Here is a 51,207-nt window from a genome sequence, read left to right as displayed (position 1 = left end):
GGCGGCGAACGGGTTGGAGGTGTCTACCGTCGGCACGCGCTGGAAGTTGATATGGGTGCGGGAGAACTGCGGCGTCAGGAAGTTAATGTAATCTTCCATCGAGCGCACCACCGAGTCCATCACCGCCTCGCGCGAATGACCGCGTTCGCTGATGTCGCGCGTCAGCTTCTGGATCCACTCCAGGTTAACAATCGGCACCACGCCCACCAGCAGGTCAACATGGCGCGCCACGTCGTGCTGTGGCGTGACCACGCCGCCATGCAGCCCTTCATAAAACAACACGTCGGTGGGTTCCGGCAGCGGCTGCCAGGGCGTAAAGGTGCCCGGCACCTGGTTCCAGGGTACGGCTTCGTCATAGGTATGAAGATATTTACGGGATTGCCCTTTACCGCTCAGGCCATATTCCGCAAAGGTCTGCTCCAGCAGGCCGAAGTCATTCGCCTCGGGGCCGAAGTAGCTAATGTGTTTCCCCAAATCGCGCGCCTTGCGGATGGCCATGTCCATTTCCGGACGCGTATAGCGGTGAAAGCTGTCGCCCTCTACCTCAGCAGCCCGGAGATTGAGCTGGGCGAAAATCTTGCGAAAGGCGAGGCTGGTGGTGGTGGTTCCCGCACCGCTCGAACCCGTGACGGCAATAACCGGATGTCTGGCAGACATAGCAACTCCCTGACTGAAAAGGTTTAGCGGTCAGCCGTGAAACGCGTTGCGGGGCATGATATTGACCGTCTCATGCAGTTCGGACCACACCAGCACCACGTCGCCGCTTTTCAGCTGGCGTTTTACATCGCTGACCTTTTGTTCAAGCGAACGTTCATGTTCACCATAATCGGTGCCTTCCCGCAATACAAAGCTTTCAATCAGATTATCGAGCGTTTCGGGAGAGAGATCCTGCCAGGGAATAATCATTTTATACCGTCCAGATAAGTCGTTAACCAGTCAGGAATGCGCGTCTCAAGCCACATTTTGGGCCGACGCAGCGTGCCGCCGACAAAGCCGACGTGCCCGCCGTACTCGGTGAGCTGATACTGCACGTTTGCCGGTAAATGCCCGGGCGACGGAATGGAGTGGTGATCCATAAACGGATCGTCCTTCGCGTGAATAATCAGCGTCGGCTTTGTAATTTGATTCAGCAGCGGCATGGCGCTGCACTGACGATAATAGTCAATCGCGTCGGCAAAGCCGTGAATTTTTGAGGTAATCAGATCATCAAACTCCCGCAGACGCTTCACGCGCTTGAGCTGCTGCAGGCTGATAGGCAGCGTGTCCGGGTAGGCCTTCAGCTTACGGGCGGCGTTGGCCTTCAGCAGGTTAAGCAGATAGCGCTGATAGACCCGGGAAAAGCCTTTTTCCATATGGTAGCTGCACTGCTCCAGCATAAACGGCGCGGAGACGATGACGGCGGCGTCCAGCGGAACCGCGTCGCTCTCTTTCGCCAGCAGGCAGGCCAGCATGTTACCGCCCAGCGAATACCCGACGGCGGCCGTCGGCACGGTGCCGAAACTGTCGCGCAGCCAGTGCAAAAACCAGGTGCCGTCTTCGGTCTCACCGGAGTGATAAATGCGTTTCTGACGGTTTGGCTCGCCGCTGCATCCGCGAAAGTGCATCACCACACCGAGCCAGCCGCGTGCTTTTGCCGCCTGGATTAACCCGTGCGCGTAAGGGCTGTGCAGGCTGCCTTCCAGACCATGAAATACCACCAGGCGCGGCTTGTGGCGCGCCTGATCGGGATCTTCGCTCCAGGCCAGATCCAGAAAGTCGCCGTCCGGCAAATCGAGCCGTTGCCAGTGCGGGGTGAACTGCACCTTGCGACGGATCAGGCGCGGCAGCATGGTTTGCAGATGAGGGTTCGCCACGCCGCGCATAGGCACGAATTCGGCGCGCTCTTCAGCGGCTATCTCAAAGTCGGACGGGATTATTTGGGTCATAACGGCGATGCTAATTATTGTCTGTTATTTACGATATCTTCCGAATTGTACCCCGTTTAGCCCGTTTTTCCGAAACATGAACTGATCCCGATCACATTTCTTTACTGAGATTATTACTCTCAGGCTAATGATTACGCTCTACGCTTAATTGATGCCTTTATCACCAGAGCGCACACTTTACTCAACGTTAAGCAATCAGAATGATGTGCTGAATCAGGAGGTTAATAATGTTATCTGGGCAAACACCTACCCGGCAATGGAACACACGACGCACGGAAAAAGCGCGCCGTCTGGCATCCGTACCGGTGCAGGGCAAGGTACTACCCACCGGCGATATCGTCGCCATGCTGGAAAAACTGATCGCGCCTGGCGACAAAGTCGTTCTGGAAGGTAACAACCAGAAACAGGCCGATTTCCTTTCCCGCTCCCTCGCCGACGTCAACCCGCAAACGGTGCATGACCTGCATATGATCATGCCAAGCGTCGGTCGCAGCGAGCATCTGGATATCTTTGAAAAAGGCATCGCCCGCAAGCTGGACTTCTCTTTCTCCGGCACCCAGAGCCTGCGTATTTCGCAGTTGCTGGAAGACGGCCAGCTCGAAATCGGCGCCATCCACACCTACATCGAGCTCTATTCACGCCTGTATGTCGATCTTTCTCCGAACGTTGCGCTCATCGCCGGTTTCAAAGCGGACCGTAAAGGCAACCTGTATACCGGGGCGAGCACCGAAGATACCCCGGCGCTGGTTGAAGCCGCCGCGTTCCACGACGGGATCGTCATCGCACAGGTGAACGAACTGGTGGACGACGAATGCGATCTGCCGCGCGTGGATATTCCAGGCTCCTGGATCGACTACGTGGTAGTGGCCGACAAGCCGTTCTTTATTGAACCGCTGTTCACCCGCGACCCGCGCCTGATCAAACAGGAACACATCCTGATGGCGATGATGGCGATTAAGGGCATCTACGCGGAACATCAGGTGCAGTCCCTCAACCACGGGATCGGCTTTAACACCGCAGCGATTGAGCTGCTGCTGCCGACCTACGGCGAACAGCTCGGCCTGAAGGGCAAAATCTGTAAGCACTGGACCCTGAACCCGCATCCAACGTTGATCCCGGCGATTGAAAGCGGCTGGGTGGAAAGCGTGCACTGCTTCGGCGGCGAGCTGGGGATGGAAGAGTACATCCGCGCCCGCCCGGACATCTTCTTTACCGGTGCCGACGGCTCCATGCGTTCCAACCGCGCCTTCTGCCAGCTGGCAGGCCAGTATGCGGTGGATATGTTTATTGGCTCCACCCTCCAGGTGGACGGCTACGCTAACTCCTCAACCGTGACCCGCGGGCGTCTCTCCGGCTTCGGCGGCGCGCCAAACATGGGCCACGATCCGCACGGTCGTCGCCACGCCACACCGGCCTGGCTGAACATGATCACCGAGCCTGACCCACTGCAGCGCGGTAAAAAACTGGTCGTGCAGATGGTGGAAACCTTCCAGGCAGGCGTGAAGCCGACCTTTGTGGAGAAACTGGATGCCGTCGACGTGGCGAAAGCCTCCGGGATGCCGCTGGCACCGGTAATGATTTACGGCGATGACGTGACCCACGTCCTGACCGAAGAGGGGATTGCTTACCTCTATCGCGCCAAAGATCTGGAAGAGCGTCGGGCGATGGTTGCCGCCGTGGCGGGGATCACCGATATCGGTCTGGGCGTAGACGCCAAACGCGTCGCAGAACTTCGCCAGAGCGGAAAAGTGGTTTACCCGGAAGATATGGGCATTCGCCGCACTGATGCCACCCGCTCACTGCTGGCGGCGGGCAGCGTGTCTGACCTCGTTGAGTGGTCCGGCGGTCTGTATAACCCACCTGCGAAATTCCGGAGCTGGTAATGAAACTTCTGCCCCAGATTCAGGTTGAAGGCGGTGCCGAATGGCTGGCGCGAACCGCCACGCAGTGTCTGATTGACGAAGCACGATTAAGCCCGAAACCCGGTCTGGTGGACAGTCGGGGGAACGGCGCGCACCACGATCTTACGCTGGCGCTGATGGAGCGCTCCGCGCACAGCCTGACCCCTACGTTTCAGGCGCTGGCGCAGCAAAGCTGGCAGCGTCCGGCTGACGTTGCGCTCAGGCAAACTGTCGGGCGGCTTGGCCGCGAAGGCGAGCAGCAGATGATGAATGCGACCGGCGGGGTCAATACCCACCGGGGTGCGATTTGGGCGCTGGGATTACTGGTCAGCGCGGTGGGGATGCAGGGCGGCGACGCCTCTGCGCAAACCGTCGCAGACACCGCCGCCCGGCTGGCAAAACTGCCGGATGACGCCGCACCGAAAGTGTTCAGCAAAGGGCTACGCGCCACGCATCGCTATCGCGTGCCGGGCGCGCGTGAAGAGGCGCAGCAGGCGTTTCCGCACATCATGCAGCGTGCGCTGCCGCAGCTTCGTCTGAGCCGACTTAACGGCAGTAGCGAAGCGCAGGCGAGGCTCGACGCGCTGATGGCCATCATGACGTCGCTTACCGATACCTGCGTGCTGTCGCGCGCCGGAATGGAGGGGCTGGACGCCATGCAGGACGGCGCCCGCGCCGTGCTGAACGCCGGAGGATGTGCCACACCCGCAGGCCAACTGGCGCTGGCAACGTTAGATCGTCAGATGCTGGCACTCAACGCCTCACCGGGCGGCGCTGCCGACCTGCTTGCCGCCACGCTGTTTCTCGACCGCGTCGAAACGCCTTATTCAAAGCATTAAGAGGATGTTATGGAAAAAATCACATTAACCATGCCCGCCAGCCGCGCGTTAAGCGGTAAAGCGCTGGCTGGGGTTGTCGGTTCCGGGGATATGGAGGTGCTTTTCGCCGCCGAACCGGGCCAGACGTTAACCATTGATATCACCACTTCCGTCGACAACAGCCGCGGTCGCTGGGAAGCTCTGTTTACCCGCCTGCAAACCGTCAGCAGCCTGCCCGCAGGCAAACTGACCATCCACGACTTCGGCGCGACGCCGGGCGTGGCGCGCATTCGTATCGAACAGGTTTTTGAGGGGGTGAGCCATGCGTGATGACAGCAGCTTTATCGAACTAAAAGCACGCCAGCGTGCGCAGGCGCTGCTGGATGAGGGCAGCTACCGCGAACTGCTGGATCCGTTTGAAGGCATTATTTCTCCGTGGCTGGGGCCGCAGGGGATTGTGCCGCAGGCCGACGACGGCATGGTGGTAGCGAAAGGGACCATCAACGGTCAGCCTGCCGTGGTAGTTGCCATCGAAGGCGCGTTCCAGGGCGGCAGTATGGGCGAAGTGTCCGGTGCCAAAATGGCGGCGGCGCTGGAGTTGGCGGCGGAAGATAACCGCAACGGTATCCCGACTCAGGCGGTGCTGTGCCTCGAAACCGGCGGCGTGCGCTTGCAGGAAGCCAACCTGGGCCTGGCGGCGATTGCCGATATCCACGCCGCGATTGTCGATCTGCGTCGCTACACGCCGGTGATCGGCATTGTGGCCGGGACCGTGGGCTGCTTCGGCGGGATGTCCATCGCCGCAGCGCTGTGCAGCTACCTGATTGTGACCCGCGAAGCGCGTCTTGGCCTGAACGGCCCGCAGGTTATCGAACAGGAAGCGGGGATTGAAGAGTACGACTCCCGGGACCGTCCGTTTATCTGGAGCATGACCGGCGGCGAAGTGCGCTATGAAAGCGGCCTGGTGGATGCGCTGGTGGGTGACGGCGTGAACGCGGTGAAAGCGGCAATGAACGACGCGATTGCGAAAGGCGTGCCGGCGAAACACCGTACCGATAACTACGACGATTACCTGAACCGTCTGACGAATTTCGACACCCGCAAACAGGCCGATGCCGAACAGATTAAAGCGCTTTTTGCCCGGGAGGTGAAATGATGAGTAATTCAATGAGCCGTGGCGAACTCTGGCTGGAAACCCTCGCCCCGAACGCCAAACGTCTGGAAGGGCTCTGCCCGTCCGTGCAGGCCGCAGACGGTGAGCTTAACGGTGAAACGGTGCGTTTTGTCGCCGTCGTCCCGGATGCCAACAACCACTATCCGCGTGCCGCGCAGGGCGAAGTGGGCCTGCTTGAAGGCTGGACGCTGGCAAAAGTGGTCAGTGAAACCGTTGCCGCCGATGCCGATAAAGCCGTTAAACGCCCGATTGTGGCGGTGATTGACGTCCCAAGTCAGGCCTATGGTCGTCGTGAAGAGGCGTTTGGTATTCACCAGGCGCTGGCCGGTGCCGCTGCGGCCTACGCTAACGCGCGTCTGGCCGGTCATCCGGTGATTGGCCTGATTGTCGGCAAAGCGATGTCCGGCGCGTTTCTGGCGCACGGCTACCAGGCTAACCGCCTGATCGCCTTCAACGACAAAGGCGTACTGATCCACGCGATGGGTAAAGAATCTGCGGCGCGTATCACCCTGCGTACCGTGGAGGCGCTGGAAAAACTGGCGGCCACCATTCCGCCGATGGCGTATGACATCAGCAACTACGCCACGCTGGGGCTGCTTTCCAGCCTGCTGGACATCAGCAACCCGGATGCCCCAACCGATAACGATCTGGCGCAGGTGAAAACCACGCTGCAACAGGCCATCAACGACGCGCGTCAGGACGCCACCCTGAAAAACCGCTTAGGCGCTGACAACCGCCGCAGCTCGGCACTCGTTCGCGAACGCATGCGGGCCAGCTGGTAAGTAAAAAGAGACCTGCCAGATGCACAACCCCGTGGGCGTACGTTGCGCCCACGCGGGAGGCTGCATCCTGAAAATAATAAACATCGCGCCAGTGCTATAACTTTTTTACTACAGGTGATTTATGACTTACGTAATTGTTCATGCTCTTGCACCGATTTTCGTCATCATGCTACTGGGATTCTGGGCCGGTAAGGCAAAGATGGTCGATAACAAAAATGTTTCCCTGCTTAATATTTTCGTCATGGATTTTGCACTGCCTGCCGCGCTGTTTAGCGCCACCGTGCAAACGCCATGGACCGGCATCGTGGCCCAGTCGCCGCTGATTCTGGTGCTGACTCTGGCGATGTGGATAACCTATGCGGCCATCTACTTCCTCGCCACCAAAGTCTTTAAAAAATCTCCGCAGGATGCGGCCGTGCTGACGCTGACCGTCGCCCTGCCGAACTATGCGGCGCTCGGCCTGCCAATCCTGGGCAGCGTGCTGGGTGAAAGTTCTTCTACCTCGCTCTCCGTGGCGGTCTCCATCGCCTGCGGCTCCGTACTGATGACGCCGTTCTGCCTGCTGATCCTTGAGCGTGAAAAAGCGCGCGCCGAAGGGAATAACTCCGGCTCAACCCTCTCCATGCTGCCGGTGCTGATGTGGCGCTCGATTAAAAAACCGATCGTTATGGGTCCACTGCTGGGGGTGATCCTCTCCGCTATCGGCATCAAAATGCCGGAACTGGTTCTCGCGGCGATTAAACCGCTGGGGCTGTCCGCCACCGCAGCTGCGCTGTTCCTGACCGGGGTGATCCTCTCTGCTCGTAAGCTGCAGATCAACACCATGGTGATCACCTCTACCATCGCCAAGCTGCTGATCCAGCCTGCGATTGCCTGGGGTATCGTCTTGATCTTCGGCCTGCACGGTTCTGTGGCGATCACCGCTATCCTGATGATTGCGCTGTCAGCTGGCTTCTTCGGCGTGGTGTTCGGTAACCGCTTTGGCGTGCAGTCACCGGATGCGGAAGCCGTGCTGCTGTTAAGCTCCGTACTGTGTATCCTGTCGCTGCCGCTGTTTATCTCGCTGACTTCAGGAATGTAATCATGACCACAACATTACGCCCCCACGACCTCATCTGGCTTACCGCGCGTGACGCGCTGGAAGGCATCACCGAATCTTGGGTGGAGGCGGCCTGGCATACCGGCCTGCCGGTAGTGGTGCGGCGTGATGTTGATAGCGAAGGCCGTATTCCCGTTGGCGTGCGCGGATTGCGCCGCGACCAGCGGGCGGCCGGATGGGTGAAGCCAGAACGCGTGACGCGCGTGGTTACGCCCGAATCACTGAGCGTAACGGCCGATCTGCTGCGCTCGCCCTTTGTGACGCAGCCGCCGGTTCAGGTGGCGCTGCAACTTTCCCAGCAGCCGTGGCCGTGGTCGTGGGGCATTACCGGCAGCACCGGCTACGCGCTGGCAACCGGCATTCCGGTTATCCATGCCGACAGCGATCTCGACCTGCTGATCCGCGCTCCGCAGCCTCTCTCCCCCGATGCGTTTGCCGCCTGGCAAGCCCAGCTTAGCCGCGCGCTGTGCCGGGCAGATACGCAGGTGGATACGCCTGAGGGCGGCTTTGCGCTGGCGGAGTGGCTGCGCGACGGCAAAACGCTGCTGAAAACCCGCCGCGGGCCGCGTCTGGTGACGGACCCGTGGCACAGGGAGGCGTGATGAAAATACTGTTTACTTTTCCGGGGCAGGGCACGCAGCATGAAGGCATGCTGCAAAACCTGCCGGGTACCGAGCTGGCTCAGGCGCGCGAGGTGTTGGGGGCGGAGGTTGATACGCTGGATAGCGCTGCTTCGTTATCCCATACCCGCGCGGTGCAGCTTTCGCTGCTGATAGCCGGTGTCGCCTGGGCGCGCGAGCTTGAGCGACGCGGCGTAACGCCGGATATCGTCAGCGGGCTGTCCATTGGCGCATACCCGGCGGCGGTTATCGCGGGCGCGCTGGATTTCACCGACGCGCTTAGGCTGGTCGCGCTGCGTGGCGATTTAATGGAGCAGGCGTATCCGCACGGCTATGGCCTGACGGCGATTATGGGCTTGACCCTGCCGCAGGTGGAACAGCTTATCGAAGGCACCGGAACCTATATTGCGAACCTGAACGCCGAAACGCAGATTGTGATCGCCGGACGCGATGACGGGATGGCGCAGGTAGCCGAGCGCGCGCTGGCGAAAGGGGCGAGCAAGGCCAAACGACTGGCGGTCAGCGTACCATCGCACTGCGCGCTGCTGGCGGAGCCGGCGCAGAAGCTGGTGGCGGCGTTTGAAAAAGTGACGCTCTCTCGCCCACGCTTAGCGTATCTTAGCGGCAGCACCGGCCGCGTGCTGTGGCAGCCGGAGAAGATCGCCGACGATCTGGCGATGAATATGGCCCGCACCGTGCGCTGGCAGGAGGCAGTCATTTCCGCCAACGAACGCGACGCGCGACTGGCTATTGAGATGCCGCCCGGCGGCATTTTGACCTGCTTAACGCGCCAGGCGGCGTGGGAAGGGGAGTCTATATCGCTGGAACGCAGCGGGGTTGAGGTAGCGGTACATTTGGCGGGGCGGCTCCAGCGGTGAGTTTTGCCCGGCGGCGCTTTCGAAAAACGTAAGGTACGATAGGCACTTATAGCTCAGGGTGGAAATCTCCCTGAGCATGCGTCAGCGACGCTGATGATGAGTGTTAGGGTAAACACCCTTTTTTTATTAAATCGATTGCCTGCTCAAGTTGCTGGTAAAGCCTATGACGCAAATCTTCCAGTTCTTCATTCTCTTTACGAAGCGGTAGCCCATTTTTGTGAAGAACAATATCGTTAAAAGATCCCATTCCACCGTAAACTTTTTTTAATGCGAATATTGTAGTTTCACAGTCGACGTCAAGTTCACTACCAAGTGTCTCAAAGGTTTTGGCCCATGCATTCTCATTGTTTGAGCGCAGTACGCTAATAATATTGGTTAACGTTTTCTTTATTTCATTTATCATTTCAAACTCACACTATTTCAGTATTCTAACACCAGGTATTCTCCACGGTTCACGCACGACTACTTGTCGTTTTTTGTGTAAACTGCCAGGTTGAGATTTGACGCATATTAATTCACCGTATCAATTAGTGCGGATAACAATCCGTTAAATTGGTTATGTGATTCTATTACATAATCCGTTGAAACTTTATCACGGATCTGAAAACAATCATCAGCGAAACTGTAGACAATAACGGATATACCATCCTCACCAATGAGCACTTTATCAGTGAGATTCTGATCAAGATAGATTTCATCAGTGCGTGTATCAACGTTGCGGATGTAGATATTTGACCATAATGGCACACCATTTTCTGCCTGAACTACGTTATATAAAGTCAGTCCGTTATACTCCAGACCATCCATAATGTTGAACATATTCAGGTAGTCAGATCGGGTAACCATCAGGCGCTGTATATCCTCGTAAACCGTTCTTTTCTGACGACCCCATTCGGCGGGTGGAGCATTGCGCATGAGATCTGCCATCACGGCAGGATTGACAGGATTGGCTATCGGGTAGTTATCAGCAGTCATTAGAGTCTTGAATATGCCTAACAATTCATCGGTATCCTTCATTTCTTCTCCTTAATGCCAGCGGGATAAATTACATCTTTTGGAGCAGGCCATAACACTTTTGCGCTTTCATTATAGGGAAGAACTTTAGTTATCGTGCCCTGGGCCTTTGAAAGCGTGTAATGATAGGGCGAACTTTGTATCAGCGTTAGGTACTCAAAAGTATTTGCTCCTGCGTCATCAAGATTGTTTTTTATTTTCCCATATAGCCCTTTAATCTTTTTACTGTTTGTCTGAACCTTAAATGTTGCGGTTGTCAATACTACCCGCCGCCAAATGATATTCAGCATCCCAATTCCTGTTGAGTGTAAACATCCTGTTCCTGCTTTAAGCCATGTTATTTTTGTGGATATTCAGAGATAACGGATGATAAGTCAAACGTGGCGTTCAGTTTCTGTTGAGCACTTCCCCAATAGTTCCTGCCTCTCACTTCGGTTGGATATAATCTGCCACCTGGCGGGGTAACAGTGAAGGCATTGCAATAGTTCGCCCATCATCATCAACAAATTCAACCATATAAGCCAGATGGGGTTTTTCATGTACTAATACTATGGCACCCAACATACCTTTGGTTAACCCTTCCTCCGGCAAATCTTCCGCTAACACAACCACCTCAAACTCTTCTCTTCTCATCGGCTGTACTCACTTAACAAAAATCGTCGTCATGCGTGGAACGATGGCATCTGGTTCATACCCAACTAAACGCCGTTCCGTTTCTCGGGAGGGGGAGATGTTGATAACGGGGGCGCGGGTCATATTCCAGGTAATCCAGTTCGTAAAATACACTCGCCATTTCAGTGCATCGCGTGGCGTTCAGCTTTAGTGAACCCTGGAACAGGGAGAAAGCACCAGGCTTACGGGGCCGAGGTATCTGCCGTGAGGCTTCGCGCATACATCCGCCCTTCGGCGGCCAGTGCGCGCAGGCTGGGATCCTGCTCGCGGTTGCGGGCAAAGACGATGGCGATCAACTGCTGCATCTGATACGGCTGCGCCAGCTTCAGTAGCTGCACCGAGTTCTCATACACTTTCTTCATCCTGCCCGGCATCAGCGTAAAACCGACCCCCGCCTGCACCAGGCTCAACATAGAGAAAATGTCGTTCACGCGCGTGACGATTTCCGGCTCGAATCCGGCGATGTGGAACGCTTCCTGGAACCCGGCGTAGGTGGCGAACCCTTCTGCCAGCGCGACGAATTTCTGATCTTTATAATCACGCAGGTCGGCCAGCTCGCCGGTGTTGAGGGACGCAGACGCAGGTGCGGCAAGGAAAATGTCGTCATGGAACAGGGGAAGCACTTCAAGACTGTTACGATCGATATCGCTTTCGGAAATGGAGATTAAAATCGCGTCCAGCGAACCCTCGTCCAGCATATGCAGCAACGTTTCGTTGGAGCCCATCGTCAGGTCCATCTCCAGGTCCGGACGGCGCAGCTTCATGCCCATGATCAGGCGCGGTACGGTCTCCAGCGTTAGCGAGTAAAGCGTGCCGACGCGCAGCCGCCCCTGACCTATACCGGCAATTTTACGGGACTCTTCCACGCCGCGCGCCATGACCTGCATCACCTCCTGGCAATACTCCAGCAGCGTCCAGGCGGAGGGGAGCGCAATCAGGTTGCGCCCCTTATGGGTGAAGAGCGGGCAGCGCACGTTCTCTTCCAGGGTGTGCAGCGCGCGGTGCACGCTGACGCCGCTGAGGCCCAGAGTTTCGGCGGTACGCGCGATATTGCCCTTCTCCATGAACGTCATGAAGATGCTGAGCTTGCGAAATGTAATGTCGCTCGTGGTATCGAAACTCATACTCCTCCCGGCGGTTTAGTCGGCCTGTAGCATCGCTTCCAGCTGTTCCTGGGCGTCCAGCCACGCCATCTCACACTCTTCGAGGCTGGATTTGGTTTTGGCCTGGGTTTGCAGGCAGTCCGTCAGCTCGGCCTTGCGGCTCTGATCGTACAGCTCGCTGTCGCCCAGCTTCTCTTCAACGGCCGCAAGCGTGGCGTTGAGCTTTTCCATCTCTTTTTCCAGGCGCGCGATCTCTTTACGCAGCGGTTGCGTCTGGGTGCGCAGTTCCGCTTCCCGGCGCTTCTGGTCTTTACGCGCCTGCGCGCTGTTGGCGTTGTCTTTTGCCGACTCGTCCGGCTGGTTTTCCTGCTTCTGCACGTCCGTCAGCCACTGCTGATAGTCTTCCAGGTCGCCGTCGAACGGTTCAACTTTGCCGTCGTGCACCAGGTAGAGATCGTCCGTGGTGGAGCGGATCAGGTGGCGATCGTGCGAGACAACCACCAGCGCGCCTTCGAACTCAATCAGCGCTTCGGTCAGCGCCTGACGCATGTCGAGATCGAGGTGGTTGGTCGGTTCATCGAGCAGCAGCAGGTTCGGACGCTGCCAGACGATCAGCGCCAGCACCAGACGGGCTTTTTCACCCCCGGAGAAGCGCTCGGTATTCTCGGTGACTTTATCACCCTGGAAACCAAACCCGCCGAGGTAGTCGCGCAGCTTCTGCTCCATCTCCTGCGGTGCCAGCCGCGCCAGGTGCTGAATCGGCGATTCATCCGCGCGTAAAAATTCCAGCTGGTGCTGGGCGAAGTAGCCAAGCTTAATTCCTTTCGCCAGACCGATTTCGCCGCTGACCGGGTTAAGCTCGCCCGCCAGCAGTTTGATCAGCGTTGATTTACCGGCACCGTTACGCCCCAGCAGACCAATACGTGAACCCGGCACCAGGTTGAGCTTGATAGAGTCGAGAATCGTACGCTCGCCATAGCCAGCGCTGACCTTTTCCATCTTCAGCAGCGGGTTCGGCAGGCTCTCCGGCGCGCGGAAGCTGAAGTGGAACGGGTTATCGACGTGCGCAGGCGCAATCATCTCCATGCGTTCCAGCATCTTAATGCGGCTTTGTGCCTGCTTGGCCTTCGAAGCTTTCGCTTTGAAACGATCGACAAAGCTCTGCAGGTGCGCCACGCGCTGCTGCTGGCTTTCATACATCGATTGTTGCTGGGCAAGACGCGTTGCGCGCTGGCGCTCGAAGGAGCTGTAGTTGCCGGTGTATTCGAACATCGTTTGCTGTTCGATATGGATAATTTTATCCACCACCGGATCGAGGAAGTCGCGGTCGTGGGAAATCAGAATCAGAGTGCCCTGATAGCTCTTGAGCCACTTCTCCAGCCAAATAACCGCATCGAGATCGAGGTGGTTGGTCGGTTCATCAAGCAGCAGTAAATCAGAACGGCAAATCAGCGCCTGCGCCAGGTTAAGGCGCATACGCCAGCCGCCGGAGAAGTCGCTCACCGGGCGTTCGAGCTGGTCGTTGCTAAAGCCGAGGCCGTGCAGCAGGCTGGAGGCGCGGGAGCGGATGGTCCACGCGTCGATGGCGTCCAGCTTGCCGTGAACGGTGGCGATGGCGTGGCCGTCGTTGCGCTCGTTTGCGGCATTGAGCTCCGCTTCCAGCTTGCGGTATTCGCGGTCGCCGTCAATCACATAGTCGAGCGCCGGTTCGCTCAGCGCGGGCGTCTCCTGGTTAACCCAGGCGAGCTGCCAGTTTCCGGGGTAGGTAAAGTTCCCGCCGTCAGCGCTAATCTCGTTTTTCAGCAGCGCCAGCAGGGTGGATTTACCGCAGCCGTTTTTGCCGACCAGCCCGACCTTCTGGCCAGGGTTAATGGTGGCAGTGGCGTTGTCCAGCAGGACGCGCACGCCGCGACGAATTTGTAACGAGGAGAAAACAATCATAGAAGCGCCGTATGTTCCGACTATGTTAATTTGTCATTATGATAATGTAAGGTGTGGACCATTTGCCGCCGCACCGGGCCGCCATGGTAGCCCAAAACAACAACGATACACAAAAACAGAAACAGGACCGGGAGGGGAATGATGTCTCAGACAGCCAAAGTGCTGCTGCTGTATGCCCATCCGGAATCTCAGGACTCGGTGGCGAACCGGGTGCTGCTTAAGCCGGCGACACAGCTCAGCAACGTAACAGTGCACGATCTCTACGCGCACTATCCTGATTTCTTTATTGATATTCCCCACGAGCAGGAACTGTTGCGTCAGCATGACGTTATCGTGTTCCAGCATCCGCTTTATACCTATAGCTGCCCGGCGCTGCTGAAAGAGTGGCTGGACCGCGTGCTCAGCCGGGGCTTTTCCAGTGGGGTAGGGGGCAACCAGCTCGCGGGAAAGTACTGGCGTAGCGTGATTACCACCGGGGAGCCGGAAAGCGCCTACCGTCACGATGGTCTCAACCGCTATCCGATGAGCGATATCCTGCGCCCGTTTGAGCTGACGGCGGCGATGTGCCGTATGCACTGGCTGAGTCCAATTATTGTCTACTGGGCGCGACGTCAGGATCCGAAGGCGCTGGCGAGCCATGCCAAAGCGTATGGCGACTGGCTGGCATCGCCGATTCAGGCGGGAGGACGCTGATGGAAGGTTCCAATTTACTATTAGCCGGCGTGCTCTTTTTATTTGCGGCGGTCGTTGCCGTGCCGCTGGCGGCCCGGATCGGCATCGGTGCGGTGCTGGGCTATCTGCTGGCGGGTATCGCCATCGGCCCCTGGGGGCTGGGATTCATCAGCGATGTGGATGAAATCCTCCACTTCTCCGAGCTGGGCGTGGTGTTCCTGATGTTCATCATCGGCCTTGAGCTGAACCCGTCCAAGCTGTGGCAGCTTCGGCGCTCGATCTTCGGCGTGGGGGCCGCGCAGGTGTTATGTAGCGCCGCGATACTTGCCGTGCTGCTGATGCTGACGGACTTTTCGTGGCAGGCCGCCGTCATTGGCGGGATCGGGCTGGCGATGTCCTCCACCGCGATGGCGCTGCAGCTGATGCGCGATAAAGGCATGAACCGCAACGAAGCAGGCCAGCTGGGCTTTTCGGTGCTGCTGTTCCAGGACTTGGCGGTTATCCCGGCACTGGCGCTGGTGCCGCTGCTTGCGGGATCGGGTGACGACAGTTTCGACTGGGTGAAAATCTCCATGAAGGTGCTCGCCTTTGCGGGCATGTTGATTGGTGGACGCTTTTTATTACGCCCGGTGTTTCGGTTTATTGCCGCCTCCGGCGTGCGCGAGGTGTTTACCGCCGCGACGCTGCTGCTGGTACTTGGCTCGGCGCTGTTTATGGATGCGCTGGGGCTGTCGATGGCGCTCGGGACGTTTATCGCAGGCGTACTTCTTGCGGAAAGTGAGTACCGCCACGAACTGGAAACGGCCATCGATCCATTCAAAGGCCTGCTGTTAGGGCTGTTCTTTATTTCGGTGGGCATGGCGCTCAACCTTGGCGTGCTCTATACCCATCTGCTGTGGGTGATAATGAGCGTGGCCGTGCTGGTGGTGGTGAAAACGCTGGTGCTGTATGTGCTGGCGCGCATTTACGGGCTGCGCAGTTCGGAGAGAATGCAGTTCGCCAGTGTGCTGAGCCAGGGCGGTGAATTCGCGTTTGTGCTGTTCTCGACGGCATCGTCGCAGAAGCTGTTTAAAGACGACCAGATGGCGCTGCTGCTGGTGACGGTGACGCTGTCGATGATGACCACGCCGCTGCTGATGAAGCTGGTGGATAAACTGCTGTCGCACCGCCTGAACCCGGTGGACGACGAAGCGGAAACCCCGTGGGTGGAGGACGATAAACCGCAGGTGATTATCGTGGGTTTTGGTCGCTTCGGGCAGGTGATTGGCCGCCTGTTAATGGCCAACAAAAAGCGTATCACCGTACTGGAGCGGGATATCAGCGCGGTGAACCTGATGCGAAAATATGGCTATAAGGTTTACTACGGCGATGCCACGCAGCTTGAACTGCTGCGCTCCGCCGGTGCGGAAGCGGCGGAATCGATCGTTATCACCTGTAACGATCCGGAAGACACGATGAAGCTGGTGGAACTGTGCCAGCAGCATTTCCCGCACCTGCACATTCTGGCGCGTGCGCGCGGACGTGTGGAAGCTCACGAACTTTTGCAGGCGGGTGTGAAACACTTCTCCCGCGAAACCTTCTCAAGCGCTCTGGAGTTGGGGCGTAAAGCGCTGGTGTCGCTGGGGATGCATCCTCACCAGGCCCAGCGCGCACAGATGCACTTCCGCAGGCTTGATATGCGCATGCTGCGCGAGCTGATGCCGGTGCATTCAGATACGGCGCAGATCTCCCGCGTGCGGGAAGCGCGTCGCGAGCTGGAAGAAATTTTTCAGCGCGAGATGCAGCAGGAACGACGCCAGCTCGACGGCTGGGATGAATTTGAATAAAGGGTAACGAAAGATGGCTGTACGTAAACGCTTTATCGCGGGCGCAAAATGCCCATCCTGCCAGGCGCAAGATACGCTGGCCATGTGGCGTGAAAATAATATCGATATTGTTGAGTGTGTTAAGTGCGGTCATCAGATGCGCGAGGCTGACAAAGAGGCCCGCGATCACGTTCGCAAAGAAGAGCAAGTGATCGGCATTTTTCATCCGGACTAGCGATATGCCCTGAGTTTTTTTAAGCTAAAGGGTACACGGGTGCAGATTTCCGCTACAATCTGCGCCAGTAATTTTCCCACGCTCAGGAGATATCATGAAAGTAGCAAAAGACCTGGTGGTCAGCCTGGCCTATCAGGTACGTACAGAAGACGGTGTGTTGGTTGATGAGTCTCCGGTGAGTGCGCCGCTGGACTACCTGCATGGTCACGGTTCCCTGATCTCCGGCCTGGAAACCGCGCTGGAAGGTCATGAAGTTGGCGATAAATTTGACGTTGCTGTTGGCGCAAACGACGCTTACGGCCAGTACGACGACAATCTGGTTCAGCGCGTTCCTAAAGACGTGTTCATGGGCGTTGACGAGCTGCAGGTTGGCATGCGCTTCCTGGCTGAAACTGACCAGGGTCCAGTACCGGTTGAGATCACTGAAGTTGAAGACGACCACGTTGTGGTTGACGGCAACCACATGCTGGCTGGCCAGAACCTGAAGTTCAACGTTGAAGTTGTTGCGATCCGTGAAGCAACCGAAGAAGAACTGGCTCATGGCCACGTTCACGGTGCGAACGGTCACGACCATGACCACGATCACGGTCATGACGGCTGCTGCGGTGGTCACGGCCACGATCACGACCATGGTCACGACCACGGTAAAGGTGGTTGCGGCGGCAATGGTGGCTGCGGCTGCCATTAATTCCGATACGCGGAAAATAAAAAAGCGGGATTGTTATCCCGCTTTTTTTACGCCTCAATAATGAGGTGGGGGCGTCTCTTCAGACTGAGAGGCAATGTGCGATGACTGCGTGGCCTTCACTTTTTCAGTGAGCAGTCGCATCAGGTCCCTGAGTTTTGCCATTTCCAGTTCGTGCGCAGTCACCGTCTGGTTAAGCTCTTCGATGGTGATGTCCTGAAAAGCCAGGCGGCTTTCCAGTTCAGCCAGTCTCGCTTCAATCATTGTGTCCTTCATCATTCACCTCGTTTATATCTAACGCTTTCGTGGGCCAGCGGCGGCGAAGTTTAACTGAGTTTATCCTTAAGTACAGTATCCATCCCCTTGGCAAGAAACTTATTTAAACAAAAATAGTCTGAAAAGAGGCGAGAATTGGAAGTGTCTGTCTGTAGATTTCTTCCGCAACGATTTATAGTACGTCACTCATTTACGTTTAATGCTGGGGTGAGAGTCCCCAGGCCCTGGAGATATGGATGAAATCACTGTTTAAAGTTACGCTGCTGGCGACCACGATGGCAGTTGCGCTGAACGCACCGCTGTCTTTCGCTGCTGATACTGCTGCGAAGCCTGCTGCGACTGCAGACAGCAAAGCGGCGTTTAAAAATGACGACCAGAAATCCGCCTATGCACTCGGCGCGTCTCTGGGTCGTTACATGGAAAACTCTCTGAAAGAGCAAGAAAAACTGGGCATCAAACTGGACAAAACTCAGCTGATCGCGGGTGTTCAGGATGCGTTTGCCAACAAGAGCAAACTGTCTGACCAGGAAATCGAGCAAACTCTGCAGGCGTTTGAAGCACGCGTGAAAGGCGCAGCTCAGACCAAAATGGAAGCAGATGCGAAAGATAACGAAGCAAAAGGTAAAGCCTACCGCGATGCCTTTGCTAAAGAAAAAGGCGTAAAAACCTCCTCTACCGGCCTGGTCTATAAAGTAGAGAAAGAAGGTACCGGCGCGTCTCCGAAAGACAGCGATACCGTAGTGGTTAACTACAAAGGTACGCTGACCGATGGTAAAGAGTTCGATAACTCCTATACCCGTGGTGAACCGCTCTCCTTCCGTCTGGATGGTGTTATCCCTGGCTGGACTGAAGGCCTGAAGAACATCAAGAAAGGCGGTAAAATCAAGCTGGTCATTCCACCGGATCTGGCTTACGGCAAAACGGGCGTTCCGGGTATCCCTGCCAACTCTACGCTGGTCTTTGATGTAGAGCTGCTGGACATCAAACCGGCTCCGAAAGCGGATGCGAAACCAGACGCTGCAGCTGACCAAAAAGCAGCAGCAGACGCGAAGAAGTAATGCGATAAACGCCGCCGCCTTTAAGGCGGCGGTTTTTTTATTGTGGGGCAGAGATAATTAACACTGGAAAGCGTTATACACGCTGTATTAATTTAGTTGTCCGTGTAGATAATGAGCCTGCCCTGACAACGTAACGACAGGCTCCTGAAAAGGAGTGTTTTTTTCATGTCCAGGTCGCTTTTAACCAACGAAACCAGTGAGCTTGATTTGCTGGATCAACGTCCTTTCGATCAGACCGACTTCGATATTCTGAAATCCTACGAAGCGGTGGTGGACGGGTTAGCGATGCTCATTGGGTCCCACTGCGAAATCGTTTTGCACTCCTTGCAAGATTTGAAGTGTTCCGCCATCCGTATTGCGAACGGTGAACATACCGGCCGTAAAATTGGTTCGCCCATCACCGACCTTGCTTTGCGTATGCTGCATGATATGACCGGCGCGGACAGCAGCGTCTCTAAATGCTATTTCACCCGCGCCAAAAGCGGCGTGTTGATGAAATCTGAAACCATCGCCATTCGCAACCGCGAGCACCGCGTTATCGGGCTGCTGTGCATCAACATGAACCTTGATGTGCCGTTCTCGCAAATTATGAGCACCTTCGTTCCGCCGGAGACACCAGACGTTGGCTCGTCCGTGAACTTTGCCTCATCGGTTGAAGATCTTGTGACCCAGACGCTGGAGTTCACTATCGAAGAAGTGAATGCCGATCGCAACGTCTCCAACAACGCCAAGAATCGTCAGATCGTGCTGAATCTCTACGAGAAAGGGATTTTTGATATCAAAGATGCCATTAACCAGGTGGCCGACCGTCTGAATATCTCTAAGCACACCGTTTATCTGTACATCCGTCAGTTCAAAAGCGGTGATTTCGCAGGGCAAGATAAGTAATGCGTTTTGCGTTAATGGTGACAGGCCCGGCATACGGCACCCAGCAGGCCAGCAGCGCGTTGCAGTTCGCCCATGCGCTCATTGAAGCCGGGCACGAGCTGGCGAGCGTCTTTTTCTATCGGGAAGGGGTCTATAACGCCAACCGGTTTACGTCGCCAGCGAACGATGAGTTTGACCTGGTGCGTGCCTGGCAGGCGTTAAATGAAACGCAGGGCGTTGAGCTGCACATCTGCGTGGCCGCCGCGCTGCGCCGCGGCATTACCGATGCCGCAGAAGCCGAACGTCTTGGGTTGCCTGGCGCGAACCTGCAGCCTGGATTTTCTCTCAGTGGCCTGGGCGCGTTGGCGCAGGCTGCGCTGACCTGCGACAGAGTGGTGCAATTCTGATGAAACGTGTCGCTTTTGTATTTACCTCTGCACCCCACGGGAGCACGTCAGGCAGAGAAGGGCTGGATGCGTTACTGGCGACGTCAGCCTTAACGGAAGATATCGGCGTGTTCTTTTTGGGCGACGGGGTTTTTCAGCTGCTTGCAGGTCAACACCCGCAGGCTATCCTCGCGCGCGATTATATCGCGACCTTTAAAGTGCTGCCGCTCTATGACATTGATACATATTATGTGTGCGCGGATTCATTAGCCGCTCGCGGACTCAATGACAAGACGCCTTTCGTGCTGGATGCGACGATCCTGCCATCCGGTGCGCTGCGCGACCACCTTTCTCACTATGATACTGTTCTGACTTTCTGAGGCCGTCATGCTCCATACCCTGAGTCATTCACCCTGGCAATGTGATATCGACGCGCTACTGAGCATGCTGCGCGAAGGTGATGATCTCCTGCTGATACAGGATGGGGTCATCGCAGCGCTCGACGGCAGTCGCTTCGTTGAAATTCTCAGCAATGCCCCCATATCCCTCTCTGCGCTTAAAGACGATCTGGATGCGCGAGGTCTTACTGGTCAAATTTCAGCCAAAATTGACGTGGTTGGCTATACTGATTTCGTCAATCTTACTGTGAAGCATGCCAGTCAAATGAACTGGTGATTTGAGATCGCTGTATATTTCTTGACACCTTTTCGACGTGGCCCTAAAATTTCGCGTCCTCATATTGTATGAGGTCGATTTATTACGTGTTTACGAAGCAAAAGCTAAAACCAGGAGCTATTTAATGGCAACAGTTAACCAGCTGGTACGCAAACCACGCGCTCGCAAAGTTGCAAAAAGCAACGTGCCTGCGCTGGAAGCCTGCCCGCAGAAACGTGGCGTATGTACTCGTGTATATACCACCACTCCTAAGAAACCAAACTCCGCACTGCGTAAAGTATGCCGTGTGCGTTTGACTAACGGTTTTGAAGTGACTTCCTACATCGGTGGTGAAGGTCACAACCTGCAGGAGCACTCCGTGATCCTGATCCGTGGCGGTCGTGTTAAAGACCTTCCGGGTGTTCGTTACCACACCGTTCGTGGTGCGCTTGACTGCTCTGGTGTTAAAGACCGTAAGCAGGCTCGCTCCAAGTACGGCGTGAAGCGTCCTAAGGCTTAATGGTTCTCCGTTAAGTAAGGCCAAACTGATTTATCTTAATGTCAAACTAAACTCGTAGAGTTTTGGACAATCCTGAATTAACAACGGAGTATTCCCATGCCACGTCGTCGCGTCATTGGTCAGCGTAAAATTCTTCCAGATCCGAAGTTCGGATCAGAGCTGCTGGCAAAATTTGTAAATATCCTGATGGTAGATGGTAAAAAATCTACTGCAGAAGCAATCGTATACAGCGCGCTTGAGACCCTGGCTCAGCGTTCTGGTAAAAATGAACTGGAAGCTTTCGAAGTCGCTCTCGACAACGTGCGCCCGACTGTAGAAGTTAAGTCTCGCCGCGTTGGTGGTTCTACTTACCAGGTTCCAGTTGAAGTTCGTCCGGTTCGTCGTAATGCTCTGGCAATGCGTTGGATCGTTGAAGCTGCTCGTAAACGCGGTGATAAATCCATGGCTCTGCGTCTGGCGAACGAACTTTCTGATGCTGCAGACAACAAAGGTACTGCAGTTAAGAAACGTGAAGACGTTCACCGTATGGCAGAAGCCAACAAGGCGTTCGCACACTACCGTTGGTAATCCCTTCGGAGTCATAGTCACCAGGCGGGCGCTTCAGAGAAGCCGCCCGCTCTGGGTTACTTAACTGAACGCCTAAAGATATAAACGAGGAATCAAATGGCTCGTACAACACCCATCGCACGCTACCGTAACATCGGTATCAGTGCGCACATCGACGCCGGTAAAACCACTACTACCGAACGTATTCTGTTCTACACCGGTGTAAACCATAAAATCGGTGAAGTTCATGACGGCGCAGCCACCATGGACTGGATGGAACAGGAGCAGGAGCGTGGTATTACTATCACCTCCGCAGCGACTACTGCATTCTGGTCAGGTATGGCTAAGCAGTACGAACCGCATCGCGTAAACATCATCGACACCCCAGGGCACGTTGACTTCACCATCGAAGTAGAACGTTCCATGCGTGTTCTTGACGGCGCGGTAATGGTTTATTGCGCAGTTGGTGGTGTTCAGCCACAGTCTGAAACCGTATGGCGTCAGGCGAACAAATATAAAGTTCCACGCATCGCGTTCGTTAACAAAATGGACCGTATGGGTGCTAACTTCCTGAAAGTTGTTGGTCAGATCAAAACCCGTCTGGGCGCGAACCCTGTTCCGCTGCAGTTGGCAATTGGTGCTGAAGAAGCTTTCACCGGCGTTATCGACCTGGTGAAAATGAAAGCCATCAACTGGAACGAAGAAGACGCAGGCGTTACCTTCACTTACGAAGATATCCCAGCAGACATGCAGGACCTGGCTGACGAATGGCACCAGAACCTGATCGAGTCCGCAGCGGAAGCTTCTGAAGAGCTGATGGAAAAATACCTGGGTGGTGAAGAACTGACTGAAGAAGAGATCAAGAAAGCTCTGCGTCAGCGCGTTCTGAACAACGAAATCATCCTGGTAACCTGTGGTTCTGCGTTCAAGAACAAAGGTGTTCAGGCGATGCTGGATGCGGTAATCGATTACCTGCCATCCCCGGTTGACGTTCCTGCGATCAACGGCATCCTGGACGACGGTAAAGATACTCCGGCTGAGCGTCACGCAAGTGATGACGAGCCGTTCTCTGCACTGGCGTTCAAAATTGCTACCGACCCATTCGTGGGTAACCTGACCTTCTTCCGCGTTTACTCTGGTGTGGTTAACTCCGGTGACACCATCCTGAACTCCGTGAAAGCGGCGCGTGAACGTTTTGGCCGTATCGTACAGATGCACGCTAACAAACGTGAAGAGATCAAAGAAGTTCGTGCGGGCGACATCGCTGCAGCAATCGGTCTGAAAGACGTGACTACTGGTGACACTCTGTGTAACCCAGATCACCCGATCATTCTGGAGCGTATGGAATTCCCAGAGCCGGTAATCTCTATCGCCGTTGAACCAAAAACCAAAGCTGACCAGGAAAAAATGGGTCTGGCTCTGGGCCGTCTGGCTAAAGAAGACCCATCATTCCGCGTATGGACTGATGAAGAATCTAACCAGACCATCATCGCTGGTATGGGTGAACTGCACCTGGACATCATCGTTGACCGTATGAAGCGTGAATTCAACGTTGAAGCGAACGTGGGTAAACCTCAGGTAGCTTACCGCGAAGCGATTCGCACGAAAGTTACCGATGTTGAAGGTAAACACGCTAAGCAGTCTGGTGGTCGCGGTCAGTACGGTCACGTTGTGATCGACATGTACCCACTGGAGCCGGGCTCTAACCCTAAAGGTTACGAGTTCATCAACGACATCAAAGGTGGTGTAATTCCTGGTGAATACATCCCTGCCGTTGACAAAGGCATCCAGGAGCAGCTGAAAGCTGGTCCTCTGGCTGGTTACCCGGTTGTTGACATGGGTGTTCGTCTGCACTTCGGTTCTTACCACGACGTTGACTCCTCTGAACTGGCGTTTAAACTGGCTGCGTCTATTGCCTTTAAAGAAGGCTTTAAGAAAGCGAAACCAGTTCTGCTTGAGCCAATCATGAAGGTTGAAGTAGAGACTCCTGAAGAGAACACCGGTGACGTTATCGGTGACTTGAGCCGTCGTCGCGGTATGCTGCGCGGTCAGGAATCCGAAGTAACTGGCGTTAAGATCCATGCTGAAGTTCCGCTGTCTGAAATGTTCGGATATGCAACTCAGCTGCGTTCTCTGACCAAAGGTCGTGCATCATACACTATGGAATTCCTGAAGTATGATGATGCGCCTAACAACGTTGCTCAGGCCGTTATCGAAGCCCGTGGTAAGTAATCCACAGGATTAAAACCTAAGTCCCGTGCTCTCTCCGAAGGGGAGAGCACTATAGTAAGGAATATAGCCGTGTCTAAAGAAAAATTTGAACGTACAAAACCGCACGTCAACGTTGGTACTATCGGCCACGTTGACCATGGTAAAACTACTCTGACCGCTGCAATCACTACCGTTCTGGCTAAAACCTACGGTGGTTCTGCTCGTGCTTTCGACCAGATCGATAACGCACCAGAAGAAAAAGCGCGTGGTATCACCATCAACACGTCCCACGTTGAGTATGACACCCCGACTCGCCACTACGCACACGTAGACTGCCCAGGCCACGCCGACTATGTTAAAAACATGATCACCGGTGCTGCGCAGATGGACGGCGCGATCCTGGTTGTTGCTGCGACTGACGGCCCAATGCCTCAGACCCGTGAGCACATCCTGCTGGGTCGTCAGGTAGGCGTTCCTTACATCATCGTGTTCCTGAACAAATGCGACATGGTTGATGACGAAGAGCTGCTGGAACTGGTAGAGATGGAAGTTCGTGAACTGCTGTCTCAGTACGATTTCCCGGGCGACGACACCCCAATCGTTCGTGGTTCCGCGCTGAAAGCGCTGGAAGGCGAAGCAGAGTGGGAAGCGAAGATTGTTGAGCTGGCAGGCTTCCTGGATTCTTACATCCCAGAACCAGAGCGTGCGATTGACAAGCCATTCCTGCTGCCAATCGAAGACGTATTCTCCATCTCCGGTCGTGGTACCGTTGTTACCGGTCGTGTAGAGCGCGGTATCGTTAAAGTTGGCGAAGAAGTTGAAATCGTTGGTATCAAGGAGACTGTTAAGTCTACCTGTACTGGCGTTGAAATGTTCCGCAAACTGCTGGACGAAGGCCGTGCTGGTGAGAACGTTGGTGTTCTGCTGCGTGGTATCAAACGTGAAGAAATCGAACGTGGTCAGGTTCTGGCGAAGCCAGGCTCAATCAAGCCACACACCAAGTTCGAATCTGAAGTGTACATTCTGTCCAAAGACGAAGGCGGCCGTCATACTCCGTTCTTCAAAGGCTACCGTCCACAGTTCTACTTCCGTACAACTGACGTGACCGGTACCATCGAACTGCCAGAAGGCGTAGAGATGGTAATGCCAGGCGACAACATCAAGATGGTTGTGACGCTGATCCACCCAATCGCGATGGACGACGGTCTGCGTTTCGCAATCCGTGAAGGCGGCCGTACCGTTGGCGCGGGCGTTGTTGCTAAAGTTCTGGGCTAATTAATTACCCCTGAATTAAAAAGGACGCTTCGGCGTCCTTTTTTGTTTTCTGCAGTTTAGTGTCTGTCATAAATTTTCGCATTTTTTGCACGCTACCGACGCGTATCCTGCGGCTTGTGCTATTGTAATCATAACCATTCTCACTTACACTTTGCGCATATTTTGAACGGGAGTGTGTATGTACGTTTGTCTTTGTAATGGTGTGAGTGATAAAAAAATTCGTCAGGCCGTTCGTCAATTTCAGCCACAATCCTTCCAGCAACTGCGCAAGTTTGTTCCAGTCGGAAATCAATGCGGTAAGTGCGTCCGTGCTGCCCGTGAGATCATGCAGGATGAACTGATGCAGATCCCAGAATTCAAAGAGATTGCCTGAGCGCCTCTCTTTTTTTTGACATCCCTGTAGCCCGTTCTACGCTTCAATGAGTGGAAGCGGAGGGACTATATAATGAAAGGTGATGTTAAAATCATAAGTTATCTCAATAAATTATTGGGAAATGAGCTTGTCGCAATCAACCAGTATTTTCTTCATGCAAGAATGTTCAAAAACTGGGGCCTGACGCGCCTCAACGATGTTGAATACCACGAATCCATCGATGAGATGAAACACGCCGATAAGTATATCGAGCGTATTTTATTCCTTGAAGGCATTCCTAATCTGCAGGATCTCGGCAAACTTGGCATCGGCGAAGATGTCGAGGAGATGCTCCGTTCCGATCTGAATCTGGAACTTGAAGGGGCGAAAGATCTGCGTGAGGCTATCGCCTACGCGGATAGTGTCCATGACTACGTTAGCCGCGATATGATGATTCAGATTCTGGCCGATGAAGAGGGCCACATCGACTGGCTTGAAACCGAGTTGGATCTGATCGGTAAAATTGGCCTGCCGAATTATCTTCAGTCGCAGATCAAAGTGGAAAGTTAATCAGACTTTCCCAGCCGACGCATAAACCCGCTGCTGCCAGAAATGGCCCAAAAGGCAGTGGGTTTTTTAATGGCTCTTTTTCAGGATGCCATAAAGAGAGAATGAGAAGATAAAGGAGCGCCATCAGCGCTGCAACGAGTACCAGAACGGGCAAAATGCACCAGCCATGCCATGCTCCAAGCGCAGCCAGGTATTTTACATCGCCATAGCCCAACCCCTCGCGATGACAAACCAGCCGGTACCCCCAATAGATTGCCGCAAAACCCAGATAGCCTGCCATTGCTCCAACCACTGCGCTGGGGAGAAACTGCGGATGAAGGCAAAGCTGGAAAAGCAGTCCTGTCCAGAGTAGCGGGCATACGTAGCGGTCCGGCAGTAACCCCGAGCGAACATCTTCACGTATCAGTAAAGCCGAAAGCGCTAAATAGACGAGCAAAAAGGGCAGGGTGGTCAGCATGTCATCATCCTTGAAAAGAGGTTTTGCGCATCTTCCTCACAATGTTGACGACCGACAAATTGAAAAATGGGACTTTGCGTGGCGCCTTCCAGGAAAGAGTTGAAAGGCCAGGTGTAGCCAGAGAGTTTGCGAGGGGCTGCGCATCATGACTCTCTGGCGCTTATTTTCTAAACGACACTTGCGTCTCGCGCAGATTTACGTATAATGCGCGGGCTTGTCGTAATTGACGGCGGGTTCAATCAGAACCGGAGTGACTCATTTTGTTGCTCAACAATGCTCCCAATTGGGGAGCTACGTAAGAACGGTTACACTCTCCCATCAATCGTAATGGGTTTGAGGAGTAATCATTTTCGTTTATAAAATAATTGGAGCTCTGGTCTCATGCAGAACCAAAGAATCCGTATCCGCCTTAAAGCGTTTGATCATCGTCTGATCGATCAATCAACCGCGGAAATCGTCGAGACTGCTAAGCGCACTGGTGCGCAAGTCCGTGGTCCGATCCCGCTGCCGACCCGCAAAGAGCGCTTTACCGTTCTGATCTCCCCGCACGTCAACAAAGACGCGCGTGATCAGTACGAAATCCGCACTCACAAGCGTCTGGTTGACATCGTTGAGCCAACTGAGAAAACCGTTGATGCTCTGATGCGTCTGGATCTGGCTGCCGGTGTAGACGTGCAGATCAGCCTGGGTTAATCAGGTCATCGAGCGATTGAGAGGTTGATACAATGATTGGTTTAGTCGGTAAAAAAGTGGGCATGACCCGCATCTTCACTGAAGATGGCGTTTCAATCCCAGTAACCGTAATCGAAGTTGAAGCAAACCGCGTTACTCAGGTTAAAGATCTGGCTAACGATGGCTACCGCGCTGTTCAGGTGACCACTGGTGCTAAAAAAGCTAACCGTGTAACCAAACCAGAAGCGGGTCACTTCGCTAAAGCTGGCGTTGAAGCTGGCCGTGGTCTGTGGGAATTCCGTCTTGCTGAAGGCGAAGAGTTCACCGTAGGTCAGGATATTAGCGTTGAGCTGTTTGCTGACGTTAAAAAAGTTGACGTAACCGGTACCTCTAAAGGTAAAGGTTTTGCTGGTACCGTTAAGCGCTGGAACTTCCGTACCCAGGACGCTACTCACGGTAACTCCTTGTCTCACCGCGTTCCGGGTTCTATCGGTCAGAACCAGACTCCGGGCAAAGTGTTCAAAGGCAAGAAAATGGCAGGTCAGCTGGGTAACGAACGTGTAACCGTTCAGAGCCTGGACGTAGTACGTGTTGACGCTGAGCGCAACCTGCTGCTGGTTAAAGGTGCAGTTCCGGGTGCAACCGGTAGCGACCTGATCGTTAAACCAGCTGTGAAGGCGTAAGGGGATAGCAATGGAATTAGTATTGAAAGACGCGCAGAGCGCGCTGACTGTTTCCGAAACTACCTTCGGTCGTGATTTCAACGAAGCGCTGGTTCACCAGGTTGTAGTTGCTTATGCAGCTGGTGCTCGTCAGGGTACTCGTGCTCAGAAGACTCGTGCTGAAGTAACTGGTTCCGGCAAAAAGCCGTGGCGCCAGAAAGGTACCGGCCGTGCGCGTTCAGGTTCTATCAAGAGCCCGATCTGGCGTTCAGGTGGCGTGACCTTCGCTGCGCGTCCTCAGGACCACAGTCAAAAAGTTAACAAAAAGATGTACCGCGGCGCGCTGAAAAGCATTCTGTCCGAACTGGTACGTCAGGATCGTCTGATCGTTGTCGAATCATTCTCTGTTGAAGCGCCTAAAACTAAGCTGCTGGCACAGAAACTGAAAGACATGGCTCTGGAAGATGTGCTGATCATCACCGGTGAGCTGGACGAGAACCTGTTCCTGGCTGCGCGCAACCTGCACAAGGTTGACGTACGCGATGCAACTGGTATCGACCCGGTTAGCCTGATCGCCTTCGACAAAGTCGTAATGACTGCTGATGCTGTTAAGCAAGTTGAGGAGATGCTGGCATGATTCGTGAAGAACGTCTGCTGAAGGTGCTTCGCGCACCGCACGTTTCTGAAAAAGCGTCTACTGCGATGGAAAAAACTAACACCATCGTTCTCAAAGTTGCTAAAGACGCGACCAAAGCAGAGATCAAAGCTGCTGTGCAGAAACTGTTTGAAGTCGAAGTCGAAGTCGTTAACACCCTGGTTGTTAAAGGGAAAGTTAAACGTCACGGACAGCGTATCGGTCGTCGTAGCGACTGGAAAAAAGCTTACGTCACCCTGAAGGAAGGCCAGAACCTGGACTTCGTTGGCGGCGCTGAGTAAGTCGGAGGAGTAATACAATGGCAGTTGTTAAATGTAAACCGACATCTCCGGGTCGTCGCCACGTAGTTAAAGTGGTTAACCCTGAGCTGCACAAGGGCAAGCCTTTTGCTCCGTTGCTGGAAAAAAACAGCAAATCCGGTGGTCGTAACAACAATGGCCGTATCACCACTCGTCACATCGGTGGTGGCCACAAGCAGGCTTATCGTATTGTTGACTTTAAACGCAACAAAGACGGTATCCCAGCAGTTGTTGAGCGTCTTGAGTACGATCCGAACCGTTCCGCGAACATCGCGCTGGTTCTGTACAAAGATGGCGAACGCCGTTACATCCTGGCCCCTAAAGGCCTGAAAGCTGGCGACCAGATTCAGTCTGGCGTTGATGCTGCAATCAAAGCAGGTAACACCCTGCCGATGCGCAATATCCCGGTTGGTTCTACCGTTCATAACGTAGAAATGAAACCAGGTAAAGGCGGTCAGCTGGCACGTTCCGCTGGTACTTACGTTCAGATCGTTGCGCGTGATGGTGCTTATGTCACCCTGCGTCTGCGTTCTGGTGAAATGCGTAAAGTCGAAGCAGACTGCCGCGCTACTCTGGGCGAAGTTGGCAATGCTGAGCATATGCTGCGCGTTCTGGGTAAAGCAGGTGCTGCACGCTGGCGTGGTGTTCGTCCTACCGTTCGCGGTACTGCGATGAACCCAGTCGATCACCCACATGGTGGTGGTGAAGGTCGTAACTTTGGTAAGCACCCGGTATCTCCGTGGGGCGTTCAGACCAAAGGTAAGAAGACCCGCAGCAACAAGCGTACTGATAAATTTATCGTACGTCGCCGTAGCAAATAATTTTAGAGGATAAGCCATGCCACGTTCTCTCAAGAAAGGTCCTTTTATTGACCTGCACTTGCTGAAGAAGGTAGAGAAAGCGGTGGAAAGCGGAGACAAGAAGCCCCTGCGCACTTGGTCCCGTCGTTCAACGATCTTTCCTAACATGATCGGTTTGACCATCGCTGTCCATAATGGTCGTCAGCACGTTCCAGTCTTTGTTACCGACGAAATGGTTGGTCACAAACTGGGTGAATTCGCACCGACTCGTACTTATCGCGGCCACGCTGCTGATAAAAAAGCGAAGAAGAAATAAGGTAGGAGGAAGAGATGGAAACTTTAGCTCAACATCGCCATGCTCGTTCTTCTGCACAGAAGGTTCGCCTTGTTGCTGACCTGATTCGCGGTAAGAAAGTGTCGCAGGCCCTGGACATCCTGACTTATACCAACAAGAAAGCTGCGGTATTGGTCAAGAAAGTACTGGAATCTGCCATTGCTAACGCTGAACACAACGATGGCGCTGACATCGACGATCTGAAAGTCGCGAAAATTTTCGTAGATGAAGGCCCAAGCATGAAGCGCATTATGCCGCGTGCGAAAGGTCGTGCAGATCGCATCCTGAAGCGCACCAGCCACATTACTGTGGTTGTGTCCGATCGCTGAGACTCTGGAGACTAGCAATGGGTCAGAAAGTACATCCTAATGGTATTCGCCTGGGTATTGTAAAACCATGGAACTCTACCTGGTTTGCGAACACCAAAGAATTCGCTGACAACCTGGACAGCGATTTTAAAGTACGTCAGTACCTGACTAAGGAACTGGCTAAAGCGTCTGTATCTCGTATCGTTATCGAGCGTCCAGCTAAGAGCATCCGTGTGACTATTCACACTGCTCGCCCTGGCATCGTAATCGGTAAGAAAGGCGAAGACGTAGAAAAACTGCGCAAGGTCGTAGCGGATATCGCTGGCGTTCCTGCACAGATCAATATCGCTGAAGTTCGTAAGCCTGAACTGGACGCTAAATTGGTTGCTGACAGCATCACTTCACAGCTGGAACGTCGTGTTATGTTCCGTCGTGCTATGAAGCGTGCTGTACAGAACGCAATGCGTCTGGGCGCTAAAGGTATCAAAGTTGAAGTTAGCGGCCGTCTGGGCGGCGCGGAAATCGCACGTACCGAATGGTACCGCGAAGGTCGCGTACCGCTGCACACTCTGCGTGCTGACATTGACTACAACACCTCTGAAGCGCACACCACTTACGGTGTAATCGGCGTTAAGGTATGGATCTTCAAAGGTGAGATCCTGGGTGGTATGGCTGCTGTTGAACAACCGGAAAAACCGGCTGCTCAACCTAAAAAGCAGCAGCGTAAAGGCCGTAAATAAGGAGCGTCGCTGATGTTACAACCAAAGCGTACAAAATTCCGTAAAGTGCACAAAGGCCGCAACCGTGGTCTGGCGCAGGGTACGGATGTTAGCTTCGGCACTTTCGGTCTGAAAGCTGTTGGCCGTGGTCGTCTGACTGCACGTCAGATCGAAGCAGCACGTCGTGCAATGACCCGTGCAGTTAAGCGTCAAGGTAAGATCTGGATCCGTGTATTCCCGGACAAACCGATCACCGAGAAGCCACTGGAAGTTCGTATGGGTAAAGGTAAAGGTAACGTGGAGTACTGGGTTGCCTTGATCCAACCGGGCAAAGTCCTTTATGAAATGGACGGTGTTCCGGAAGAGCTGGCCCGTGAAGCCTTCGGCCTGGCAGCAGCGAAACTGCCTATCAAAACCACCTTTGTAACTAAGACGGTGATGTAATGAAAGCAAAAGAGCTGCGTGAAAAAAGCGTTGAAGAGCTGAACGCTGAGCTGCTGAACCTGCTGCGTGAGCAGTTCAACCTGCGTATGCAGGCTGCAAGTGGCCAGCTGCAACAGACTCACCTGCTGAAGCAAGTGCGTCGCAATGTTGCACGCGTTAAGACTTTACTGACTCAGAAGGCGGGTGCGTAATGACCGATAAAATCCGTACTCTGCAAGGTCGTGTTGTTAGCGACAAAATGGAGAAATCCATGGTTGTTGCTATCGAACGTTTCGTGAAACACCCGATCTACGGTAAATTCATCAAACGTACGACCAAACTGCACGTACATGACGAGAACAACGAATGTGGTATCGGCGACAAGGTTGAAATCCGTGAATGCCGTCCACTGTCCAAGACTAAGTCCTGGACGCTGGTTCGCGTTGTAGAGAAAGCGGTTCTGTAATAGAGTACGCATTCTCAATACGAATAAACGGCTCAGCGATGAGCCGTTTATTTTTTCTACCCATATTGCAGAAGCGGTGTTATAATGCCGCGCCCTCGATATGGGGCTTTTTAACGGCTCTGATTTTAGAGTCTCAGGTAGTAGTTGACATTAGCGGAGCACTAAAATGATCCAAGAACAGACTATGCTGACCGTCGCCGACAACTCCGGTGCACGTCGCGTAATGTGTATCAAGGTTCTGGGTGGCTCGCACCGTCGCTACGCAGGCGTAGGCGACATCATCAAGATCACCATCAAGGAAGCAATTCCACGTGGTAAGGTCAAAAAAGGTGATGTGCTGAAGGCGGTAGTGGTGCGCACCAAGAAGGGTGTTCGTCGCCCTGACGGTTCTGTCATTCGCTTCGATGGTAATGCATGCGTTATTTTGAACAATAACAGCGAGCAGCCTATCGGCACGCGTATCTTTGGGCCGGTAACTCGTGAACTTCGTACTGAAAAGTTCATGAAAATTATCTCTCTGGCACCAGAAGTACTCTAAGGAGCGAATCATGGCAGCGAAAATCCGTCGTGATGACGAAGTTATCGTGTTAACCGGTAAAGATAAAGGTAAACGCGGTAAAGTAAAAAATGTTCTGTCTTCCGGCAAACTCGTCGTTGAAGGTATCAACCTGGTTAAGAAACATCAGAAGCCGGTTCCGGCCCTGAACCAACCAGGTGGCATCGTTGAAAAAGAAGCTGCTATTCAGGTTTCTAACGTTGCTCTCTTCAATGCGGCTACCGGCAAGGCTGACCGTGTAGGCTTTAGATTCGAAGACGGCAAAAAAGTCCGTTTCTTCAAATCTACAAGTGAAACTATCAAGTAATTTGGAGTAGTACGATGGCGAAACTGCATGATTACTACAAAGACGAAGTAGTTAACAAACTCATGACTGAGTTTAACTACAATTCTGTCATGCAAGTCCCTCGGGTCGAGAAGATCACCCTGAACATGGGTGTTGGTGAAGCGATCGCTGACAAGAAACTGCTGGATAACGCAGCAGCTGACCTGACAGCAATCTCCGGTCAAAAACCGCTGATCACCAAAGCACGCAAATCTGTTGCAGGCTTCAAAATCCGTCAGGGCTATCCGATCGGCTGTAAAGTAACTCTGCGTGGCGAACGCATGTGGGAGTTCTTTGAGCGCCTGATCACTATTGCTGTTCCACGTATCCGTGACTTCCGTGGCTTGTCCGCTAAGTCTTTCGACGGTCGTGGTAACTACAGCATGGGTGTCCGTGAGCAGATCATCTTCCCAGAAATCGACTACGATAAAGTCGACCGCGTGCGTGGTTTGGATATTACCATTACCACTACTGCGAAATCTGATGAAGAAGGCCGTGCTCTGCTGGCTGCCTTTGACTTCCCGTTCCGCAAGTAAGGTAGGGTTACTGAATGGCTAAGCAATCAATGAAAGCACGCGAAGTAAAACGCGTAGCTTTAGCTGATAAATTCTTCGCTAAACGCGCTGAACTGAAAGCGATCATTTCTGATGTGAACGCTTCCGACGAAGATCGTTGGAATGCGGTTCTCAAGCTGCAGTCTCTGCCGCGTGATTCCAGCCCGTCTCGTCAGCGTAACCGCTGTCGTCAAACAGGTCGTCCACATGGTTATGTGGGCAAGTTTGGGTTGAGCCGTATCAAACTGCGTGAAGCCGCCATGCGCGGTGAAGTACCAGGCTTGAAAAAGGCTAGCTGGTAATTACCAATTGAATCACGGGAGTAAAGACAGATGAGCATGCAAGATCCGATCGCGGATATGCTGACCCGTATCCGTAACGGTCAGGCCGCGAACAAAGTTGCGGTCACCATGCCTTCCGCCAAGCTGAAAGTGGCAATTGCCAACGTGCTGAAGGAAGAAGGTTTTATCGAAGATTTTAAAGTTGAAGGCGACACCAAGCCGGAACTGGAACTTACTCTTAAGTATTTCCAGGGTAAAGCTGTTGTAGAAAGCATTCAGCGTGTCAGCCGCCCAGGCCTGCGCATCTATAAGAAAAAAGATGAGCTGCCTAAAGTTATGGCTGGTCTGGGTATCGCGGTTGTTTCTACCTCTAAAGGTGTTATGACTGATCGTGCAGCGCGCCAAGCTGGTCTTGGTGGCGAAATTATCTGCTACGTAGCCTAATCGGAGGAAAGAATGTCTCGTGTTGCTAAAGCACCGGTCGTTATTCCTGCCGGCGTTGATGTAAAAATCGACGGTCAGGTTATTACGATCAAAGGTAAAAACGGCGAGCTGACTCGTACCCTCAACAATGCTGTTGAAGTTAAACATGCAGATAACGCTCTGACCTTCGGTCCACGTGATGGTTTCGTGGATGGATGGGCTCAGGCTGGTACCGCGCGTGCCCTGCTGAACTCAATGGTTGTTGGTGTTACCGAAGGCTTCACTAAAAAGCTTCAGCTGGTTGGTGTAGGTTATCGTGCAGCGATCAAAGGGAATGCAGTAGGCCTGTCTCTGGGCTTCTCACACCCTGTTGAGCATCCGCTGCCGGCCGGTATCACTGCAGAATGTCCGACTCAAACTGAAATCGTGCTGAAAGGCGCTGATAAACAGCTGATCGGTCAGGTTGCAGCAGATCTGCGCGCCTACCGTCGTCCTGAGCCTTATAAAGGCAAGGGTGTTCGTTACGCCGACGAAGTCGTGCGTACCAAAGAGGCTAAGAAGAAGTAAGGTAACACTATGGATAAGAAATCTGCTCGTATCCGTCGTGCGACCCGCGCACGCCGCAAGCTCAAAGAGCTGGGTGCAACTCGCCTGGTGGTACATCGTACCCCGCGTCATATTTACGCACAGGTAATTGCACCGAACGGTTCTGAAGTTCTGGTAGCTGCTTCTACTGTAGAAAAAGCTATCTCAGAACAATTGAAGTACACCGGTAACAAAGACGCCGCTGCAGCTGTAGGTAAAGCTGTTGCAGAACGCGCTCTGGAAAAAGGTATCAGCAATGTTTCCTTTGACCGTTCCGGGTTCCAATATCATGGTCGTGTCCAGGCACTGGCAGATGCTGCCCGTGAAGCTGGCCTTCAGTTCTAAGGTAGAGGTGTAAGATGGCTCACATCGAAAAACAGGCTGGCGAACTGCAGGAAAAGCTGATCGCGGTTAACCGCGTATCTAAAACCGTTAAAGGTGGTCGTATTTTCTCCTTCACAGCTCTGACTGTAGTTGGTGATGGTAACGGTCGCGTTGGTTTTGGTTACGGTAAAGCGCGTGAAGTTCCAGCAGCGATCCAGAAAGCGATGGAAAAAGCCCGTCGCAATATGATTAACGTCGCGCTGAACAACGGCACCCTGCAACACCCGGTTAAAGGTGTTCACACGGGTTCTCGTGTATTCATGCAGCCAGCTTCAGAAGGTACCGGTATCATCGCCGGTGGTGCAATGCGCGCCGTTCTGGAAGTTGCTGGAGTTCATAACGTTCTGGCTAAAGCATATGGTTCCACCAACCCGATCAACGTGGTTCGTGCAACTATTGATGGCCTGGAAAATATGAATTCTCCAGAAATGGTCGCTGCCAAGCGTGGTAAATCCGTTGAAGAAATTCTGGGGTAATTGACCATGGCAAAGACTATTAAAATCACTCAAACCCGCAGTGCAATCGGTCGTCTGCCGAAACACAAGGCAACGCTGCTTGGCCTGGGTCTGCGTCGTATTGGACATACCGTTGAGCGCGAGGATACTCCCGCTGTTCGTGGTATGGTCAACGCGGTTTACTTCATGGTTAAAGTTGAGGAGTAAGAGATGCGTTTAAATACTCTGTCTCCGGCCGAAGGCTCTAAAAAGGCGGGTAAACGCCTGGGTCGTGGTATCGGTTCTGGCCTCGGTAAAACCGGTGGTCGTGGTCACAAAGGTCAGAACTCTCGTTCTGGCGGTGGCGTACGTCGCGGTTTCGAGGGTGGTCAGATGCCACTGTACCGTCGTCTGCCGAAGTTCGGCTTCACCTCTCGCAAAGCAGCGATCACAGCGGAAATCCGTCTGTCTGACCTGGCGAAAGTTGAAGGCGGCGTTGTAGACCTGAACACGCTGAAAGCAGCAAACATTATCGGTATCCAGATCGAGTTCGCGAAAGTGATCCTGGCTGGTGAAGTTTCTACTCCGGTAACTGTTCGTGGCCTGCGTGTTACTAAAGGTGCTCGTGCTGCTATCGAAGCTGCTGGCGGTAAAATTGAGGAATAAGTAGCAGATGGCTAAGCAACCGGGATTAGATTTTCAAAGTGCCAAAGGTGGATTTGGCGAGCTGAAACGCAGACTGCTGTTTGTTATCGGCGCGCTGATTGTGTTCCGTATTGGCTCTTTTATTCCGATCCCTGGTATCGATGCCGCTGTACTTGCCAAACTGCTTGAGCAACAGCGAGGCACCATCATTGAAATGTTTAACATGTTCTCTGGTGGTGCTCTCAGCCGTGCTTCTATCTTTGCTCTGGGTATCATGCCGTATATTTCGGCATCGATTATTATCCAGCTGCTGACGGTCGTTCATCCGGCCCTGGCAGAGTTGAAGAAAGAAGGGGAGTCTGGACGTCGTAAGATTAGTCAGTACACCCGCTACGGTACTCTGGTGCTGGCAATATTCCAGTCGATCGGTATTGCTACCGGTCTTCCGAATATGCCTGGTATGCAGGGTCTGGTGTTAAACCCAGGCTTTGCATTCTATTTCACCGCTGTTGTAAGTCTGGTCACAGGAACGATGTTCCTGATGTGGCTCGGCGAACAGATTACTGAACGTGGTATCGGTAACGGTATCTCGATCATTATCTTTGCCGGTATCGTTGCGGGTCTCCCGCCGGCCATCGCCCACACTATCGAGCAAGCGCGTCAAGGCGACCTGCACTTCCTCCTGTTGCTGTTGGTTGCAGTATTAGTATTTGCAGTGACGTTCTTTGTTGTCTTCGTGGAACGTGGTCAACGCCGCATTGTGGTGAACTACGCTAAACGTCAGCAGGGTCGTCGTGTCTATGCTGCACAGAGCACACATTTACCGCTGAAAGTGAATATGGCGGGGGTTATCCCGGCTATCTTCGCTTCCAGTATTATTCTGTTCCCAGCGACCATCGCGTCATGGTTCGGGGGCGGTACTGGTTGGAACTGGCTGACAACAATTTCGCTGTATTTGCAGCCTGGGCAACCACTTTATGTGTTACTCTATGCGTCTGCGATCATCTTCTTCTGTTTCTTCTACACGGCGTTGGTCTTCAACCCGCGTGAAACAGCAGATAACCTGAAGAAGTCCGGTGCATTTGTACCAGGAATTCGTCCGGGAGAGCAAACGGCGAAGTATATCGATAAAGTAATGACTCGCCTGACTTTGGTTGGTGCGCTTTATATTACTTTTATCTGCCTGATCCCGGAGTTCATGCGTGATGCAATGAAAGTGCCGTTCTACTTCGGTGGGACCTCGTTGCTTATCGTTGTTGTCGTGATTATGGACTTTATGGCTCAAGTGCAAACTCTGATGATGTCCAGTCAGTATGAGTCTGCATTGAAGAAGGCGAACCTGAAAGGCTACGGCCGCTAATTGGTCGCCTGAGAAGTTACGGAGAGTAAAAATGAAAGTTCGTGCTTCCGTCAAGAAATTATGCCGTAACTGCAAAATCGTTAAGCGTGATGGTGTCATCCGTGTGATTTGCAGTGCCGAGCCGAAGCATAAACAGCGCCAAGGCTGATTATTTCGCATATTTTTCTTGCAAAGTTGGGTTGAGCTGGCTAGATTAGCCAGCCAATCTTTTGTATGTCTGTACGTTTCCATTTGAGTATCCTGAAAACGGGCTTTTCAGCATGGTGCGTACATATTAAATAGTAGGAGTGCATAGTGGCCCGTATAGCAGGCATTAACATTCCTGATCAGAAACATGCTGTGATCGCATTAACTTCGATCTACGGCGTCGGCAAGACCCGTTCCAAAGCCATTCTGGCTGCAGCGGGTATCGCTGAAGATGTTAAGATCAGTGAGCTGTCTGAAGAACAAATCGACACGCTGCGTGACGAAGTTGCCAAATTTGTCGTTGAAGGTGATCTGCGCCGTGAAATCAGCATGAGCATCAAGCGCCTGATGGATCTTGGTTGCTATCGCGGTTTGCGTCATCGTCGTGGTCTGCCAGTGCGCGGTCAGCGTACTAAGACCAACGCACGTACCCGTAAGGGTCCGCGCAAACCGATCAAGAAATAATCGGGGTGATTGAATAATGGCAAAGGCACCAGTTCGTGCACGTAAACGTGTAAGAAAACAAGTCTCTGACGGCGTGGCTCATATCCATGCTTCTTTCAACAACACCATCGTTACTATTACTGATCGTCAGGGTAACGCATTGGGTTGGGCAACAGCCGGTGGTTCCGGTTTCCGTGGTTCTCGCAAATCCACTCCGTTCGCAGCTCAGGTTGCAGCAGAGCGTTGCGCTGAAGCCGTAAAAGAATACGGCATCAAGAATCTGGAAGTTATGGTTAAAGGTCCGGGTCCGGGTCGTGAATCTACTGTTCGCGCTCTGAACGCCGCTGGTTTCCGCATCACGAATATTACTGATGTGACTCCGATCCCTCATAACGGTTGTCGTCCGCCGAAAAAACGTCGCGTATAACGCTCGTTTTTTAGGTTAGTTGGAGATAGAAAATGGCAAGATATTTGGGTCCTAAGCTCAAGCTGAGCCGTCGTGAGGGCACCGACTTATTCCTTAAGTCTGGCGTTCGCGCGATCGATACCAAGTGTAAAATTGAACAAGCTCCTGGCCAGCACGGTGCGCGTAAACCGCGTCTGTCTGACTATGGTGTGCAGTTGCGTGAAAAGCAAAAAGTTCGCCGTATGTACGGTGTGCTGGAGCGTCAGTTCCGTAACTACTATAAAGAAGCAGCACGTCTGAAAGGCAACACAGGTGAAAACCTGCTGGCCCTGCTGGAAGGTCGTCTGGACAACGTTGTATACCGTATGGGCTTCGGCGCGACTCGTGCTGAATCACGCCAGCTGGTTAGCCATAAAGCAATCATGGTAAACGGTCGTGTTGTTAACATCGCTTCTTATCAGGTTAAAGCGAATGACGTTGTTAGCATTCGTGAGAAAGCGAAAAAGCAATCTCGCGTGAAGGCCGCTCTGGAGCTGGCTGAGCAGCGTGAAAAGCCAACCTGGCTGGAAGTTGATGCTGGCAAGATGGAAGGTACGTTCAAGCGTCAGCCGGAACGTTCTGATCTGTCTGCGGACATTAACGAACACCTGATCGTCGAGCTTTACTCCAAGTAAAGCTTAGTACCAAAGAGAGGACACAATGCAGGGTTCTGTGACAGAGTTTCTAAAACCGCGCCTGGTAGATATCGAGCAAGTGAGTTCGACGCACGCCAAGGTGACCCTTGAGCCTTTAGAGCGTGGCTTTGGCCATACTCTGGGTAACGCACTGCGCCGTATTCTGCTCTCATCGATGCCGGGTTGCGCGGTGACCGAGGTTGAGATTGATGGTGTACTTCATGAGTACAGCACCAAAGAAGGCGTTCAGGAAGATATCCTTGAAATCCTGCTCAACCTGAAAGGGCTGGCGGTGAGAGTTCAGGGTAAAGATGAAGTTATTCTTACTCTGAATAAATCTGGCATTGGCCCTGTGACTGCAGCCGACATCACCCACGACGGTGATGTTGAAATCGTCAAGCCGCAGCACGTGATCTGCCACCTGACCGATGAGAACGCAGCGATTAGCATGCGTATCAAAGTTCAGCGCGGTCGTGGTTATGTGCCGGCTTCTGCCCGAATTCATTCGGAAGAAGATGAGCGCCCAATCGGCCGTCTGCTGGTCGACGCATGCTACAGCCCTGTAGAGCGTATTGCCTACAATGTTGAAGCAGCGCGTGTAGAACAGCGTACCGACCTGGACAAGCTGGTCATCGAAATGGAAACCAACGGCACAATCGATCCTGAAGAGGCGATTCGTCGTGCGGCAACCATCCTGGCAGAACAACTGGAAGCTTTCGTTGATTTACGTGATGTACGTCAGCCGGAAGTGAAAGAAGAGAAACCAGAATTCGATCCGATCCTGCTGCGCCCTGTTGACGATCTCGAGTTGACTGTCCGCTCTGCTAACTGCCTCAAGGCAGAAGCTATCCACTATATCGGTGATCTGGTACAGCGTACCGAGGTTGAGTTGCTGAAAACGCCTAACCTGGGTAAAAAATCTCTTACCGAGATTAAAGACGTGCTGGCTTCACGTGGTCTGTCTCTGGGCATGCGCCTGGAAAACTGGCCACCGGCAAGCATTGCTGACGAGTAACCGGATCACAGGTTAAGGTTTTACTGAGAAGGATAAGGTCATGCGCCATCGTAAGAGTGGTCGTCAACTGAACCGCAACAGCAGCCATCGCCAGGCTATGTTCCGCAACATGGCAGGTTCACTGGTTCGTCATGAGATCATCAAGACGACCCTGCCTAAAGCGAAAGAGCTGCGTCGCGTAGTTGAGCCGCTGATTACTCTTGCCAAGACTGACAGCGTTGCTAATCGTCGTCTGGCATTCGCCCGTACTCGTGATAACGAGATCGTGGCAAAACTGTTTAACGAACTGGGCCCGCGTTTCGCGAGCCGTGCCGGTGGTTACACTCGTATTCTGAAGTGTGGCTTCCGTGCAGGCGACAACGCGCCGATGGCTTACATCGAGCTGGTTGATCGTTCAGAATCTAAAGCAGAAGCTGCTGCAGAGTAATCTGTAGTAACGTAAAAAAACCCGCCTCGGCGGGTTTTTTTATATCCGCAGGATCCCCACTTCTCTACAATAACTGTATCTTTTATGTCCACTGCGTGGAGTTCAACATGTGGTTGCTGGACCAATGGGCAGAACGCCATATCTGCGATGCCCAACGAAAAGGTGAATTCGATAATCTCCCGGGTAGCGGCGCGCCCTTAGTGCTGGATGATGATTCGCACATTCCTGCCGATCTGCGAGCCGGATACCGATTACTGAAAAACGCAGGCTGTTTACCTCCCGAACTGGAACAGCGCAAAGAAGCTGTCGAATTGACTGACCTGCTCAAGGGTATTCGTAAGGACGATCCGCGGCATCAGGAAATAAGTCGCCGATTGAGAGTAATCGAGCTCAGACTACGGCAGGTGGGAATGAGCACCGACTTTTTGCAGGGTGACTATTACGAAAATATCAGGCAAAGATTAGACGAGGAATAAGCATGTATCGTATTGGTGAACTTGCCAGGCTCGCAAACGTAACGCCGGACACTGTCCGCTATTACGAGAAGCAGCAGATGATAGATCATGAAGTGCGAACTGAGGGGGGGTTCCGTCTCTATACGGATAACGATCTCCAGCGTTTGCGCTTTATTCGGTACGCGCGTCAGCTCGGATTTTCGCTGGAATCGATCCGCGAACTGTTATCGATCCGCATCGATCCTGAACATCACACCTGTCAGGAATCTAAAAGCATTGTCCAGGCAAGGCTGGATGAGGTCGAAGCACGTATTCAGGAGCTGCAGACCATGCAGCGTTCACTGCAACGGCTGAATGACGCGTGCTGCGGTACCGCGCACAGCAGCGTGTATTGTTCCATTCTGGAAACGCTCGAGCAAGGGGCAAGCCGCAGGGATGTTGATTTTTAGCCAGTCCGGGACTAGACTCCCGTCGTCATTTACCATGCTCAGGAGAGATTATGAGCCGCTACCAGCATACCAAAGGACAAATTAAGGATAACGCCATTGAGGCACTGCTTCACGATCCGCTTTTCAGGCAGCGTGTTGAGAAGAGTAAAAAAGGAAAAGGGAGCTATCTGCGTAAAGATAAACATGCAAAACGGGGTAACTGGGAGGCCAGTGGCAAGCAAGCGATTCGCTTATTTACCACTGGCCTTCCGGCTTTTTGGTGCTGATTAAGAGCGGTTATTCTGCTCTTTTAACAAATCACGGATTTCACTCAGCAACACTTCTTCTTTGGACGGTGCTGCAGGCGCAGCTGCTGGTTCTTCTTTTTTACGGTTAAGCCTGTTGATGAGCTTGATGGCCATAAAAATGGCGAACGCCACAATCACAAAATCAAACACATTCTGGATGAACACGCCGTAATGCATTACGACGGCAGGAATATCTCCCTGAGCCTCGCGAAGCGTAACGGCAAACTGTTTAAAATCGATGCCGCCGATCAGCAACCCTAAAGGTGGCATAATAATGTCGGCAACTAAAGATGAAACGATCTTACCGAACGCTGCACCAATAATGACACCCACTGCCAAATCCACCACATTCCCGCGCATCGCAAATTCGCGAAATTCTTTAATAAAACTCATTATTTTCTCCTTGGACCACCTGACGCCTATAAGTTTAACAAATGATTAGCCATTTGCCATTGGTGATAAATATTCGCTATGAAAAATAAAAGGCATAGAGATGAGAGGGTTAAATGAGGGGCTCAATAATGAACCCCCAGATATCAAAGGAAGAATGGGCTTGGCTGGAATAACCGTTCAACGTCGGTAATAAATTTCTTATCCGTAAGGAACATAATTACATGGTCGCCTTGTTCGATACGTAAATTATCATTGGCGATCATGACGTCATTTCCACGAACTACGGCGCCGATGATTGTTCCCGGTGGGAGCTTGATTTCATCGATGGAACGACCGACAACGCGTGAGGTAGTTTCATCGCCATGCGCGACGGCCTCAATGGCTTCAGCCACCCCACGACGAAGTGATGAAACACCCACGATATCAGCTTTACGTACATGGCTCAGCAGGGCGGAAATCGTCGCCTGCTGCGGAGAAATCGCGATATCAATGACGCTGCCCTGAACAAGATCAACGTAGGCACGGCGCTGAATAAGCACCATCACCTTTTTGGCCCCCATACGTTTTGCGAGCATGGCGGACATAATGTTCGCTTCATCGTCGTTGGTCACCGCAATGAACAGATCAACTTGATCGATATGCTCTTCCGCCAGCAGCTCCTGATCCGATGCATCCCCGAAAAATACGATCGTATTTTGTAATTTTTCCGCGAGTTCAGAGGCGCGCTGTTGATCGCGCTCGATCAGTTTTACGCTGTAATCTTTCTCAAGGCGTCGGGCAAGACCCGCACCGATGTTACCACCGCCGACCAGCATGATGCGCTTATAGGGTTTTTCAAGACGCTGAAGCTCACTCATCACCGCGCGGATATGTTGTGATGCCGCAATAAAGAAGACTTCATCGCCCGCTTCAACAATCGTCGAGCCTTGCGGACGGATTGGCCGGTCGTGACGGAAAATGGCGGCGACACGCGTATCAATATGTGGCATGTGCTCGCGCATCGTGGACAGCGCATTGCCTATCAGCGGGCCACCGTAATAGGCCTTCACAACGGCAAGACTGACTTTACCTTCGGCAAAGTTGACCACCTGCAAAGCGCCCGGGTATTCGATCAGGCGATAAATGCTGTCGATAACCAGCTGTTCCGGCGCGATAAGATGATCGATAGGTACCGCTTCTGAATTAAACAGCTTTTCTGCATCCCGCACATAGTCCGGAGAACGTATGCGGGCGATTCGGTTTGGCGTGTTGAAAAGCGAATAGGCCACCTGGCATGCAACCATATTGGTTTCGTCAGAACTGGTTACGGCAACCAGCATGTCGGCATCGTCAGCACCCGCCTCACGCAGGACGCGGGGATGTGAACCGTGTCCTTGCACAACGCGCAGGTCAAATTTGTCCTGTAAAACCCGCAGGCGTTCGCCGTTTGTATCGACAATGGTGATGTCGTTATTTTCGCCGACAAGATTTTCCGCCAGCGTCCCGCCAACCTGTCCTGCACCCAGAATGATAATCTTCATATTTCGTGACCTGTTCTCAACATCACTCTTTGATTAGCTTAGCGTAAAAGAAGCCATCACCCTCTTCAGCGCCAGGCAGGTTCTGCTGTCCCGGCTGTTCAGGCGTGCCCGTATCATGCAGCGCTGCGTCAGGCGTACGTTTAAGGAAGGCGGCAATCTGCTGACTGTTTTCCTCGGGAAGTACGGAGCAGGTTGCATATACCAGGGTTCCGCCAGCTTTCAGGTGCGGCCAGATAGCATCGAGGATGTCGGACTGCAGTTGAGCCAGTTCCTTGATGTCACGATCGCGGCGCAGCCATTTAATATCGGGATGACGACGGATGACGCCCGTTGCAGAGCAGGGAGCATCAAGCAAAATGCGATCGAACTGCGTGTTGCCACACCAGTCTGCAGGTGTTCTGCCGTCGCCTTGCTTAACCTGCGCCTTCATGCCTAAACGCTTCAGGTTGTCATAGACGCGTGACAGGCGCTGCTCATCGACGTCAACGGCGAGAACATCGGCCTGCGGCGCAACTTCCAGAATATGCGTTGTTTTGCCGCCGGGTGCAGCACAGAGATCGAGGATCTTCTCACCGTTTTTCGGTTCAAGCCAGGTCATGCAGCCTTGTGCAGAAGCATCCTGTACGGTCACCCAGCCCTCTTCAAACCCAGGCAACGCGTGTACCGGGGCAGGGGAGGCTAAACGCACGGCATCCGGGTAAGCTTCGTGGATGAATCCGCTCATTCCTGACTCTTCCAGCAACGCCAGCCACTCATCGCGCTTATGATGAGTGCTGTTCACGCGAAGCCACATCGGAGGACGTTGATTATTGGCCTCTGCAATGGCTTGCCACTGCGTTGGATAGGCTTTTTTCAGGCGGTTCAGCAGCCAGTCAGGATGAAGGAAACGCTTCTCAGTCTGGGCGAACTCAGCTAAAAGTTCCTCCTGCTGTCGCTGGAACTGGCGCAACACCCCGTTAATCAATCCTTTAAGCTGAGGACGCTTAATCGCAATGGCGCCTTCCACCGTTTCGGCAAGCGCAGCATGAGGGGGAATGCGGGTATGCAGGAGCTGATAGAATCCCACCATAATCAAATAATGCACGCTACGCTGTTTGCCGGTCATGGGGCGTGCCATCAGCCGGCTAATCATCCATTCAAGCTGAGACAACGTGCGAAGCACACCAAAGCACAGCTCCTGCAGCAGCGCCTTATCTTTATCAGAGACTTTTTGTTGCAGCGGTGGCAGGACATTGCTCAGTGACTGGCCCTGCTCAATAACTTTTTCAACGGCCTGTGCCGCCATACTGCGTAAATTTTGTTTTTTCATAACCGTAGAAATAAAAATGCCCGGAAACTCCGGGCTTTAAGAATTAATTTGCTCAGGCAAGACGATTGCCAGGGATAAACCATTCACGCCGGGAATTTAACAGATCCTGAACACTCATCGCTTTCTTGCCAGCCGGCTGCAGTGACTCAAGATTCAAAATGCCGTCTGCCGTGGCGACCTGGATACCCTGTTTATTTGCCTCAACGATCGTCCCCGGAGCGGCCTGCACATGGCTCTCTATCACCGAGGCCTTCCAGACTTTCACCGGCTGATCGTCAATGACCATCCAGCTCACTGGCCAGGGGTTGAAGGCGCGTATGCAACGCTCTAGCTGAGCCGCAGGAAGCGTCCAGTCAAGCAGAGCTTCATCTTTACTGAGTTTTTCGGCGTAAGTCACCAGCGCTTCATCCTGAACTTCAGGCTTTGCGGTGCCTTCAGCAAGCTGCTCCAGGGTCTTGATGAGGCCCTGTGGACCCAACTCTGCCAGCTTATCGTACAGCGTGGCGCTGGTATCCTCTGGGGTAATAGGGCACGACAGTTTATACAACATGTCACCGGTGTCTAAACCTACGTCCATCTTCATGATGGTCACACCGGTTTCTGCATCACCCGCCCATAGCGAACGCTGAATCGGCGCCGCACCGCGCCAGCGTGGCAGCAGTGAACCGTGAACGTTGATGCACCCGAAACGCGGCATATCAAGCACAGCTTTCGGCAGAATTAAACCGTAAGCCACGACGACCATCACATCGGCATTCAGGTCAGCGACCAGTTGCTGGTTCTCTTCAGGGCGTAAAGAGGCGGGCTGGAAAACCGGGAGGCCATGTTCTTCGGCAAGGGCTTTCACCGGGCCTGGCATGAGCTTTTTACCACGACCTGCCGGACGATCCGGTTGGGTGAAGACGCCAACAACGTTGTGACCAGAAGATAACAGCGCGTCCAGATGACGCGCTGCAAAATCAGGCGTTCCCGCGAAGATAATGCGTAGTGTTTTAGACACGTTGATCCTTGTATCCGGGGGGATATTATGCGCGAGAGCGCATACGATCCAGTTTCTCGACTTTCTGACGAATACGCTGCTGTTTCAGTGGGGAGAGGTAATCGATAAACAGTTTACCGACCAGATGATCCATCTCGTGCTGAATACAAATTGCCAGCAGGTCGTCTGCTTCCAGCTCGAACGGCTTGCCTTCACGATCGAGTGCGCGAATTTTCACTTTCTCGGCGCGTGGGACCAAAGCGCGTTGTTCTGGAATAGACAGGCAGCCTTCCTCAATGCCCGTTTCGCCGCTCTTTTTCAGCAGCTCAGGGTTAATCAGCACCAAGCGGCCGTCGCGATTTTCAGAAACGTCAATCACGATAATACGCTTGTGAATGTCTACCTGCGTTGCCGCAAGGCCAATACCCTCTTCAGCGTACATGGTATCGAACATATCATCGACGATACGCTGAATTTCTGCATTCACTTCTTTAACCGGTTCAGCGACGATGCGAAGGCGCTCGTCCGGAATATGTAACACTTGCAAAACTGCCATAAATTTCCAGAGTCGTGTTCAGGAGTTGATAAGATTAATAACTCTATTCTAGACAAATCCCCCTTCGATTGACAGCATCTGTGACCAATCGCAATGATTGCGGAGACGGCGTGTGGCAGGGGAAAGGATGACATCTACAGAGATATGGTTACGGCTTATCAGCATCGGTTCATTGGGTGGCGAAGAGATGCTGGATGTCGCAGAAAAACTCTCGCGCCAGACCGTTATCGATACTGGCTCAGCAAGGGAGGCGGGGCTGTCAGCAAAGCGCGCCGAAAAATTCGTTGCGCTGAGTGAATGCGAGCTGGAATCAAGCCTTAACTGGTTAGAGCAGCCGGGGCATTATTTGCTGACTGCCCATCATCCTCTCTATCCCCCTTTGTTGCGAACCCTCCCTGATTATCCCGGCGCGCTGTTTGTGAAAGGAAGCCTGGATGTGCTCACAACCCTTCAACTGGCGGTTGTCGGGAGTCGTGCCCCCTCATGGTATGGCGAGCGATGGGGAAAAATCTTGTGCGAGTCGCTGGCGCAGTGCGGTTTTACGATAACCAGCGGGTTGGCGTGCGGTATCGATGGCGTTGCTCATCACGCAGCACTTGCAGCAGGTGGCCGCAGCGTGGCGGTGTTAGGCAACGGGCTCTTTAGCGTGTACCCGCGACGGCATCATCATCTGGCTGAGCGGCTGGTTGAGTCGGGAGGGGCGATAGTGTCGGAGTTCTCTTTATCGACGCAGCCCAGGCCCGGTAATTTTCCTCGCCGTAATCGGATTATCAGCGGGTTGAGCCAGGGCGTCCTGGTCGTCGAAGCGGCAATACGCAGTGGCTCGCTTGTCACGGCAAGGTGCGCTCTGGAGCAGGGGCGCGAAGTGTTTGCGCTACCTGGCCCTGTTGGTAATCTTGGTTGCGAAGGCCCACACTGGCTCATCAAGCAAGGCGCAACGCCTGTTACCTGTATTGAAGACATTCTGCAAAATGTGCAACACGGATTGCAGTGGCTGCCAGAGGAACCCGAAAAGAGACATAATTCATCAGATCAGCAGGCGGTGGCATTGCCATTTCCCAAGCTCCTGGCTAACGTAGGAGATGAGGTAACACCTGTTGACGTTGTCGCTGAACGTGCCGGCCAACCTGTGCCAGTTACGGTAGCACAGCTACTCGAACTGGAGTTAGCAGGATGGATCGCAGCTGTACCCGGCGGCTATGTCCGATTAAGGAGGGCAAGCCATGTTCGACGTACTGATGTATTTGTTTGAGACTTACATCCATAACGAAGCAGAAATGCGAGTGGATCAGGACAAATTGACACGGGATCTTACCGATGCAGGATTTGAGCGGGAAGATATTTATAATGCGTTGATGTGGCTGGAGAAACTGGCTGATTATCAGGAAGGTCTGGCCGAGCCGATGCAGTTGGCTTCGGACCCACTTTCTGTACGCATCTATACAGCTGAAGAGTGTGAAAGGCTGGATGCCAGCTGCCGGGGATTCATTTTGTTCCTTGAGCAGATTCAGGTGCTAAACCTCGAAACGCGAGAAATGGTGATAGAGCGCGTGATGGCGCTGGATACGGCAGAATTCGAGCTGGACGATCTCAAGTGGGTCATCCTGATGGTTCTGTTCAATATTCCGGGTTGTGAAAATGCCTATCAGCAAATGGAAGAATTACTCTTTGAAGTGAATGAAGGTATGCTGCACTAAATTCTATGTGCAGCACCAAGAGTTGTTATGGCCAAATCAGCACTATTCACGGTGCATAAAAATGAGCCCTGTCCACAGTGTGGGGCTGAACTTGTCATTCGGTCCGGGAAACACGGTCCGTTTCTCGGTTGTTCACACTATCCGGAATGTGATTATGTCCGTCCCCTGAAAAGCCAGGCGGACGGACATATCGTCAAAGTTCTGGAGGGGCAATTGTGCCCGCTTTGCGGCAGCGAATTGGCGCTGAGGCAGGGGCGTTTCGGGATGTTTATCGGATGCAGCCGATACCCTGAATGTGGACATACAGAACAAATTGATAAGCCCGATGAAACGGCGATTGCCTGCCCACAGTGTCAACGCGGGCAGCTGGTGCAGCGTCGTTCTCGTTTCGGTAAGACCTTCCATTCATGCGATCGCTATCCTGAATGCCAGTTCGTTATCAATTTCAAACCGGTAGCGGGGGTCTGCCCTCATTGCAATTATCCGCTACTTATAGAGAAGAAAACGGCGCAAGGCTTGAAACACTTCTGCGCCAGTAAACAATGTGGAAAGCCGGTTTCGGCGGATCAAACCAGTGAATAATAACCTGCCAACAGGCTCCATTGCGCATGCGGTGGACGTCCTGAAAAATGAAGAAGTCATCGCTTATCCGACAGAGGCTGTCTTTGGTGTCGGTTGTGACCCCGACAGTGAAAAGGCCGTCAGTCGTTTACTTGCACTCAAGCAGAGACCCGTTGAAAAAGGGCTGATTTTAATTGCTGCTAACTACGAGCAGCTTAAACCTTATATAGATGATGCCATGCTGACACCGGCGCAGCGTGAGACGATCTTCTCGGCCTGGCCTGGGCCAGTGACCTTCGTTTTCCCGGCACAGCCAACCACGCCGCGCTGGTTGACCGGGCGCTTTGATTCCCTCGCCGTTCGCGTAACTGACCATCCGCTGGTGGTGGAACTGTGTCTGGCGTTTGGTAAGCCCCTGGTCTCTACCAGCGCCAACCTGACGGGATTGCCTCCTTGTCGCACAACCGAAGAAGTGCTGGCTCAGTTCGGGAATGATTTTCCGGTCGCGATCGGCGAAACGGGCGGTCGCCTGAATCCGTCTGAAATTCGCGATGCCTTAACCGGCGAACGTTTTCGCCAGGGGTAACATGATGGAAACCTACGCTGTTTTTGGTAATCCGATTGCGCACAGTAAATCACCGTTGATCCATCAGCAATTTGCTGAGCAACTTCAGATAGATCATCCCTATGGCCGTGTGTTGGCTCCCGTAGGTGCATTTGTGCCTGCTTTGGACGCCTTTTTCACGGCGGGCGGTAAAGGTGCGAATGTGACCGTGCCTTTTAAGGAAGAGGCGTTCGAACGCGCGGATGAACTCACCGAGCGAGCCTCTCTTGCGGGCGCGGTGAATACCCTCAAACGGCTTGAGGATGGACGCCTTCTGGGTGATAACACGGACGGGATCGGCTTACTCAGCGATCTCGAAAGACTGTCATTTATCAAACCCGGCTTTCGGGTTCTGCTGATTGGCGCGGGTGGGGCCTCACGGGGCGTGCTGCTTCCTCTGCTTTCGCTGGATTGTGCTGTAACCATTACCAACAGAACCTTCTCCAGAGCGGAAGCGCTGGCAGTGTTGTTTGCACACACCGGCAGCGTGAGTGCGGTAGACCTTAACGATCTTGCCGATCGGGAGTTCGATCTCGTCATTAATGCGACGTCCAGCGGCATTGGCGGTGAAGTCCCCGCGATCCCGGCGTCGCTGATAAGCAGTCATCTCTATTTTTATGACATGTACTATCAGAAGGGGAAAACGCCTTTCCTGGCGTGGTGCGAAAAACATGGCGCAAAACATATGGCGGATGGTCTGGGTATGCTGGTGGCACAAGCTGCGCATGCTGTACTTCTCTGGCATGGCGTGTTGCCTGAGGTTGAGCCGGTGATTGAAACGTTGAAACGGGAACTGATGGCGTGAACCAGGCGATCCACTTTCCGGACCGGGAAATTTGGGATGAAGAGAAGCAGGCGGTATGTTTCCCGGTGCTGGTACACGGCATGCAGCTTACCTGTGCTATTAGTGAGGAAACGCTACGTCGTCGCTTTGGTGGCTCCGCGCCGCTTGAGATATTCTGCGAAAATCGCTGGGACCTTGAAGAAGAAGCCAGCGATTTAATTCGCGATCAGATGGAAGACGATCAGGGCTGGATTTGGTTGTCCTGATCCAGATAGTCATTTTTCCATTTAACGTAGTTGTTGGCCGAGTACTTCAGCCCTTCAATTTCCGCCTCTTTTAAGGGACGGATCTGTTTTACCGGGCTGCCTAAATAGAGATAGCCGCTTTCCAGGCGTTTATTTTGCGGAACAAGACTCCCGGCGCCGATCATTACGTCATCTTCTACGATGACGCCATCGAGCAAAATCGACCCCATCCCTACCAGAACCCGGTTTCCAATCGTGCAGCCGTGAAGCATGACTTTATGACCCACGGTAACATCCTCGCCGATAATAAGCGGATTGCCCTGCGGGTTGTAGGACGATTTGTGAGTGACATGCAGGACGCTGCCGTCCTGAATATTGGTCCGTGCGCCAATTGCTACATAGTTGACGTCCCCCCTGATCGCGACGAGCGGCCACACACTGACATCGTCTGCCATTCGAACATCGCCAATGACCACGCTGCTGGGATCGATCATCACGCGATCGCCTGTTTGAGGGACCAGATCTTTATAGGGACGTAATGCTGTAGACATATCTACCTCGACAGATGAGCGTTATATAAGAAGACTTTGATCGCATTGTAGGGTCGAGGCAAGACAAAATGCGTCAATATTTAGTCAGATCGGATGGGATTTCAGCGAAAAGCGCGGAAAATCAGCAGTCAGTAAAAAAGATCCAAAAAATACTTGTGCTAAAAAATGGGATCCCTATAATGCGCCTCCATCGACACGGCAGATGTGAATCACTTCACACAACAACCGGTTCGGTTGAAGAGAAAAAATCCTGAGATTCAGGGTTGACTCTGAAAGAGGAAAGC

Annotated in this window: 77 protein-coding genes (1 of these 77 only partly in view); 60 read left to right on the top strand and 17 right to left on the bottom strand. The window is 53.3% G+C overall.

Going from position 1 to position 51,207, the window contains the following annotated elements:
* The 3 genes in view from FFS28_RS18935 to FFS28_RS18925 are tightly spaced (at most 30 nt apart) and all read right to left on the bottom strand, a layout consistent with a single transcriptional unit that may run on beyond the window.
* A protein-coding gene (locus tag FFS28_RS18935; RefSeq protein WP_006177850.1) for a phosphoribulokinase crosses the window boundary here: on the bottom strand, nt 1-657 show its 5' portion. The gene continues 213 nt to the left of window position 1, outside the view; 657 of the gene's 870 nt are visible here — the first part of the coding sequence; it begins with the start codon at nt 655-657; its stop codon lies beyond the left edge, outside the window.
* A gap of 30 nt (nt 658-687) precedes the next feature.
* On the bottom strand, nt 688-906 hold the full coding sequence (locus tag FFS28_RS18930; protein WP_006177849.1) for a YheU family protein: 219 nt from the start codon (nt 904-906) through the stop codon (nt 688-690).
* The gene (locus FFS28_RS18925; protein WP_088209210.1) at nt 903-1,925 is read right to left on the bottom strand and encodes a hydrolase; all 1,023 of its coding nucleotides are present in this window, start codon (nt 1,923-1,925) and stop codon (nt 903-905) included. The genes FFS28_RS18930 and FFS28_RS18925 overlap by 4 nt, the downstream gene beginning before the upstream one ends.
* A 227-nt stretch (nt 1,926-2,152) precedes the next feature.
* On the opposite strand from FFS28_RS18925, the gene mdcA reads away from it, so the two are divergent.
* The 8 genes from mdcA (at nt 2,153) to mdcH (ending at nt 9,197) form a co-directional block, all read left to right on the top strand.
* Complete coding sequence (mdcA, locus tag FFS28_RS18920) at nt 2,153-3,808, top strand: malonate decarboxylase subunit alpha (RefSeq protein ID WP_102890092.1); 1,656 nt, start codon at nt 2,153-2,155, stop codon at nt 3,806-3,808.
* Complete coding sequence (locus tag FFS28_RS18915; RefSeq protein ID WP_137903698.1) at nt 3,808-4,665, top strand: triphosphoribosyl-dephospho-CoA synthase; 858 nt, start codon at nt 3,808-3,810, stop codon at nt 4,663-4,665. The genes mdcA and FFS28_RS18915 overlap by 1 nt, the downstream gene beginning before the upstream one ends.
* Before the next feature lie 9 nt (nt 4,666-4,674).
* Nucleotides 4,675-4,974: a malonate decarboxylase acyl carrier protein gene (gene mdcC / locus FFS28_RS18910; protein WP_006177845.1), complete on the top strand. Its 300-nt coding sequence runs from the start codon at nt 4,675-4,677 to the stop codon at nt 4,972-4,974.
* Nucleotides 4,967-5,800, top strand: coding sequence for a biotin-independent malonate decarboxylase subunit beta (locus FFS28_RS18905; protein ID WP_046886743.1), 834 nt, complete (start codon nt 4,967-4,969; stop codon nt 5,798-5,800). Before mdcC ends, FFS28_RS18905 begins: the two co-directional genes overlap by 8 nt.
* Nucleotides 5,800-6,600, top strand: a complete 801-nt coding sequence (gene mdcE / locus FFS28_RS18900) for a biotin-independent malonate decarboxylase subunit gamma (RefSeq protein ID WP_042321604.1) — start codon at nt 5,800-5,802, stop codon at nt 6,598-6,600. The genes FFS28_RS18905 and mdcE overlap by 1 nt, the downstream gene beginning before the upstream one ends.
* Nucleotides 6,601-6,721: 121 nt before the next feature.
* Entirely contained in the window at nt 6,722-7,681 is a 960-nt protein-coding gene (locus tag FFS28_RS18895; RefSeq protein WP_006177842.1) for an AEC family transporter, read from the top strand.
* A 2-nt stretch (nt 7,682-7,683) separates the two neighbouring features.
* Complete coding sequence (locus FFS28_RS18890) at nt 7,684-8,301, top strand: malonate decarboxylase holo-ACP synthase (protein ID WP_006177840.1); 618 nt, start codon at nt 7,684-7,686, stop codon at nt 8,299-8,301.
* Complete coding sequence (gene mdcH / locus FFS28_RS18885; RefSeq protein ID WP_058609461.1) at nt 8,301-9,197, top strand: malonate decarboxylase subunit epsilon; 897 nt, start codon at nt 8,301-8,303, stop codon at nt 9,195-9,197. Before FFS28_RS18890 ends, mdcH begins: the two co-directional genes overlap by 1 nt.
* 103 nt (nt 9,198-9,300) lie before the next feature.
* Here mdcH and FFS28_RS18880 read toward each other — a convergent pair whose 3' ends face one another.
* From FFS28_RS18880 to FFS28_RS18855, 6 genes are all read right to left on the bottom strand, one after another.
* Nucleotides 9,301-9,600, bottom strand: a complete 300-nt coding sequence (locus tag FFS28_RS18880) for a DUF6966 domain-containing protein (protein WP_137903697.1) — start codon at nt 9,598-9,600, stop codon at nt 9,301-9,303.
* A 107-nt stretch (nt 9,601-9,707) separates the two neighbouring features.
* Nucleotides 9,708-10,214 carry a YrhA family protein gene (locus FFS28_RS18875; protein ID WP_137903696.1) on the bottom strand — a complete coding sequence of 169 codons (507 nt, stop codon included), beginning with the start codon at nt 10,212-10,214 and terminating at the stop codon, nt 9,708-9,710.
* Nucleotides 10,211-10,501 (bottom strand): hypothetical protein, encoded by a 291-nt coding sequence (locus tag FFS28_RS18870; RefSeq protein ID WP_137903695.1) that lies wholly within the window; start codon nt 10,499-10,501, stop codon nt 10,211-10,213. The genes FFS28_RS18875 and FFS28_RS18870 overlap by 4 nt, the downstream gene beginning before the upstream one ends.
* Before the next feature lie 136 nt (nt 10,502-10,637).
* Nucleotides 10,638-10,844, bottom strand: coding sequence for a DUF4926 domain-containing protein (locus FFS28_RS18865; RefSeq protein ID WP_137903694.1), 207 nt, complete (start codon nt 10,842-10,844; stop codon nt 10,638-10,640).
* A gap of 221 nt (nt 10,845-11,065) precedes the next feature.
* Nucleotides 11,066-12,007: a LysR family transcriptional regulator gene (locus tag FFS28_RS18860; RefSeq protein ID WP_040078335.1), complete on the bottom strand. Its 942-nt coding sequence runs from the start codon at nt 12,005-12,007 to the stop codon at nt 11,066-11,068.
* 15 nt (nt 12,008-12,022) lie between these two features.
* The gene (locus tag FFS28_RS18855) at nt 12,023-13,927 is read right to left on the bottom strand and encodes an ABC transporter ATP-binding protein (RefSeq protein ID WP_040078336.1); all 1,905 of its coding nucleotides are present in this window, start codon (nt 13,925-13,927) and stop codon (nt 12,023-12,025) included.
* 141 nt (nt 13,928-14,068) lie between these two features.
* Here FFS28_RS18855 and kefG point away from each other — a divergent pair, with 141 nt between their 5' ends.
* The 4 genes from kefG to slyD all read left to right on the top strand — a co-directional run bounded on the left by kefG (nt 14,069) and on the right by slyD (nt 17,327).
* On the top strand, nt 14,069-14,620 hold the full coding sequence (gene kefG, locus FFS28_RS18850; protein ID WP_042322241.1) for a glutathione-regulated potassium-efflux system ancillary protein KefG: 552 nt from the start codon (nt 14,069-14,071) through the stop codon (nt 14,618-14,620).
* The gene (gene kefB / locus FFS28_RS18845; protein ID WP_137903693.1) at nt 14,620-16,425 is read left to right on the top strand and encodes a glutathione-regulated potassium-efflux system protein KefB; all 1,806 of its coding nucleotides are present in this window, start codon (nt 14,620-14,622) and stop codon (nt 16,423-16,425) included. The genes kefG and kefB overlap by 1 nt, the downstream gene beginning before the upstream one ends.
* Before the next feature lie 13 nt (nt 16,426-16,438).
* Nucleotides 16,439-16,639 (top strand): YheV family putative zinc ribbon protein, encoded by a 201-nt coding sequence (locus FFS28_RS18840; protein WP_003861689.1) that lies wholly within the window; start codon nt 16,439-16,441, stop codon nt 16,637-16,639.
* Nucleotides 16,640-16,733: 94 nt separating this feature from the next.
* Complete coding sequence (gene slyD, locus FFS28_RS18835) at nt 16,734-17,327, top strand: peptidylprolyl isomerase (RefSeq protein WP_006177830.1); 594 nt, start codon at nt 16,734-16,736, stop codon at nt 17,325-17,327.
* 54 nt (nt 17,328-17,381) lie between these two features.
* Here slyD and FFS28_RS18830 read toward each other — a convergent pair whose 3' ends face one another.
* The gene (locus tag FFS28_RS18830) at nt 17,382-17,600 is read right to left on the bottom strand and encodes a protein SlyX (RefSeq protein ID WP_042321599.1); all 219 of its coding nucleotides are present in this window, start codon (nt 17,598-17,600) and stop codon (nt 17,382-17,384) included.
* A gap of 236 nt (nt 17,601-17,836) precedes the next feature.
* Between FFS28_RS18830 and fkpA the strand changes: the two genes are divergently transcribed.
* The 11 genes from fkpA (at nt 17,837) to bfr (ending at nt 26,039) form a co-directional block, all read left to right on the top strand.
* Nucleotides 17,837-18,658, top strand: coding sequence for an FKBP-type peptidyl-prolyl cis-trans isomerase (gene fkpA, locus FFS28_RS18825; protein ID WP_006177827.1), 822 nt, complete (start codon nt 17,837-17,839; stop codon nt 18,656-18,658).
* A 165-nt stretch (nt 18,659-18,823) separates the two neighbouring features.
* Nucleotides 18,824-19,546 (top strand): helix-turn-helix transcriptional regulator, encoded by a 723-nt coding sequence (locus FFS28_RS18820; protein WP_058609456.1) that lies wholly within the window; start codon nt 18,824-18,826, stop codon nt 19,544-19,546.
* Entirely contained in the window at nt 19,546-19,932 is a 387-nt protein-coding gene (gene tusD, locus FFS28_RS18815) for a sulfurtransferase complex subunit TusD (protein ID WP_101738390.1), read from the top strand. The genes FFS28_RS18820 and tusD overlap by 1 nt, the downstream gene beginning before the upstream one ends.
* The gene (gene tusC / locus FFS28_RS18810) at nt 19,932-20,291 is read left to right on the top strand and encodes a sulfurtransferase complex subunit TusC (RefSeq protein ID WP_088209202.1); all 360 of its coding nucleotides are present in this window, start codon (nt 19,932-19,934) and stop codon (nt 20,289-20,291) included. Before tusD ends, tusC begins: the two co-directional genes overlap by 1 nt.
* 7 nt (nt 20,292-20,298) lie before the next feature.
* The gene (tusB, locus tag FFS28_RS18805) at nt 20,299-20,586 is read left to right on the top strand and encodes a sulfurtransferase complex subunit TusB (protein WP_006177823.1); all 288 of its coding nucleotides are present in this window, start codon (nt 20,299-20,301) and stop codon (nt 20,584-20,586) included.
* Between the two features lie 124 nt (nt 20,587-20,710).
* Complete coding sequence (gene rpsL / locus FFS28_RS18800) at nt 20,711-21,085, top strand: 30S ribosomal protein S12 (protein ID WP_000246815.1); 375 nt, start codon at nt 20,711-20,713, stop codon at nt 21,083-21,085.
* 96 nt (nt 21,086-21,181) lie between these two features.
* On the top strand, nt 21,182-21,652 hold the full coding sequence (rpsG, locus tag FFS28_RS18795) for a 30S ribosomal protein S7 (protein ID WP_004106370.1): 471 nt from the start codon (nt 21,182-21,184) through the stop codon (nt 21,650-21,652).
* Between the two features lie 96 nt (nt 21,653-21,748).
* Nucleotides 21,749-23,863: an elongation factor G gene (gene fusA, locus FFS28_RS18790; protein ID WP_137903692.1), complete on the top strand. Its 2,115-nt coding sequence runs from the start codon at nt 21,749-21,751 to the stop codon at nt 23,861-23,863.
* A gap of 69 nt (nt 23,864-23,932) precedes the next feature.
* On the top strand, nt 23,933-25,117 hold the full coding sequence (gene tuf, locus FFS28_RS18785; RefSeq protein ID WP_137903691.1) for an elongation factor Tu: 1,185 nt from the start codon (nt 23,933-23,935) through the stop codon (nt 25,115-25,117).
* A gap of 178 nt (nt 25,118-25,295) precedes the next feature.
* On the top strand, nt 25,296-25,490 hold the full coding sequence (gene bfd, locus FFS28_RS18780) for a bacterioferritin-associated ferredoxin (RefSeq protein ID WP_003863268.1): 195 nt from the start codon (nt 25,296-25,298) through the stop codon (nt 25,488-25,490).
* 72 nt (nt 25,491-25,562) lie between these two features.
* The gene (gene bfr / locus FFS28_RS18775) at nt 25,563-26,039 is read left to right on the top strand and encodes a bacterioferritin (protein ID WP_137903690.1); all 477 of its coding nucleotides are present in this window, start codon (nt 25,563-25,565) and stop codon (nt 26,037-26,039) included.
* Here bfr and FFS28_RS18770 read toward each other — a convergent pair.
* Complete coding sequence (locus FFS28_RS18770; RefSeq protein ID WP_137903689.1) at nt 26,023-26,496, bottom strand: prepilin peptidase; 474 nt, start codon at nt 26,494-26,496, stop codon at nt 26,023-26,025. The two genes, bfr and FFS28_RS18770, sit on opposite strands and share 17 nt — an antisense overlap.
* Nucleotides 26,497-26,877: 381 nt before the next feature.
* Here FFS28_RS18770 and rpsJ point away from each other — a divergent pair, with 381 nt between their 5' ends.
* The 31 genes from rpsJ (at nt 26,878) to FFS28_RS18615 (ending at nt 41,703) form a co-directional block, all read left to right on the top strand.
* Nucleotides 26,878-27,189: a 30S ribosomal protein S10 gene (rpsJ, locus tag FFS28_RS18765; RefSeq protein ID WP_001181005.1), complete on the top strand. Its 312-nt coding sequence runs from the start codon at nt 26,878-26,880 to the stop codon at nt 27,187-27,189.
* Between the two features lie 32 nt (nt 27,190-27,221).
* Nucleotides 27,222-27,851: a 50S ribosomal protein L3 gene (gene rplC, locus FFS28_RS18760; protein WP_006178923.1), complete on the top strand. Its 630-nt coding sequence runs from the start codon at nt 27,222-27,224 to the stop codon at nt 27,849-27,851.
* A 10-nt stretch (nt 27,852-27,861) separates the two neighbouring features.
* Nucleotides 27,862-28,467 carry a 50S ribosomal protein L4 gene (gene rplD / locus FFS28_RS18755; protein ID WP_003031119.1) on the top strand — a complete coding sequence of 202 codons (606 nt, stop codon included), beginning with the start codon at nt 27,862-27,864 and terminating at the stop codon, nt 28,465-28,467.
* Nucleotides 28,464-28,766 carry a 50S ribosomal protein L23 gene (rplW, locus tag FFS28_RS18750; protein ID WP_000617546.1) on the top strand — a complete coding sequence of 101 codons (303 nt, stop codon included), beginning with the start codon at nt 28,464-28,466 and terminating at the stop codon, nt 28,764-28,766. The genes rplD and rplW overlap by 4 nt, the downstream gene beginning before the upstream one ends.
* Before the next feature lie 17 nt (nt 28,767-28,783).
* Nucleotides 28,784-29,605 carry a 50S ribosomal protein L2 gene (rplB, locus tag FFS28_RS18745; protein WP_008457150.1) on the top strand — a complete coding sequence of 274 codons (822 nt, stop codon included), beginning with the start codon at nt 28,784-28,786 and terminating at the stop codon, nt 29,603-29,605.
* 16 nt (nt 29,606-29,621) lie between these two features.
* Nucleotides 29,622-29,900 (top strand): 30S ribosomal protein S19, encoded by a 279-nt coding sequence (gene rpsS / locus FFS28_RS18740; RefSeq protein WP_001138117.1) that lies wholly within the window; start codon nt 29,622-29,624, stop codon nt 29,898-29,900.
* A 14-nt stretch (nt 29,901-29,914) separates the two neighbouring features.
* The gene (rplV, locus tag FFS28_RS18735; RefSeq protein WP_002919773.1) at nt 29,915-30,247 is read left to right on the top strand and encodes a 50S ribosomal protein L22; all 333 of its coding nucleotides are present in this window, start codon (nt 29,915-29,917) and stop codon (nt 30,245-30,247) included.
* Nucleotides 30,248-30,264: 17 nt separating this feature from the next.
* On the top strand, nt 30,265-30,966 hold the full coding sequence (gene rpsC, locus FFS28_RS18730; RefSeq protein ID WP_000529945.1) for a 30S ribosomal protein S3: 702 nt from the start codon (nt 30,265-30,267) through the stop codon (nt 30,964-30,966).
* A 12-nt stretch (nt 30,967-30,978) separates the two neighbouring features.
* Nucleotides 30,979-31,389, top strand: a complete 411-nt coding sequence (gene rplP, locus FFS28_RS18725; protein WP_002919759.1) for a 50S ribosomal protein L16 — start codon at nt 30,979-30,981, stop codon at nt 31,387-31,389.
* Complete coding sequence (gene rpmC / locus FFS28_RS18720) at nt 31,389-31,580, top strand: 50S ribosomal protein L29 (RefSeq protein WP_003863282.1); 192 nt, start codon at nt 31,389-31,391, stop codon at nt 31,578-31,580. Before rplP ends, rpmC begins: the two co-directional genes overlap by 1 nt.
* Nucleotides 31,580-31,834, top strand: coding sequence for a 30S ribosomal protein S17 (rpsQ, locus tag FFS28_RS18715; RefSeq protein WP_006178921.1), 255 nt, complete (start codon nt 31,580-31,582; stop codon nt 31,832-31,834). The genes rpmC and rpsQ overlap by 1 nt, the downstream gene beginning before the upstream one ends.
* A 166-nt stretch (nt 31,835-32,000) precedes the next feature.
* Nucleotides 32,001-32,372, top strand: a complete 372-nt coding sequence (gene rplN, locus FFS28_RS18710; RefSeq protein WP_006178920.1) for a 50S ribosomal protein L14 — start codon at nt 32,001-32,003, stop codon at nt 32,370-32,372.
* Nucleotides 32,373-32,382: 10 nt separating this feature from the next.
* The gene (rplX, locus tag FFS28_RS18705) at nt 32,383-32,697 is read left to right on the top strand and encodes a 50S ribosomal protein L24 (protein WP_006178919.1); all 315 of its coding nucleotides are present in this window, start codon (nt 32,383-32,385) and stop codon (nt 32,695-32,697) included.
* A gap of 14 nt (nt 32,698-32,711) precedes the next feature.
* Nucleotides 32,712-33,251, top strand: coding sequence for a 50S ribosomal protein L5 (gene rplE, locus FFS28_RS18700; RefSeq protein ID WP_001096206.1), 540 nt, complete (start codon nt 32,712-32,714; stop codon nt 33,249-33,251).
* 14 nt (nt 33,252-33,265) lie between these two features.
* Nucleotides 33,266-33,571 carry a 30S ribosomal protein S14 gene (rpsN, locus tag FFS28_RS18695; protein WP_003863291.1) on the top strand — a complete coding sequence of 102 codons (306 nt, stop codon included), beginning with the start codon at nt 33,266-33,268 and terminating at the stop codon, nt 33,569-33,571.
* Between the two features lie 30 nt (nt 33,572-33,601).
* Entirely contained in the window at nt 33,602-33,994 is a 393-nt protein-coding gene (gene rpsH, locus FFS28_RS18690; protein WP_006178918.1) for a 30S ribosomal protein S8, read from the top strand.
* Between the two features lie 12 nt (nt 33,995-34,006).
* Complete coding sequence (gene rplF, locus FFS28_RS18685) at nt 34,007-34,540, top strand: 50S ribosomal protein L6 (RefSeq protein ID WP_006178917.1); 534 nt, start codon at nt 34,007-34,009, stop codon at nt 34,538-34,540.
* Nucleotides 34,541-34,549: 9 nt separating this feature from the next.
* Nucleotides 34,550-34,903 carry a 50S ribosomal protein L18 gene (gene rplR / locus FFS28_RS18680; RefSeq protein ID WP_003863297.1) on the top strand — a complete coding sequence of 118 codons (354 nt, stop codon included), beginning with the start codon at nt 34,550-34,552 and terminating at the stop codon, nt 34,901-34,903.
* Nucleotides 34,904-34,917: 14 nt separating this feature from the next.
* Nucleotides 34,918-35,418, top strand: coding sequence for a 30S ribosomal protein S5 (gene rpsE / locus FFS28_RS18675; RefSeq protein ID WP_003863299.1), 501 nt, complete (start codon nt 34,918-34,920; stop codon nt 35,416-35,418).
* Nucleotides 35,419-35,424: 6 nt separating this feature from the next.
* Entirely contained in the window at nt 35,425-35,604 is a 180-nt protein-coding gene (gene rpmD / locus FFS28_RS18670; RefSeq protein ID WP_003863301.1) for a 50S ribosomal protein L30, read from the top strand.
* A 3-nt stretch (nt 35,605-35,607) separates the two neighbouring features.
* Nucleotides 35,608-36,042, top strand: coding sequence for a 50S ribosomal protein L15 (gene rplO / locus FFS28_RS18665; RefSeq protein WP_003863304.1), 435 nt, complete (start codon nt 35,608-35,610; stop codon nt 36,040-36,042).
* Between the two features lie 7 nt (nt 36,043-36,049).
* A complete protein-coding gene (gene secY, locus FFS28_RS18660) occupies nt 36,050-37,381 on the top strand; it encodes a preprotein translocase subunit SecY (protein ID WP_003863305.1) in 1,332 nt (443 codons plus the stop codon).
* Between the two features lie 31 nt (nt 37,382-37,412).
* Nucleotides 37,413-37,529 carry a 50S ribosomal protein L36 gene (rpmJ, locus tag FFS28_RS18655; protein ID WP_000868187.1) on the top strand — a complete coding sequence of 39 codons (117 nt, stop codon included), beginning with the start codon at nt 37,413-37,415 and terminating at the stop codon, nt 37,527-37,529.
* 146 nt (nt 37,530-37,675) lie between these two features.
* Entirely contained in the window at nt 37,676-38,032 is a 357-nt protein-coding gene (gene rpsM / locus FFS28_RS18650) for a 30S ribosomal protein S13 (RefSeq protein ID WP_003863308.1), read from the top strand.
* A 16-nt stretch (nt 38,033-38,048) separates the two neighbouring features.
* Nucleotides 38,049-38,438 carry a 30S ribosomal protein S11 gene (gene rpsK, locus FFS28_RS18645; RefSeq protein ID WP_003863312.1) on the top strand — a complete coding sequence of 130 codons (390 nt, stop codon included), beginning with the start codon at nt 38,049-38,051 and terminating at the stop codon, nt 38,436-38,438.
* Between the two features lie 32 nt (nt 38,439-38,470).
* Nucleotides 38,471-39,091, top strand: coding sequence for a 30S ribosomal protein S4 (gene rpsD / locus FFS28_RS18640; protein WP_004868345.1), 621 nt, complete (start codon nt 38,471-38,473; stop codon nt 39,089-39,091).
* A gap of 25 nt (nt 39,092-39,116) precedes the next feature.
* Nucleotides 39,117-40,106, top strand: a complete 990-nt coding sequence (locus FFS28_RS18635) for a DNA-directed RNA polymerase subunit alpha (protein WP_002919219.1) — start codon at nt 39,117-39,119, stop codon at nt 40,104-40,106.
* Nucleotides 40,107-40,146: 40 nt separating this feature from the next.
* On the top strand, nt 40,147-40,533 hold the full coding sequence (gene rplQ, locus FFS28_RS18630; protein ID WP_001216372.1) for a 50S ribosomal protein L17: 387 nt from the start codon (nt 40,147-40,149) through the stop codon (nt 40,531-40,533).
* Between the two features lie 107 nt (nt 40,534-40,640).
* Nucleotides 40,641-41,009 (top strand): DnaJ family domain-containing protein, encoded by a 369-nt coding sequence (locus FFS28_RS18625; RefSeq protein WP_137903688.1) that lies wholly within the window; start codon nt 40,641-40,643, stop codon nt 41,007-41,009.
* A 2-nt stretch (nt 41,010-41,011) separates the two neighbouring features.
* Nucleotides 41,012-41,437: a Zn(2+)-responsive transcriptional regulator gene (gene zntR, locus FFS28_RS18620; RefSeq protein ID WP_137903687.1), complete on the top strand. Its 426-nt coding sequence runs from the start codon at nt 41,012-41,014 to the stop codon at nt 41,435-41,437.
* Between the two features lie 50 nt (nt 41,438-41,487).
* On the top strand, nt 41,488-41,703 hold the full coding sequence (locus FFS28_RS18615) for an alternative ribosome-rescue factor A (protein WP_058610882.1): 216 nt from the start codon (nt 41,488-41,490) through the stop codon (nt 41,701-41,703).
* Here the strand turns inward: FFS28_RS18615 and mscL are convergent, their stop codons facing one another.
* From mscL to def, 5 genes are all read right to left on the bottom strand, one after another.
* Nucleotides 41,704-42,117 (bottom strand): large-conductance mechanosensitive channel protein MscL, encoded by a 414-nt coding sequence (gene mscL, locus FFS28_RS18610; RefSeq protein ID WP_006178909.1) that lies wholly within the window; start codon nt 42,115-42,117, stop codon nt 41,704-41,706. It lies immediately after the preceding gene.
* 143 nt (nt 42,118-42,260) lie between these two features.
* Nucleotides 42,261-43,637, bottom strand: a complete 1,377-nt coding sequence (gene trkA, locus FFS28_RS18605; RefSeq protein ID WP_006178908.1) for a Trk system potassium transporter TrkA — start codon at nt 43,635-43,637, stop codon at nt 42,261-42,263.
* 22 nt (nt 43,638-43,659) lie between these two features.
* The gene (gene rsmB, locus FFS28_RS18600) at nt 43,660-44,946 is read right to left on the bottom strand and encodes a 16S rRNA (cytosine(967)-C(5))-methyltransferase RsmB (protein WP_137903686.1); all 1,287 of its coding nucleotides are present in this window, start codon (nt 44,944-44,946) and stop codon (nt 43,660-43,662) included.
* A 52-nt stretch (nt 44,947-44,998) separates the two neighbouring features.
* The gene (fmt, locus tag FFS28_RS18595) at nt 44,999-45,946 is read right to left on the bottom strand and encodes a methionyl-tRNA formyltransferase (RefSeq protein ID WP_137903685.1); all 948 of its coding nucleotides are present in this window, start codon (nt 45,944-45,946) and stop codon (nt 44,999-45,001) included.
* Between the two features lie 25 nt (nt 45,947-45,971).
* Entirely contained in the window at nt 45,972-46,481 is a 510-nt protein-coding gene (def, locus tag FFS28_RS18590) for a peptide deformylase (RefSeq protein ID WP_137903684.1), read from the bottom strand.
* A gap of 127 nt (nt 46,482-46,608) precedes the next feature.
* Here def and dprA point away from each other — a divergent pair, with 127 nt between their 5' ends.
* The 6 genes from dprA to FFS28_RS18560 are packed head-to-tail and all read left to right on the top strand — an operon-like array spanning nt 46,609 to nt 50,393.
* A complete protein-coding gene (gene dprA / locus FFS28_RS18585; protein ID WP_137903683.1) occupies nt 46,609-47,733 on the top strand; it encodes a DNA-protecting protein DprA in 1,125 nt (374 codons plus the stop codon).
* Complete coding sequence (gene smg, locus FFS28_RS18580; protein ID WP_006178903.1) at nt 47,705-48,178, top strand: DUF494 family protein Smg; 474 nt, start codon at nt 47,705-47,707, stop codon at nt 48,176-48,178. The genes dprA and smg overlap by 29 nt, the downstream gene beginning before the upstream one ends.
* A gap of 27 nt (nt 48,179-48,205) precedes the next feature.
* Complete coding sequence (locus tag FFS28_RS18575; RefSeq protein ID WP_042322196.1) at nt 48,206-48,760, top strand: DNA topoisomerase family protein; 555 nt, start codon at nt 48,206-48,208, stop codon at nt 48,758-48,760.
* Nucleotides 48,753-49,325 (top strand): L-threonylcarbamoyladenylate synthase type 1 TsaC, encoded by a 573-nt coding sequence (tsaC, locus tag FFS28_RS18570; RefSeq protein ID WP_006178901.1) that lies wholly within the window; start codon nt 48,753-48,755, stop codon nt 49,323-49,325. The genes FFS28_RS18575 and tsaC overlap by 8 nt, the downstream gene beginning before the upstream one ends.
* A gap of 4 nt (nt 49,326-49,329) precedes the next feature.
* Complete coding sequence (aroE, locus tag FFS28_RS18565; RefSeq protein WP_137903734.1) at nt 49,330-50,148, top strand: shikimate dehydrogenase; 819 nt, start codon at nt 49,330-49,332, stop codon at nt 50,146-50,148.
* Nucleotides 50,145-50,393, top strand: a complete 249-nt coding sequence (locus tag FFS28_RS18560; RefSeq protein WP_137903682.1) for a DUF1488 family protein — start codon at nt 50,145-50,147, stop codon at nt 50,391-50,393. Before aroE ends, FFS28_RS18560 begins: the two co-directional genes overlap by 4 nt.
* Here FFS28_RS18560 and FFS28_RS18555 read toward each other — a convergent pair.
* On the bottom strand, nt 50,369-50,923 hold the full coding sequence (locus FFS28_RS18555) for a gamma carbonic anhydrase family protein (protein ID WP_137903681.1): 555 nt from the start codon (nt 50,921-50,923) through the stop codon (nt 50,369-50,371). The two genes, FFS28_RS18560 and FFS28_RS18555, sit on opposite strands and share 25 nt — an antisense overlap.
* Nucleotides 50,924-51,207 lie beyond the last annotated feature (284 nt).

This window comes from Enterobacter sp. 2VL (genome assembly GCF_005503595.1).
GTDB classification, from domain to species: domain Bacteria; phylum Pseudomonadota; class Gammaproteobacteria; order Enterobacterales; family Enterobacteriaceae; genus Enterobacter; species Enterobacter cancerogenus.
The sequence above is the reverse complement of the archived record's forward strand: the minus strand, read 5'-3'. Positions and strand labels throughout refer to the sequence as shown.

Excerpts from the sequence above, each read along its gene's own strand:
- rpsJ (WP_001181005.1), top strand. The coding sequence starts at position 26,878 with ATGCAGAACCAAAGAATCCGTATCCGCCTTAAAGCGTTTGATCATCGT.
- rpsH (WP_006178918.1), top strand. The coding sequence starts at position 33,602 with ATGAGCATGCAAGATCCGATCGCGGATATGCTGACCCGTATCCGTAAC.
- mdcE (WP_042321604.1), top strand. The coding sequence starts at position 5,800 with ATGAGTAATTCAATGAGCCGTGGCGAACTCTGGCTGGAAACCCTCGCC.
- smg (WP_006178903.1), top strand. The coding sequence starts at position 47,705 with ATGTTCGACGTACTGATGTATTTGTTTGAGACTTACATCCATAACGAA.
- FFS28_RS18840 (WP_003861689.1), top strand. The coding sequence starts at position 16,439 with ATGGCTGTACGTAAACGCTTTATCGCGGGCGCAAAATGCCCATCCTGC.
- secY (WP_003863305.1), top strand. The coding sequence starts at position 36,050 with ATGGCTAAGCAACCGGGATTAGATTTTCAAAGTGCCAAAGGTGGATTT.
- rpmC (WP_003863282.1), top strand. The coding sequence starts at position 31,389 with ATGAAAGCAAAAGAGCTGCGTGAAAAAAGCGTTGAAGAGCTGAACGCT.
- mscL (WP_006178909.1), bottom strand. The coding sequence starts at position 42,117 with ATGAGTTTTATTAAAGAATTTCGCGAATTTGCGATGCGCGGGAATGTG.
- mdcC (WP_006177845.1), top strand. The coding sequence starts at position 4,675 with ATGGAAAAAATCACATTAACCATGCCCGCCAGCCGCGCGTTAAGCGGT.
- FFS28_RS18615 (WP_058610882.1), top strand. The coding sequence starts at position 41,488 with ATGAGCCGCTACCAGCATACCAAAGGACAAATTAAGGATAACGCCATT.
- rplF (WP_006178917.1), top strand. The coding sequence starts at position 34,007 with ATGTCTCGTGTTGCTAAAGCACCGGTCGTTATTCCTGCCGGCGTTGAT.
- bfd (WP_003863268.1), top strand. The coding sequence starts at position 25,296 with ATGTACGTTTGTCTTTGTAATGGTGTGAGTGATAAAAAAATTCGTCAG.
- rpsK (WP_003863312.1), top strand. The coding sequence starts at position 38,049 with ATGGCAAAGGCACCAGTTCGTGCACGTAAACGTGTAAGAAAACAAGTC.
- aroE (WP_137903734.1), top strand. The coding sequence starts at position 49,330 with ATGGAAACCTACGCTGTTTTTGGTAATCCGATTGCGCACAGTAAATCA.
- mdcH (WP_058609461.1), top strand. The coding sequence starts at position 8,301 with ATGAAAATACTGTTTACTTTTCCGGGGCAGGGCACGCAGCATGAAGGC.
- FFS28_RS18895 (WP_006177842.1), top strand. The coding sequence starts at position 6,722 with ATGACTTACGTAATTGTTCATGCTCTTGCACCGATTTTCGTCATCATG.
- rplN (WP_006178920.1), top strand. The coding sequence starts at position 32,001 with ATGATCCAAGAACAGACTATGCTGACCGTCGCCGACAACTCCGGTGCA.
- FFS28_RS18870 (WP_137903695.1), bottom strand. The coding sequence starts at position 10,501 with ATGCTGAATATCATTTGGCGGCGGGTAGTATTGACAACCGCAACATTT.
- FFS28_RS18555 (WP_137903681.1), bottom strand. The coding sequence starts at position 50,923 with ATGTCTACAGCATTACGTCCCTATAAAGATCTGGTCCCTCAAACAGGC.
- rpmD (WP_003863301.1), top strand. The coding sequence starts at position 35,425 with ATGGCAAAGACTATTAAAATCACTCAAACCCGCAGTGCAATCGGTCGT.
- rpsE (WP_003863299.1), top strand. The coding sequence starts at position 34,918 with ATGGCTCACATCGAAAAACAGGCTGGCGAACTGCAGGAAAAGCTGATC.
- kefG (WP_042322241.1), top strand. The coding sequence starts at position 14,069 with ATGTCTCAGACAGCCAAAGTGCTGCTGCTGTATGCCCATCCGGAATCT.
- rpmJ (WP_000868187.1), top strand. The coding sequence starts at position 37,413 with ATGAAAGTTCGTGCTTCCGTCAAGAAATTATGCCGTAACTGCAAAATC.
- rplQ (WP_001216372.1), top strand. The coding sequence starts at position 40,147 with ATGCGCCATCGTAAGAGTGGTCGTCAACTGAACCGCAACAGCAGCCAT.
- rplD (WP_003031119.1), top strand. The coding sequence starts at position 27,862 with ATGGAATTAGTATTGAAAGACGCGCAGAGCGCGCTGACTGTTTCCGAA.
- mdcA (WP_102890092.1), top strand. The coding sequence starts at position 2,153 with ATGTTATCTGGGCAAACACCTACCCGGCAATGGAACACACGACGCACG.
- FFS28_RS18855 (WP_040078336.1), bottom strand. The coding sequence starts at position 13,927 with ATGATTGTTTTCTCCTCGTTACAAATTCGTCGCGGCGTGCGCGTCCTG.
- FFS28_RS18925 (WP_088209210.1), bottom strand. The coding sequence starts at position 1,925 with ATGACCCAAATAATCCCGTCCGACTTTGAGATAGCCGCTGAAGAGCGC.
- kefB (WP_137903693.1), top strand. The coding sequence starts at position 14,620 with ATGGAAGGTTCCAATTTACTATTAGCCGGCGTGCTCTTTTTATTTGCG.
- rplO (WP_003863304.1), top strand. The coding sequence starts at position 35,608 with ATGCGTTTAAATACTCTGTCTCCGGCCGAAGGCTCTAAAAAGGCGGGT.
- slyD (WP_006177830.1), top strand. The coding sequence starts at position 16,734 with ATGAAAGTAGCAAAAGACCTGGTGGTCAGCCTGGCCTATCAGGTACGT.
- FFS28_RS18770 (WP_137903689.1), bottom strand. The coding sequence starts at position 26,496 with ATGCTGACCACCCTGCCCTTTTTGCTCGTCTATTTAGCGCTTTCGGCT.
- FFS28_RS18905 (WP_046886743.1), top strand. The coding sequence starts at position 4,967 with ATGCGTGATGACAGCAGCTTTATCGAACTAAAAGCACGCCAGCGTGCG.
- rplE (WP_001096206.1), top strand. The coding sequence starts at position 32,712 with ATGGCGAAACTGCATGATTACTACAAAGACGAAGTAGTTAACAAACTC.
- fkpA (WP_006177827.1), top strand. The coding sequence starts at position 17,837 with ATGAAATCACTGTTTAAAGTTACGCTGCTGGCGACCACGATGGCAGTT.
- FFS28_RS18635 (WP_002919219.1), top strand. The coding sequence starts at position 39,117 with ATGCAGGGTTCTGTGACAGAGTTTCTAAAACCGCGCCTGGTAGATATC.
- fusA (WP_137903692.1), top strand. The coding sequence starts at position 21,749 with ATGGCTCGTACAACACCCATCGCACGCTACCGTAACATCGGTATCAGT.
- FFS28_RS18575 (WP_042322196.1), top strand. The coding sequence starts at position 48,206 with ATGGCCAAATCAGCACTATTCACGGTGCATAAAAATGAGCCCTGTCCA.
- FFS28_RS18915 (WP_137903698.1), top strand. The coding sequence starts at position 3,808 with ATGAAACTTCTGCCCCAGATTCAGGTTGAAGGCGGTGCCGAATGGCTG.
- rplV (WP_002919773.1), top strand. The coding sequence starts at position 29,915 with ATGGAAACTTTAGCTCAACATCGCCATGCTCGTTCTTCTGCACAGAAG.
- FFS28_RS18880 (WP_137903697.1), bottom strand. The coding sequence starts at position 9,600 with ATGATAAATGAAATAAAGAAAACGTTAACCAATATTATTAGCGTACTG.
- tusB (WP_006177823.1), top strand. The coding sequence starts at position 20,299 with ATGCTCCATACCCTGAGTCATTCACCCTGGCAATGTGATATCGACGCG.
- FFS28_RS18625 (WP_137903688.1), top strand. The coding sequence starts at position 40,641 with ATGTGGTTGCTGGACCAATGGGCAGAACGCCATATCTGCGATGCCCAA.
- rpsL (WP_000246815.1), top strand. The coding sequence starts at position 20,711 with ATGGCAACAGTTAACCAGCTGGTACGCAAACCACGCGCTCGCAAAGTT.
- rpsS (WP_001138117.1), top strand. The coding sequence starts at position 29,622 with ATGCCACGTTCTCTCAAGAAAGGTCCTTTTATTGACCTGCACTTGCTG.
- rpsC (WP_000529945.1), top strand. The coding sequence starts at position 30,265 with ATGGGTCAGAAAGTACATCCTAATGGTATTCGCCTGGGTATTGTAAAA.
- rplC (WP_006178923.1), top strand. The coding sequence starts at position 27,222 with ATGATTGGTTTAGTCGGTAAAAAAGTGGGCATGACCCGCATCTTCACT.
- zntR (WP_137903687.1), top strand. The coding sequence starts at position 41,012 with ATGTATCGTATTGGTGAACTTGCCAGGCTCGCAAACGTAACGCCGGAC.
- rplW (WP_000617546.1), top strand. The coding sequence starts at position 28,464 with ATGATTCGTGAAGAACGTCTGCTGAAGGTGCTTCGCGCACCGCACGTT.
- rplR (WP_003863297.1), top strand. The coding sequence starts at position 34,550 with ATGGATAAGAAATCTGCTCGTATCCGTCGTGCGACCCGCGCACGCCGC.
- tusD (WP_101738390.1), top strand. The coding sequence starts at position 19,546 with ATGCGTTTTGCGTTAATGGTGACAGGCCCGGCATACGGCACCCAGCAG.
- rplP (WP_002919759.1), top strand. The coding sequence starts at position 30,979 with ATGTTACAACCAAAGCGTACAAAATTCCGTAAAGTGCACAAAGGCCGC.
- FFS28_RS18875 (WP_137903696.1), bottom strand. The coding sequence starts at position 10,214 with ATGAAGGATACCGATGAATTGTTAGGCATATTCAAGACTCTAATGACT.
- rpsD (WP_004868345.1), top strand. The coding sequence starts at position 38,471 with ATGGCAAGATATTTGGGTCCTAAGCTCAAGCTGAGCCGTCGTGAGGGC.
- tusC (WP_088209202.1), top strand. The coding sequence starts at position 19,932 with ATGAAACGTGTCGCTTTTGTATTTACCTCTGCACCCCACGGGAGCACG.
- rplB (WP_008457150.1), top strand. The coding sequence starts at position 28,784 with ATGGCAGTTGTTAAATGTAAACCGACATCTCCGGGTCGTCGCCACGTA.
- rplX (WP_006178919.1), top strand. The coding sequence starts at position 32,383 with ATGGCAGCGAAAATCCGTCGTGATGACGAAGTTATCGTGTTAACCGGT.
- trkA (WP_006178908.1), bottom strand. The coding sequence starts at position 43,637 with ATGAAGATTATCATTCTGGGTGCAGGACAGGTTGGCGGGACGCTGGCG.
- FFS28_RS18930 (WP_006177849.1), bottom strand. The coding sequence starts at position 906 with ATGATTATTCCCTGGCAGGATCTCTCTCCCGAAACGCTCGATAATCTG.
- rpsQ (WP_006178921.1), top strand. The coding sequence starts at position 31,580 with ATGACCGATAAAATCCGTACTCTGCAAGGTCGTGTTGTTAGCGACAAA.
- rsmB (WP_137903686.1), bottom strand. The coding sequence starts at position 44,946 with ATGAAAAAACAAAATTTACGCAGTATGGCGGCACAGGCCGTTGAAAAA.
- bfr (WP_137903690.1), top strand. The coding sequence starts at position 25,563 with ATGAAAGGTGATGTTAAAATCATAAGTTATCTCAATAAATTATTGGGA.
- FFS28_RS18860 (WP_040078335.1), bottom strand. The coding sequence starts at position 12,007 with ATGAGTTTCGATACCACGAGCGACATTACATTTCGCAAGCTCAGCATC.
- FFS28_RS18890 (WP_006177840.1), top strand. The coding sequence starts at position 7,684 with ATGACCACAACATTACGCCCCCACGACCTCATCTGGCTTACCGCGCGT.
- rpsG (WP_004106370.1), top strand. The coding sequence starts at position 21,182 with ATGCCACGTCGTCGCGTCATTGGTCAGCGTAAAATTCTTCCAGATCCG.
- dprA (WP_137903683.1), top strand. The coding sequence starts at position 46,609 with ATGACATCTACAGAGATATGGTTACGGCTTATCAGCATCGGTTCATTG.
- def (WP_137903684.1), bottom strand. The coding sequence starts at position 46,481 with ATGGCAGTTTTGCAAGTGTTACATATTCCGGACGAGCGCCTTCGCATC.
- FFS28_RS18865 (WP_137903694.1), bottom strand. The coding sequence starts at position 10,844 with ATGAGAAGAGAAGAGTTTGAGGTGGTTGTGTTAGCGGAAGATTTGCCG.
- FFS28_RS18830 (WP_042321599.1), bottom strand. The coding sequence starts at position 17,600 with ATGAAGGACACAATGATTGAAGCGAGACTGGCTGAACTGGAAAGCCGC.
- rpsN (WP_003863291.1), top strand. The coding sequence starts at position 33,266 with ATGGCTAAGCAATCAATGAAAGCACGCGAAGTAAAACGCGTAGCTTTA.
- FFS28_RS18820 (WP_058609456.1), top strand. The coding sequence starts at position 18,824 with ATGTCCAGGTCGCTTTTAACCAACGAAACCAGTGAGCTTGATTTGCTG.